Here is a 52,595-nt window from a genome sequence, read left to right as displayed (position 1 = left end):
ATCAGACTCTTTCGTGTCCGATTCCCCGTCGGAGCGGGGCCGCCTTCCAGTTTTCCGCTTTCGCGTTTCCCTTTCCGGCGATTCCGACTCTATCAGATTCATTCGGCGTGTTCTGCCTCGTGAATTCCGATGACCTTCGGATTGGTCTTGCCTTTCGGCTGATCCGACTTTAGCAGAAACATTCAGGCCGATTGATCGGGCCTTGGTGGTCTGGATGTCGAATCGAAGGGGCCGCATGGGAATTCGATTCCCGTTGCAAGCCGCATAGAAATGATCAATCGCTCTCGCAGTATGTCCTACTTCGAGGCAACCGTTCAAATCTACCTCCCCACATCAACCGTGTCAACGGTCGTTGTGGGGCGAAGAGGAGACTAACAGGTGTCGGGCGCGGTACGCACATCAGGCGGCGACCGGGAGTTCGGCGCTGCGGTCGGCGGCGTCCACGTCTCCCGTCTCGCCCGCTCGTACGGCCCGTCCGCCAAGGATGTAGACGTAGCAGAGGAAGGCCACCTCGGCTGCTACGCCGATGGCGATCCGCGCCCATGTGGGCAGGCCGGACGGGGTCACGAAGCCTTCTATCAGGCCCGATACAAACAGAACGAGCGCCAGACCGATGGCCATGCCGAGCGCGGCGCGGCCCTGCTGGGCCATGGCGGTGCGACGGCTGAACGGACCCGGGTCGATCAGGGTCCATCCGAGTCGGAGTCCCGTACCCGCGGCGACGAAGACCGCTGTCAGTTCGAGCAGGCCGTGCGGGAGTATCAGCCCCAGGAAGATGTCGAGGCGGCCTGCCGAGGACATCAGACCGATGCCGACTCCCAGGTTGAGCACGTTGACGAAGAGGATCCAGATGACCGGGAGGCAGAGGAACGCGCCCAGGACGAGGCACATGGCGGCGGCCTGGGCATTGTTCGTCCAGACCTGGGCCGCGAAGGACGCCGCCGGATGGCTCGAGTAGTACGTCTCGTACTCACCGCCGGGCCTGGTCATGCGGCGCAGCTCGTCCGGGGCCGCGATCGCCGACTGGATCTCGGGGTGGGCACCGATCCACCAGCCGATGACGGCGGCCAGGAGGGTGGAGAGGATCGCCGTCGGGATCCACCAGCGCCGGGAGCGGTAGACAGCCGCGGGAAAGCCGGCTGTCAGGAACCGGGCGGCGTCGCGCCAGGTGGCCCGGCGGGCTCCGGTGACCGTGGCACGGGCTCGGGCCACGAGCTGGGTGAGGCGCGCCGTGAGCGCCGGGTCCGGGGCGGTGGACTGGATCAGCGAGAGATGGGTGGCCGTGCGCTGGTAGAGAGCGACGAGTTCGTCGGCCTCGGCTCCGGTGAGGCGGCGCCCGCGGAGCAGGAGCTGGTCCAGGCGGTCCCACTCTGCGCGGTGGGCTGTCACGAAGACATCGAGGTCCATGGTCGGCTGCTGCTCCAGGCACTGGGTGCGTACGGTCCGTACTACTGCGCGGCCAGCGCACCGCTGCCATTGCCACCGGCACTGCCACTGCCGCGACGCGCTGCGGGCCAGCTTGGCAGACTGAGGAGTTCAGGGGCAGGGAAGGTCCGGCGATGGGTGGGGCACCGGTGAATGAGCTTGTGACGGGCGACGCGGTGGTACTCGGGCTGCGCCCGGCGAGGCTGCCGAGCCGGGCGCTGGCACTCGTGATCGATCTGGTGGTCGCCTGGACGGCTTATCTGATGGTGTCGGTCGGCATCGCTCTGTCGACGGGCTCCCTCGACGAAGCGGCGGTCATGGCCCTGTCCGTCGCGTCGTTTCTGCTGGTCCTGGTGGGCGGTCCGATCGCCGTGGAGACCCTTGGCCATGGACGGTCGCTGGGGAAGATGGCGTGCGGACTGCGGGTGGTACGGGACGACGGCGGGCCCATCCGGTTCCGGCAGGCGCTTGTGCGCGGGGCGATCGGGGTCGTGGAGATCCTGCTGTCGTTCGGGGTCATCGCGTGCATCGCGTCGCTGGTCTCGGCGCGGGGCCGGCGGATCGGGGACGTCTTCGCCGGGACCCTGGTCGTACGGGAGCGGGTGCCGGTGACGCATACGGCCATGGTCCCGCCGCCCCCGCCGTGGCTCGCGGGGCGGTTCGCCGAGCTGGACCTGTCCGCCGTGCCGGACGATCTGTGGCTCGCGATACGCCAGTACCTGACGCGGATGGGGCAGCTCGACGCCGGGGTGAGCTGGTCGATGGCCGAGCGGCTCGCGGGGGAGCTGGCTGCGCGGACCGGGGCGCCCGCGCCGCAGGGGATCCCCTCGGGCGCCTATCTGGCCGCCGTCGTGCACGAGCGGCAGGCCCGGGACGCCCGACGGACCTTCGGTGCCTCCCACGGCCCGGTGCGTGTGCCCAACCAGGCCCCGGCCGCCGCTCAGGGCGGGTTTCCGGTCCAGGCCGCCGCTCCAGGCCACTTTCAGGCTCCGGCTGCCGCACCGCTTCCGTCCACCGCGCCCGCGCCGTCCGAAGCCGGACCGTCCCCGGTCACCGGGTTCGCCCCACCGGCGTAGACATCGGGGTCGGGCAGGGCACGCGTCGCGGCATCAGGGCGTCAGGGCAGGACCGACGGCGGGGATTCCAGGTCTTCGAGCTCGATGCCGGGCGCCGAGAGCACCACGTCGCCGGCGAGGTGAACCGTGTGCTGTTCCCCCGTGTCCAGGGCGCTGACCTGGTATTCGTCCACGGTCAGGGGTCCGTTGTCAGTGGCGTGCGCTTCACTGTTCACCAGGGCCCAGGACTGATCGAGAGTACGGGGAGCGAGGACGGGATCCGTGAAGGCGACGAGGCGTACGCGGGTCGCGGGCGAGCCGGGGGTGAGACGCAGCAGTCGCGCGGTCGCGACGAGGAACGCGGGGGAGGTGCCGGTGAAGGCATGGGCACGGACGTTGCCTTCGGTGGCATGGGTGCCGGTGGGGTCGGTACGGACCCAGGTGACGCCGTCGAGTGCGGCGCCACGGATCTGCCAGCTCGCCGCGTGGAGTTGAAGACGGATGGGGCGGCCGAGCTCGTCGAGGGCCAGATCGACGGAGCCGGAGTGGTCGCCGGAGGGGGTGGTGATCTGAGAGACATAGCGCCAGCCGGAGGGGCCGGGCGCGCAGTGGAAGTGTTCGTCACCGAGAGGAGCGTGATCGTGCGGATCATGGAGCGAATAACGGCCGCGGGGCATGGGGTCTTTCCGGTCCTTCGGGTCCTCGGCGTCTGACACCTTTCCTCGCCGCGCACGGGACAGGCCCCCGACACGGGGGTGCGGGGGCCTGTCCGGTACCGCGGGGGTACCCAGGGCGTAACGGGATACCTGCTGAGGACTGAGGTACGGGGCTGTCCGGCTACGTGCTGCCCGGCTGTATCGCCGTGCAGCTCGGTGTACAGCCGGACCGCCCGTACCTCAGAGGGTGTGGTCAGTAGCGGTAGTGCTCGGGCTTGTACGGACCGTCGACCTTGACGCCGATGTAGTCGGCCTGCTCGGGACGGAGCGTCGTCAGCTTCACACCGAGCGCGTCGAGGTGGAGGCGGGCGACCTTCTCGTCCAGGTGCTTCGGGAGCACGTAGACGTCGGTCGGGTACTCCTCCGGCTTGGTGAACAGCTCGATCTGGGCCAGGGTCTGGTCCGAGAACGAGTTGGACATCACGAAGGACGGGTGACCGGTCGCGTTGCCCAGGTTCAGCAGGCGGCCCTCGGACAGGACGATGAGCGTCTTCCCGTCCGGGAAGGTCCAGGTGTGGACCTGCGGCTTGACCTCGTCCTTGACGATGCCGTCGATCTTGGCGAGACCGGCCATGTCGATCTCGTTGTCGAAGTGACCGATGTTCCCGATGATCGCCTGGTGCTTCATCTTGGCCATGTCCGAGGCCATGATGATGTCCTTGTTGCCCGTGGTCGTCACGAAGATGTCGGCGATACCGACGACATCGTCGAGCGTCGAGACCTGGTAGCCGTCCATCGCCGCCTGGAGGGCGCAGATCGGGTCGATCTCCGTGATGATCACGCGGGCGCCCTGGCCGCGCAGCGACTCCGCGCAGCCCTTGCCGACGTCGCCGTAGCCGAAGACGACCGCGACCTTGCCGCCGATGAGGACGTCGGTGGCGCGGTTGATGCCGTCGATCAGGGAGTGGCGGCAGCCGTACTTGTTGTCGAACTTGGACTTGGTGACCGCGTCATTGACGTTGATCGCCGGGAAGAGGAGGCTTCCGTCGCGGTTCATCTCGTACAGGCGGTGCACGCCGGTGGTGGTCTCTTCGGTGACACCGCGGATCTCGGACGCCAGGCGGGTCCACTTCTGCGGGTTCTCGGTGAGGGTGCGGTTCAGCAGACGGAGGATGTAGCTGTACTCCTCGCTGTCCGCGGTCGCCGGGTCGGGGGCCTCGCCGGCCTTCTCGAACTCGACGCCCTTGTGCACCAGGAGGGTGGCGTCACCACCGTCGTCGAGGATCATGTTCGGGCCGCCGGTGGGCGTGTTCGGCCACGTCAGGGCCTGCTCCGTGCACCACCAGTACTCCTCCAGCGTCTCGCCCTTCCAGGCGAAGACCGGGACACCCTGAGGGTTGTCGGGGGTGCCATCGGGGCCGACCGCGATGGCGGCCGCGGCGTGGTCCTGGGTGGAGAAGATGTTGCAGGACGCCCAGCGGACCTCGGCACCGAGGGCCGTCAGGGTCTCGATGAGGACCGCGGTCTGCACCGTCATGTGCAGGGAGCCGGTGACACGCGCGCCGGCCAGCGGCTGCGTGGCCGCGTACTCCTTGCGGATCGACATCAGACCGGGCATCTCGTGCTCGGCGAGGGTGATCTCCTTGCGGCCGAACTCGGCGAGCGAGAGATCGGCGACCTTGAAGTCCTGTCGGTTGGCGACAGTCGTCATAACGAGCTGCTCCTCGTAAATCGGGTCGAGGGTGGGTACGTGCGGCTGGCTCTGCGGCGGAGGGCATACGAATGCCCGGACCCCCGCGGCACAGTCCGTCGGAGGCCCTCTCTCCCTCGGCCGGTCCGCGACTGCGGGCCGCCCGACCGCCATCAGCAGCGACGTCTGGCTCTGCAGACGAATCTACACCGACCGGCCCACGGCCCCACAGCCGAACGGAAAACGGATCATGAAGCGATCACGGATGGACCACGGGTTCGAGGCGTGGAGCCGGGGATGAAGCCGGGAGGGAAGCCGGGGGTGGAGCCGGGAGGGTCAGGACTCAGTGGTACTGCTGGGGGCCGGACTCGCCTGGTCCTTACCGGGGTTGGTGCCCGCGGCGGCGGCCGACTCGCTGTAGATGTCCGGCTCCAGATAGATCACGCGGGCGATCGGGACCGCCTCGCGGATCCGGGACTCGGCGGCGTTGATGGCCTGGGCGACCTCACCGGCCGTGTCGTTGTGCTCGACCGCGATCTTGGCGGCGACCAGCAGTTCCTCGGGACCGAGGTGGAGCGTACGCATGTGGATGATGCCGGTCACCACATCGCCGTCAACGAGCGCGGTCTTGATCTTCTCCACGTCCTCGGTGCCGGCGGCCTCGCCGAGGAGGAGGGACTTCGTCTCGGCGGCCAGTACCACCGCGATCAGGATGAGGAGGATGCCGATGCAGAGGGTGCCGATGCCGTCCCAGATGCCATTGCCGGTCCCCAGGGCCAGCCCCACACCGGCCAGGGCGAGCACGAGACCGACGAGCGCGCCGAGGTCCTCCAGGAGCACGACGGGGAGTTCGGGGGCCTTGGCGCGGCGGACGAAATCCGTCCAGGAGAGCGAGCCGCGCGTGACGTTCGATTCCTTGATGGCCGTACGGAACGAGAACGCCTCCGCGATGATCGCGAAGACGAGCACACCGACCGGCCAGTACCAGGCCTCGATCTCGTGGGGGTGCTTGATCTTCTCGTAGCCCTCGTAGACGGCGAACATGCCACCGACGGAGAACAGCACGATCGAGACGAGGAAGGCATAGATATAGCGCTCACGGCCGTAGCCGAAGGGATGCTGCGGGGTCGCCTCGCGCTTCGCCTTCTTGCCGCCGAGAAGCAGCAGCCCCTGGTTGCCGGAGTCGGCGAGGGAGTGCACGCTCTCCGCGAGCATCGACGACGAACCACTGAAGAGGAACGCCACGAACTTGGCTACTGCGATCGCGAGGTTGGCGCTCAGCGCCGCCACGATCGCCTTGGTTCCGCCTGACGCGCTCATTGGGTGCGAGGTGTCCCTTCATCGGTGCTGCGGCCCTGGCGCCGCGGTACGGCGGGACATTGTTGCAGCCGCCGGGGCGGCCGGCGCATCAGACCACCACTGTGGCCCGGAACACGGTGCCCGTACCGGACAGTTCGGCCTTCTCGCCCGCCGCGACGAAGACCGAGCCGCCCGGGGCCAGCTCGATGTCGTTCGCCAGCGGTGCGCCCGCCGTGCAGAGCAGGATCTGGGGCGTCGCGGCGGTGAGGTCGCGCGGCTCGGCGCCGGGCGCGAGGGCGTAGCGGGAGAGCCTGAACTCGTCGATGGGCGTCTCGTACAGCTCCTCGCCCGTGGGCGAAGCCTCCGGGCGCAGGACACCGGGCTCGGTCGCCTCGAAGCGGACGATACGGAGCAGCTCGGGCACGTCCACGTGCTTGGGGGTGAGCCCGCAGCGCAGGACGTTGTCCGAGTTGGCCATGATCTCGACGCCGAGGCCGTCGAGATAGGCGTGCGGGACGCCCGCGCCGAGGAAGAGCGCCTCGCCCGGCTGGAGTTGTACGTAGTTGAGCAGCATGGCGGCGATGACACCCGGGTCGCCGGGGTAGTGGTGGGCGATCGACACGTACGGCGCGTAGTCCCCGCCGAGCCGGTCCGCCGCCGCGGCGGCCTCGGTGACGGTGGCGGCCATCTCGTCCGGATCGGCGGTGAGGACGGCGGTCAGCACCTCACGCAGCGCGGCCTCTTCGGGGTGGGCGCGCAGGAGATCGACGTACGGCTTGAGCGAGTCGACGTCGAGCCGCGCGAGCAGTTCGGCGGTCGCCTCCGGGGCGCGGAAGCCGCACAGGCCGTCGAAGGGGGTGAGCGCAGAGATCAGCTCGGGCTTGTGGTTGGCGTCCTTGTAGTTGCGGTGGGGCGCGTCGATCGGGACACCGCGCCGCTCCTCCGCCTCGTACCCCTCCTTCGCCTGGGCGAGGTCGGGGTGGACCTGGAGGGAGAGCGGGGAGCCGGCGGCGAGGAGCTTGAGGAGGAACGGCAGACGGGGGCCGAACTTCCGGACCGCGGCCGCGCCGAGTTCCGCCTCGGGGTCCGCGTCGATGACGGCGGAGAGCGCCTGTTCGCCGGAGACATGGCCCCGGTCGAGACGGGACGGGGCTCCCGGGTGGGCGCCCATCCACATCTCGGCCTGGGGCTCACCCGTGGGAGCGGTGCCGAGCAGCTCCGGGATGGCGGTGGTCGAGCCCCAGGCGTAGGGGCGCACGGTGTTGGCGAGGCGGTCCATGGAGTGAGCTTTCTCGTACGGGGTGACGGAACGGCGGCGTGCGGTGGCGGCACGGATGTGGCGAGGGTGAAGGTGTGGTGAGGGTCAGGGGTGAGGTGAGGTGAGGACGCGGATTCGGGGCTGGTCGGTCGCAGGGCGTGGGGCCTGGTCGCGCGGGACGGGTTTTGTACGGGCCGAGTCGCGCGGCCGGGTTGTACGGGCCGGGGCCGGCTCACGGGTCATGCGCGGCCAGGTTCCGGCTCGCGGCTACGAGGGCCGGGCCCGGCTCACGACCACCGCGGCCTGGTCCGGCTACGCCTACCGGGGCCGGGTCCGGCCTACGCGGGGGCGGCCCCCGCGAGGGCCAGATAGACCGTGGCGAAGTCGGTGACGGCGACCAGCTCGGCGAGGGCCTCCAGCTCGCTGCCCTCTTCGGGCTCCAGCTCGCTGATGGCCGTGTCATGGCCGAGCGCGAGTTCGCGGGCGGCGGGGGCCGCGGTCAGTCCGCCCGCCGGGCGGTCCCGGAGCAGGACGACACGGGCGCGCCACGCCTGCGGTTCCTCGACCCGGTCGCGGAAGAAGTCGTCGGGGTCGGCGGCTCCGCCCGCGAAGTGTCCGGCGAGCAGCGCGCTGTGGGCCGGGAGGGCTTCGGGCAGTTCGGCGGCGAGGGCGGGGCGGCCGGTCAGTTCGGCCAGTACGGCGGCGAAGCGGCGCCCCGCCGGGGCGGCGGCCGGGCCCTCCGTCCAGATCAGCGGGAGGCTGTCGGCCAGCTCGGCGGCGAGGGTCTTGGCCGGGTTGCTGTACGTCGCGACGGCCGGGCCGCAGCGTTCGGCGGTGCGGTCCAGTCGGTCGGCGACGAGTTGGAGGGTCTCGGCCGGCGCGGTGAGCAGCCCGACGCGGTCCAGGAGCGCGAGCAGCGGGACGAGCAGGGCCCAGAGCGCGCCGGGGCCGGCTACCGGTGTCTCCTCGGGCTCGTACCACTCATCGAGGCCGGACCGGCCGGGTTCACCGGCCTGTCCGTGCGGGGCGCTCTGGCCGTTGTGGCCGCTCTGTCCGTACGGGGGGCCGCTCTGGCCGTTCGGTGCCGTCGCCATCGGGACCATCAGTCCGTGCGTCCCGCCGACGACCTCGCTCAGCGGCGACTGACGCGGGGCGACGGCGACGACCGTACAGCCGCGGCGGTACGCCTGCTCGGCGAGGAGCGCGAGGCCGGGCTCGCTGCCCTCCGTGGTGGCGATCAGCAGCAGGTCCACGGGGCCCGCCCAGCCCGGGAGCGTCCAGCGCAGCGCGCCCGCCGCGGCGGCGACGCCGGTGGGGCGGAGCCGGGTGACGGGCGCGGCGTTCGTGGTGAGCGCGGCGATCAGGTCGGCGACGCCGGTCGCGGCGGCGCCGGAACCGGCGATCAGTACGGCGCGTGGACGGCCTTCCGGCGCGAGTCCGGTGATACCGGCCTCCGCGGTGTGCCGGAGGGCGGTGCGCACTCTCGCTCCGGCCTCCGCGGCGCCACGCAGCAGACCGGTGTGGTCGGCGAGGGCCAGGGCGTCGGGAGCGTCGAGCAACGACTCGTCGAGCATGGGGTTGGGCCTCCGATCGCCGGGCGCGGGCCTCGCGGGCACGGGGCGTTGACGCGGGGCGTTGTGGGCAGCGCTTGCTGGGTCAGGCGGGGCGGCGTGCCTCGTCGACGAGAAGGACCGGGATGTCGTCCCGTACCGGATAGGCCAGACCGCAGTCCTCGCCGGTGCAGATCAGCTCGGGGGTGTCGGCCGCGGTGCGGTCGCTGAGCGGCGCGTGGCAGGCCGGACAGGCGAGGATCTCCAGAAGGCCGGCTTCGAGCGGCATGGGGATGGGGTCCCTTCGTGCGGGTGGATCGGGCCATGTCAGCGTACCGCCGGGCACTGTCCGGCGGGGACCGCCCGCCGCCCCGGGCCGGGCCGGGGCGGTCCGGTCACCGCGGGCGTTACCGGACCGGGCGGTTCCGGTCACCGCGGGCCGGGTCGGACCAGGCGGGTCGGGTCACCGCGGGTCGAGCCGGCCGCCGTACCGTCCGCCGTCGGCCGCCCGGACACGCCCTGACGGCACCCGGCCGCGCGCGGGGCTACGCGCGGATCAGCGCCAGCGCCTCGTCCCTGACCCGCTGCATCGTCGCCTCGTCGCGCGCCTCGACGTTCAGGCGCAGCAGCGGCTCCGTGTTGGAGGGACGGAGGTTGAACCACCAGTCCGGCGCCGTCACCGTCAGCCCGTCCAGTTCGTCGAACGTGACGCCCTCGCGGGCGGCGAAGGCCGCGCGTACCGCCGCCGTGCGGGCCCGCTGGTCGTCGACCGTGGAGTTGATCTCTCCGGAGCCCGCGTAGCGGTCGTACGAGGCGACCAGCTCGGACAGCGGTCCCTGCTGGCCGCCGAGCGCCGCCAGGACGTGGAGTGCGGCGAGCATGCCCGTGTCGGCGTTCCAGAAGTCGCGGAAGTAGTAGTGCGCGGAGTGCTCGCCGCCGAAGACCGCCCCCGTACCGGCCATCTCCTGCTTGATGAAGGAGTGTCCGACGCGGGTGCGTACGGGCGTGCCGCCGTGTTCCCTGACGACCTCGGGGACCGACCAGGAGGTGATCAGGTTGTGGATGATCGTCCCGCCCGGGTACTTGGCCAGCTCGCGCGCGGCGACCAGGGCGGTGATCGCCGACGGGGAGACGCCCGCGCCCCGCTCGTCGACGACGAAGCAGCGGTCGGCGTCGCCGTCGAAGGCGAGTCCCAGATCGGCGCCCTCGGCCAGGACGCGGGCCTGGAGGTCCACGATGTTCTTCGGGTCCAGCGGGTTGGCCTCGTGGTTCGGGAACGTGCCGTCCAGTTCGAAGTACATCGGCACCACGTCGAGCGGCAGATCCGCGAAGACCGTCGGTACGGTGTGCCCGCCCATCCCGTTGCCCGCGTCCACGACGACCTTCAGCGGGCGGATCGCCGAGACGTCGACGAGGGACAGCAGATACGCGGCGTAGTCCGTGAGGGTGTCCCGCTGCCTGAGATGGCCGGGCTTGGTGACCGAGGCCGGAGCGCCGTCCGTCAGCCAGCCCTCCGCCAGGGCGCGGATCTCCGCCAGCCCGGTGTCCTGGCCGACCGGCGCCGCACCGGCCCGGCACATCTTGATGCCGTTGTACCGGGCCGGGTTGTGGGACGCGGTGAACATCGCGCCGGGCAGGTCCATGTCCCCCGACGCGTAGTACAGCTGGTCGGTGGAGCACAGTCCGATGATCGTGGCGTCGGCTCCGCGCGCGACGGCGCCCCGGGCGAAGCTCGACGCCAGACCCGGCGAGGAGGGCCGCATGTCATGGCCGATCACGATCGCCTCGGCGCCGGTGACCTCGACGAAGGCGGCACCGAAGAGCTCGGCGAGCCGGTCGTCCAGTTGATCCGGGTACATCCCTCGCACGTCGTACGCCTTCACGATCTGCGACAAATCGGCCACGGCCAACGCCTCCAGAGGTTCCTGTCACCGCGGTCTGCACGGTCTGCTCGGTCTGTTGCGATCCGCACCGTCTGTTGTGATCCGCTGCGGTCGCTTCAAACTACCCGCCGGACACCTGTCGAAGATCCGGCGGACAGCCGTAAGTCCCTAAACCTCGGCGACACCTCGGCAGAGCGTCCGAGCGTCCGACAACGTCAGGGAAGCATCCACCCGAGCACGGCGGTGCTCTGCCCCAGCACGATGAGACACATCACCAGCAACAGGCCCAGGCTCCAGGGCAGCACCTTGCGCAGCAGATCTCCTTCCTTGCCCGCGAGTCCGACCGCCGCGCACGCGATCGTCAGGTTCTGCGGCGAGATCATCTTGCCGAGCACTCCCCCGGAGCTGTTCGCCGCCGCCAGCAGTTCGGGCGACAGGCCGGACTGGGCCGCCGCCGTCACCTGAAGCGCGCCGAAGAGGGCGTTGGCCGAGGTGTCCGAGCCCGAGACCGCGACGCCGAACCATCCCAGGATCGGTGAGAGGAACGCGAGTCCCGCGCCCGCCGCGGCGACGAAGTGGCCGATGGTGCCCGCCTGTCCGGACAGGTTCATGACGTACGCGAGGGCCAGTACGGAGGTGACGGTGAGGATCGCGTACCGCAGTTCGTACACGGTCGCCGCCCACTCCCGCGCCGCGTCCTTCGCGCGTACGCCGAGGACGACGGCCGTGAAGAGGCCCGCGAGCAGCACGAGCGTGCCGCCGGTCGCGACGAGGGGCAGCGAGAAGACATTGGCGCCGACGCGGTTCCCGTCCGGGTCGGCGACATCGAGCAACGGCCAGTCGAACACCCGCGTCGCCTTGGCCAGCGCCTCCTTGACTGGCGGGATCTGGGCGATGGAGAAGATCACCACGATCAGTGCGTACGGGGCGTAGGCGCGCAGTACTTCGGGGCGCGGGTCCTCGCGGTCCAGGTCGTCGCTCCGTACGCCCGTGAGGACGGAGGCGCGCACCGGTTCCGACGCGGGCCTGCGGGCCGAGGGCACGGCCACCAGCGCCGCCGCTCCGGCCAGCGCGGCGCCGATGTCGGCGAGTTGGGCGGAGACGTAGTTGGCGGCGAGGAACTGCGCGGCGGCGAAGGCGACTCCGCACGCCAGCGCGGGCAGCCAGGTCTCACGCAGCCCTCGCCGGCCGTCGACGAGCCAGACCAGCACGAGCGGTACGACGAGCGCGAGCAGCGGGGTCTGCCTGCCGACGACGGAGGCGACGGTGTCCAGCGGCAGATCGGTGACCTGCGCGAGCGTGACCACGGGGGTGCCCATCGCGCCGAACGCCACGGGCGCGGTGTTGGCGACGAGCGAGACGACGGCGGCCTTGACCGGGGAGAAGCCGAGCGCCACCAGCATCACCGAGCAGATGGCCACCGGCGCTCCGAAGCCCGCGAGCGCTTCGAGCAGCGCGCCGAAGCAGAAGGCGATGACGAGTGCCTGGATGCGGGGGTCGTCGGAGAGCCGCCCGAAGGAGCGGCGCAGGATGTCGAAATGGTGGGTACGGACCGTCATCCGGTACACCCAGAGGGCGTTGACGACGATCCACATGATCGGGAAGAGCCCGAAGAGCGCTCCCTGTACGCCTGCCGAGAGGGTCTGGCCGAGGGGCATGCCGAAGACGAGCCAGCCGACCAGCACGGCGACGGCGAGACCGATGACGCCCGCGCGGTGGGCTTTCATACGGAGGGCACCGAGCAGGATCAGTACGGTGGCCAGCGGCAGGGCGGCGACGAGGGCGGAGAGGGCGAGCGAGTCGGCGACGGGTTCCAGTTGCTGTACGTACACGACAGTCCTCCGGATTCCGCGATACGGAAATTGATCTCTCACGAGTGGAGGAATGGTCGTGTCCGCGCCAAGGCGAGGTCAATGGCCCGTACAGGATCCGCACCGGAAAGCCGGAAAGAACGCCGCTGCGACACATGAGGCGGGGCGGGGGCGCGGCCGAGGTCTTGAGGACTGACGGCTGACGGCCGACGGCTGACGGCCGAAGAATCAGAGGCTCAGAGACCGAGGGGGCGGCCTACGGCTCAGGAGAGCGCAGCACCCGCAGGTGCCCCCGGCGCCCGGCCTCCGTCGAATCCGCCCCGCGTGCGCCGTTGCCGCCGCCCCCGGCCGCCCGCTCCTGCGGGCGCGCGGCTTCACGTACGGCGTTGGCGAGCGCCTCCAGATCGTCACCGCTCGGGCGCGCCGGAGCGGAGCCGTCCGTCAGGCGGACGACCTCCCAGCCGCGCGGAGCGGTCAGCCGCTCGCTGTGTTCCGCACACAGGTCGTAGCAGTGAGGCTCGGCATAGGTGGCGAGCGGGCCGAGGACCGCGGTCGAGTCGGCATAGACGTACGTCAGTGTCGCGACAGCAGGGCGGCCGCACGCGGTGCGCGAACAGCGACGTACAGGGCTCACGATGTTGGACGGTACCGCACTCTTGAGCGGGCTGCGACGACTCCCCACCAGGTCACTCCCCCGTGTCGCGGCGTGATATCCCACTCAACTTGGCCGGAAGTAACTGCCCTGACCTGCACGGGAAGAAGAGTGACCGAACGGCGACACTCCGTTACGTGGTCACGACTTGGGGCAAAAGCCGTCAAGGGCGGCGAGAGCCGTGATCGCGGGGACGCCTGGAATCGAGCCCAAGCTTGGCCTGAATGCTCAATATGCGACATGCCGTACGAGGGGGCGGCAGTCGCGATGTCGGCGGGGCGGGGAGGGCTACCCTGCGTCAGTGATGGACAGTCCTGTACCGCCCCGCCCGACCGAACCACGGCCGCGCCGCCGCGACCGCCACGGCCGCGGTATGCGTGGGCCCGTCGCCCCGCCCCAGGTGCCGCTCTCGACCAGCCGCTCCGAGTCCTTCCGCGATCTCGTGCGGGACTCCGTGGACCGGCTGGAACGGCGCTGGCCCCAGCTGGCCGAGGTGGATTTCCTGGTCATGGAGGTACCGATCCCGCAGGACGACACCGTTCCGCTCGGCAGCTCGGTCCCGGCGGGCAAGGACCACCCGGCGCGCATCCTGGTCTACCGGCGGCCCGTGGAGATCCGTACCAAGAACCGCGACGACCGCGCGCTGCTGGTGCACGAGGTCGTGGTCGAGCAGGTCGCGGAACTGCTGGGGCTGGCGCCCGAGTCCGTCGATCCCCGGTACGGCCAGGAATGAGAGCCCAGGCCCTCGTTCCTTAGCTGCCGTCGTCCAGGATCGACAGGTCTTCCCTGGCCTTCGGTACGGACACGGTCCCCCGGTCGTCCGGCAGCGTCTGGACCGTGAACATGGGGATACCGTCCTCCGGCAGCGCCAGCGTGCGCGCCGCGTGGACCGGACCGCCGCCCGGCTGCGGCTCGACCGTCAGCGCGTACGAGCCCTTCAGGCCACCGGGCACCGGCGGGGTGACCGCCAGGGTCGTACCGCCCTTGACCGTGTACGTCTTCTCGGCCGGCTCGCCGCCTCCGGTCCCCGCCGAGGCCGTGACCTTGACCTTCGCGGTCGCGCCCGGCGCGGTCAGCGAGAGCGTCGAGCCCTTGGCACGGTTGTCCGCGACGGTCGACCGCGACGCGATCGGCGCGGTCGCCGGGATGAACGCGATCTCCCGCTTCTCGCCCTTGCCGCGCACCACGCGCAGCGCCGCGACCACCGGGGCCGCGTGCCCGCCCTCCGGGGTGAGGATCAGCGAACCCGCCTGCCCCTTGGTGATGTCCGCCAGTTCGAGGGTCGCCGTCATCCGCGACTTGATGTGCACGCTCTCGCTGCCCGCCGGGGTGATCGTGCCGTCGGCGCCCGCCAGTTGCACCTTCAGATCGGCGTCGTCGGAACCCGTCGCGAACGCCACCAGCCGTACGTCGGTCGCGTCCGCCGGGATCCCGGGCAGCACCAGCCGCGACGCCGGATCCGCCGAGGAGGCCAGCCAGTCGCTGCCCCCCGCGTTGTCCGCCACGCGCACCGCCGCGCCGACCCGGCCGGAGCGGGTGGTGACATGGACGGTCACATCGGCCTCGGCTGAGGTGGTCAGGGTGGAGAGCAGCACCGGCACGCTGGACCTGGCCGGCACCGGAATGCCCTCGCCCACCTCCGACTTGACCGCGCCGTCCTTCCCGTACAGCTCGATGTCGGCGACGGCGGCGGTGTCGTCGGGGTTGGTGAGATGGACGTAGTCCTGGCGCGACCTCTCGGTGCTCGCGCCGGGGAACCAGAAGTCCGTGTCGGGGACGGTGCAGCTCAGGCCGAGCACACCGCGCGCGTCGCCGACGCCGACCGTGGTGGTCTGCTGGGTGGTCCAGCCGGGCGCCAGCCGGCCGGTGGCCGTGCCGACGAGGGCGGGGGCCTCGGCGCCGCTCGCCTCGACGGAGACGGGCCTGCCGGGTTCCTTCAGCGTGAGGAACGGCTTGTCCTTCGCCGGGTCCTTCTTCGTGCCCCCCGCCCCGTCCTTCGCCTTGTCGTCGGACGCGCCCTCGTCGGCGGCATCCACCAAGGTGACGACGGACTCCGTCAGTTCGGCCGAGCCGTCCGCCGCGCCGCCGGCGGTGCCCGCCGGTGTGACGGAGGTGTACGTCGTCTCCGCGACGTCCGAGACGCTCGGCGCCGGGCAGAGCTGGCTGGTGCGCTCCACGGGCAGCCGGGCCGGGCTCTGGGCCGCCGCCGTGCCGCCCGTGTCGGGCGCGGTGAGGGCGGCAAAGCCGGTGACGGCGGCGAGGGCGGTGGCGGCCGCGATGAGGGAGAGGGTCGTACGGTTCACTGGTCACTGCTCCCGTCGGGGCGCCGGCGCTGGTCGTTCTCCGTGCCGTCGGCGTAGGGCTGTTGGGGCTGTGGTGGTTGCTGAGCCTGCTGGGACTGGGCCTGCTGTCCGTAGCCGTACGGGTCGTAGTGCGACGGGTCGTACTGCCCTTCCCGGTACTGGCCTTCTCCTTGGTACTGGCCGTCCCCCTGGTACTGGCCGGCCTGGTACTGCCCCTCCTGGTACTGGCCGCCCGCGGGGTACTGGCCTTCCTGGTACGGGTCCGCCGGGTACTGCTGGTACGGCTGCTGCTGGTACTGGCCCTCGCCGTACTGCCCGCCGTACTGCTGCTCGTTCGGGTACTGGCCCTGCGTGTAGTCCGCGCCCGCGTACGTGTTGGCGTCCCACTCGCCGTACGGGGGCTGCTGGGGCACCGCCCCGTACGCCGACTGCCGCTCCCCGTCACCGACTTGGTCCTGACCGCCGCCGTACGGCTCCTCAACGGGAGCCGCGGGCGCGTCGGGTGAGGCAGGCGAGGCTGGAGGGCCGGAGGGCGCCGGCGGAACGGCCGGCTGCTGCGCGGTCGCGTACTCCCCCGTCCCGTCCGTCACGTCCGTCACGCCCGGCTCGCTCTTCTCCAGTCCCTCGGCCTCCGCCGCCGCACGCAGCCTGCGCGCGCGCCGGCCCTCGCCCGCCATCGGCTGCGCCGGGATCTCGATGTCCTCGTCGGGCAGGTCGTCGTCGATCTCCCGGCGGCGCCCCGGCAGGGCGAGCACCAGCAGGACGACGGTGAGCGCGCCCTGGGCCCAGATCCACGCGGTGTGCGTGATCGGGTCCTCGTACGTGAGGTCGAGACGGCCGCCCTCGGCGGGCAGTTCGAAGCCCTGGGCCCAGCCGTCGACGGTCTTCTTGGTGAGTACCGTGCCGTCGAGCGTGGCCTGCCAGCCCTCGGCTGCCCGGTCCGCGATCCGCAGCACGCGCCCGGAGGCCCCCGCCGGGATCTTCGTGTGTGCCTCGACCTGCGCGGACGCGACGGCCAGCGGCTCGCCCTCGCCCTTGCCGTCGACGATCGTGGCCCGCGAGATCTGCCGGTCGACGCGCCACAGCGCACTGCCGTCCAGCTGGCTCAGCCGGGTCAGCCCCGGGGTGGCGTCCAGGACCCGGCCGGTCTGCCGCGGCACCCCGTCCCGTACGAGTACGTAGCGGATCGCGAAGCCGCTGAGCTGGTCGGTCTGGTCGGCGCCGGAGCCCGCGACGAGGTTGGCGACGACCTTGTCGAGCCGCGGATCGCCGCCGCCCGACGCGGTCAGTTCGGCGTCACCGAGCCGGCCGCCCGAGCCGCGGACCAGCGAGTACGAGATCTCGGCCGCCGACGTACCGCCGAGGACGAGCGTGCGCGGCTGGTCGCGGGTGATGCTCTCCTCCGCGACGAACGCGGGGACCTGCACCGGATCACGGCGCTCCAGCGGTCCGGACGCGCCGCTGATCATCCAGCCGAACGCGGCCAGCAGCGGGGCGAGTCCCGCCGCCACGGCGATGAGGACGGCGACGGGCTGGCGCCAGCCGAAGCTCTCCGCCGCGACGCGCTCCCGGGCGCCGTCCGCGCCGAGCACGGCCGCCGCGATCAGCGCGAGTCCGTAGAGCAGGGTGGCGGGTCCGGCCCAGCCGGAGTTGTTGCTGAGGACGGCGAAGACCAGCGCGAGGATCGCGACGGCCCAGGCCGAGCGGATCGCGAACTGCCGCTCACCGCGCAGCAGCGCCGCCAGCGCGGCCAGCACGATCCCGATCAGCAGGATGCCGCCGGCCGCCTTGGGCCCGCCGGGGCTGATGCCGAGCAGATCGAGCGCGGAGGCCGTTCCCGTACCGAACTCAAGACCCGCCTCCCGCAGGAAGGCGGACGGCGAGGTCAGCAGCGAGAGCGACCAGGGCGCCAGCAGCAGCAGAGGGGTGCCGAGCGCGGCGAGTACCCGCGGTCCGTAGGCGGCGAGGTCGTCGCGGCGCAGTGCCAGGACGCCGAGGCCGAGCAGCAGCGCCACCGGCCAGACGACCGGCGTGAAGGCCATCGCGAAGGTCAGCAGGAAGGCGTACGCCCAGGTGGCGCGCCAGCTGCCGCGGCTCTCCCCGCTCGCGACGCCGCCCGCCCCGCCGCGCATCCCGTAGGCGGCGACGGCGGCGCGGGCGATCAGCGGCAGCAGGACGGCGAGGACGGCCGTACCGAGCCGCCCGGTGGCCAGCGCGCCGGTCGCGGCGGGCAGGAAGGCGTACGCGACGCTCGCCCAGGCCCGCAGCAGGCGCGATTCGACCAGCGGGCGCGAGGCGAAGTAGGCGGTGACACCGGCGAGCGGGACCGAGCAGACGAGGAGCAGGGTCAGCGCGAAGCCGGTGGAGCCGAGGAACAGCGCGGAGAGCGCGGCGAGTACGGCGAGATAGGGGGGCGCGGTCTCGGTGACGCCGGTACCGACGGGATGCCAGCCGTCGGCGTACCGCGACCAGAGGTCGGAGACATCGGCGGGCGCGGGCAGCAGGGCGCCGCCCGCGAGCGCGCCGCCTCCGAAGAGTCCGCGGCAGGCGACGAGCGAGACGAGCAGCAGGATCCCGAAGAGGACGGGTCCTGGCTTGTGCGCGAGCTTCTTCAGCCGGGCGAACTGCTCGATCTCCATGAAGTCGGCGTCGTCACCGCCGGGTCCCGACTCGACGGCGCCGTGCCGTGAGCCGCCCGCGTCGGCGTCCGAGTCGCCGCCGAGGCTGCCGGCGATCTGCTCGACCGTGGCCCGGACGGTGGCGCCGGGCGGCGGGAAGAGCGGGCGCAGCTCGGCCGCCTCGACGACGCCCTTGCCGCGCTGCCGCCGGGCGCTGATGATCCGGCCGGGCCGCAGCAGGGTGCCGGAGAGTCCCATCACCTCGTCGACGGCCTGTCCCGGCGCCTTGCCGACGAGATAGGCGAGGGTGCGCAGCAGGGTGCCGACGACAAGACGGAGCAGTACGTAGGGAAGGACGGCGGCCCGCGCGTTGACGAGCATGGTGTAGACGGCGCCGGCCTTGTCGACGCGGTGCGGGTTGACGACGGAGCGGCCCGCGCAGTCGACCGTACGGCGCTCCCGGGCGGCGGCCTCGGCGTGCCGCAGTACGGCGTCGGGGGCGACGAGCACCCGGTGGCCGGCGGCGTGCGCGCGCCAGCACAGGTCCACGTCGTCGCGCATCAGCGGGAGCCGGCGGTCGAAGCCGCCGAGTTCGTCCCAGACGTCGCGCCGGATGAGCATGCCGGCGCTGGAGACGGAGAGGACGGTTCGGACCTGGTCGTGCTGGCCCTGGTCCTGTTCGCGCCGGTCGAGTCCGGTCCAGCGGCGTCCGCTGTTGGCGATGGAGACGCCGACTTCGAGGAGCTGCTTGCGGTCGTACCAGCCGCGCAGTTTGGGCCCGACGACCGCCGCGTACTGGTCGGAGTCGGCGACGCGCAGCAGTTCGGCGAGCGCGTCGGGGTCGGGCGCGCAGTCGTCGTGGAGGAGCCAGAGCCACTGCACCGGTTCGCCGTGCGGCAGTTCGGGCATGTCGTACGTGTCGTCGCGCCAGCTCCGGGTCACCGGGTCCCAGCCGCTCGGCCGCTTCAGATACGGCAGATCGTCGGGCGTGAGCACCCCGGCGGTGCGTACCGCCTCGTCCACGGCCGTACCGAATCCGGACCGGCGCGCGAGATGCAGGACGCGTTCCGCGCCGAGCGCTTCGGTGAGCAGCCGGGCGGAGTCGTCGGCGCTGCCGGTGTCGGCTGCCATGACGTTCTGTACGGGTCGTTCCTGGCCCAGCAGCCCGGCGAGGGCGTCGGGCAGCCAGCGCGCGCCGTCGTGGGCGACGAGCACCGCGGTCACGACGTGCCGGGGGAACTCGGGGGCGGTGGCGGTGGCGGAAACGAACGCGGCGGTGGTGGGGGACATTGAGGTGGCGGGCCCTCCGGCCGGGGGGTCGCCCCGAAGGGGCGTGGGAGCGTCTCGGACGGGGCCCCACACTAACGGTAGGGGGGAGGGGCGGCGGACGGGCGGGAAACACAACGGTCCGCCGTCTGCGGGGAGGTGCAGACTGCGGACCGTGCCATACGTCGTGCCATACGTAGGGAGTGGTGCCGGTCGTTCCGGGCGACCGGCCGGTCGCCGGTTCCGGCCACCGCGGCCGGGCGGGCCGGACGGCGGTCAGATCGCGGCCTTCTTCAGCCGGCGCCGTTCACGCTCCGACAAACCGCCCCAGATACCGAATCGCTCGTCATTGGCGAGGGCATACTCAAGGCATTCGGATCGGACCTCACAGGCGAGACAGACCTTCTTGGCCTCACGCGTCGAACCGCCCTTCTCGGGGAAGAAGGACTCGGGATCTGTCTGGGCGCACAAGGCGCGCTCCTGCCAGCCGAGTTCCTCGTCCGCGTCCTCGACCAGCAGTTGCTGGAACAGCTCGGTCATGTGCGCCCCTCGTCTGTCTTTTGCGTCCCCGTGATGTGGCCGCTATCGATTTCGGCCGAACGACACGAGTGAAATTACAAGTGCGGTGCTCCGGCCAGGTCAAGCCGAGATCTGCTATTGGGCCCGGTATTCACTCTGCGGAACCAAGGCTATGCGGAAAGTGTTCAAATCACCAAAAATCTGACACATGCCACTGGCCTGTTCGCATCCACCTCCTTCTCGACGAGAAAGACGTCGAGAACCGCAACCTTGTTGCGGATCACCCCCGGGAAGCGATCCGGATCACAGTCTGATCACAAGGGCGTGAAGGCGTTTACGAGCACAGTCGCTGCCCCATGTGTCCGCACCCACCCTCACCCAAACCGCTCTGCGACCGGATCAACCGGATGAGGTGAAACATTGCGGCCAAATCGGCCATTGAGTTGACATCCATCACCGGATTCGCAACCTTTGATTCCATGCCAGCGAACCCCGCGCCCACCGCGACCCACCTCCGTGGACTCCGCAGCGCTCTCCGGGCCCGCTGTCGCTGTTGCACCCCCGCCTGCTGTTGACGCCTCCGGGCTCCGGCCGGCCCTCCCGCTCCTCCTGATCACTCTTCCGTGATCACCTTCGCGTCTTCCCCGCGTTTCCCTCGCGACTCCACCGCGACTCCACGCGCCCGTCGCGGCACCGCCGCACACCCTCTCCGCCGAGGAACCACCTCCCCCATGAACAGCGACAGCGACATCCAGATCGCCGGCGACCTCCTTGAGGTCCCGCACCTTCTCCAGCCCGCCCGGGAGCACCCGGCGACGGTGGCCGAGTTCGCGGGCCTCGCGCGCGCCCTCGCCGCCGACCGCGCGCAGTGGGCCCCGCTCGTCCAGTACGACGCCACCAGCCGCTGGTACCACCGGCTGCGCACCGGACCCGGCTATGAGGTGTGGCTGCTCTCCTGGGTGCCCGGCCAGAGCAGCGGATCGCATGACCACGGCCGGTCCTCGGGCGTACTGACCGTGCTCGCCGGTGAGCTGACGGAGCGTTCGGAGAGCGGGAGCCGGGCTCTCGCGCCGGGCGCGCAGCGGGTCTTCGCGCCGGGCTATGTCCACGAGGTGGTCAACGACGCGATCGAACCGGCCGTGAGCCTGCACATCTACTACCCGGGGCTGACGGAGATGCCCATGCACTCCGCGCGCTGCGCCCCGGCGACCCAGGATGTCGTACCGGCCTGACATCGCCCGCCCGTCACCCGACCACCGCCCCCAACGATCAGCCTGCGGCTGACAGACTGGCCCTCCCGTCACCCGACCACCGCCCCCCAACGATCAGCCTGCGGCTGACAGACTGGCCCTCCCGTCACCCGACCACCGCCCCCCAACGATCAGCCTGCGGCTGACAGACTGTTCTTTATGCGCATTGTGGTTCTGGCCGGCGGTATCGGCGGCGCCCGCTTCCTCCGCGGCCTCAAGCAGGCCGCGCCTGACGCGGACGTCACGGTGATCGGCAACACCGGTGACGACATCCATCTGTTCGGGCTGAAGGTCTGCCCCGACCTCGACACGGTGATGTACACCCTCGGCGGTGGCATCAATGAAGAACAGGGCTGGGGGCGTACGGACGAGACGTTCCAGGTCAAGACGGAGCTGGCGGCCTACGGCGTGGGACCCGAGTGGTTCGGCCTCGGCGACCGCGACTTCGCCACCCATATCGTCCGTACGCAGATGCTCGGCGCGGGCTATCCGCTGAGCGCCGTCACCGAGGCGCTCTGTGCCCGCTGGAAGCCCGGCGTACGGCTGCTGCCCATGTCGGACGACCGCGTCGAGACGCATGTCGCCGTCGACGTGGACGGCGAGCGCAGGGCCGTGCACTTCCAGGAGTACTGGGTGAAGATGCGGGCGTCCGTGGACGCGCAGGCGGTAGTCCCGGTCGGCGCCGACCAGGCCAAGCCGGCGCCCGGAGTGCTGGAGGCGATCGCCGCGGCCGATGTCATCCTCTTCCCGCCGTCCAACCCCGTGGTCAGCATCGGCACGATCCTGGCCGTACCCGGTATCCGGGAGGCCATCGCCGAGGCGGGCGTCCCGGTCGTCGGCCTCTCCCCCATCGTCGGGAACGCGCCGGTGCGCGGGATGGCCGACAAGGTGCTCGCCGCGATCGGCGTCGAGTCGACGGCCCAGGCCGTCGCCCTGCACTACGGCTCCGGGCTCCTCGACGGCTGGCTGGTCGACACCGTGGACGCGTCGGCGGTGGGCGGGATCGAGGCCGCGGGGATCCGCAGCCGCGCCGTCCCGCTGATGATGACCGACCTGGACGCGACCGCCGCGATGGCCCGTGAGGCGCTGGCGCTGGCCGAGGAGGTACAGGCATGACGTCGTACCGCGTCCGCGCCCTGCCCGGACTGCCGGAGGTCCGTCCGGGCGACGACCTCGCCAAGCTGATCGTGGCCGCCGGTCCCGGGCTCGTCGACGGCGATGTCCTGCTGGTCACCTCGAAGATCGTCTCCAAGGCCGAGGGCCGGATCCTCGCGGCCACGGACCGCGAGGCGGCGATCGACGCGGAGACCGTACGGGTCGTCGCGCGGCGCGGGCCCCTCCGTATCGTCGAGAACAAGCAGGGTCTGGTCATGGCGGCGGCCGGGGTCGACGCCTCCAACACCGCCGCCGGAACCGTGCTGTTGCTGCCCGAGGACTCCGACGCCTCGGCCCGGACGATACGGGAGGGGCTGCGGGACGCGCTCGGTGTGGACGTCGGGGTGATCGTCACCGACACCTTCGGGCGGCCCTGGCGCAACGGCCTCACCGATGTGGCGATCGGCGCCGCGGGCGTACGCGTCCTGGAGGACCTGCGCGGCGGGACCGACGTCCAGGGCAACCCGCTGAACGCGACCGTCATCGCCCTCGCCGACGAACTGGCCGCCGCCGGTGACCTGGTGAAGGGCAAGGCCGAGGGGCTGCCGGTCGCCGTCGTGAGCGGCCTCGGCCACCTCGTCGGCGACACGGACGAGGACGCGCGGGCCCTGGTGCGGGTCGCCGCGGACGACATGTTCCGGCTCGGCACGTCCGAGGCGGTACGGGAAGCGGTCACCCAGCGCCGTACGGTCAGGGAGTTCACGGACGAGCCCGTCGACCCGGGCGCGGTACGGCGCGCGGTCACGGCCGCCGTCACCGCCCCGGCGCCGCATCACACGACACCGTGGCGGTTCGTCCTCCTGGAGTCCCCCGGGTCGCGGCTCCGTCTCCTCGACGCCATGCGCGACGCCTGGATCGCGGACCTGCGCCGCGACGGCAAGCCGGAGGAGTCCATCGCCAAGCGCGTACGCCGCGGCGATCTGCTGCGCGCCGCGCCGTACCTGGTGGTGCCGTGCCTGGTGATGGACGGCTCGCACACCTACGGCGACCCCCGTCGCGACGGCGCGGAGCGCGAGATGTTCGTCGTCGCCATGGGCGCGGGCGTGCAGAACTTCCTGGTGGCGCTGGCGGGCGAGCGGCTCGGCTCCGCGTGGGTCTCCTCGACGATGTTCTGCCGGGATGTCGTACGGGACGTGCTGGACCTGCCCGGGGACTGGGACCCGATGGGCGCGGTGGCGGTGGGCCACGCGGCGGCCCCGCCGAAGGACCGCCCGGCGCGCTCGCCGGAGTCCTTCCTCACGGTCCGGTAGCCACGCCGGGTCTCTCCCTCACAGTCCGGCTCACAGCCGGGCGATGTTCCGGACCTCCATCCGGGGCGCCCGGCGGGCCGGGGTCCGGCCGCTGAGCAGGATCAGCCGGGTGGCGCGGTGCCGCTGGCCGACGTACGGGGCGAGGAGTTCGAGCATCGCCGCGTCGTCGGCGTCCCGGTCGCCCGCGAGCGCGTGGCCGATGATGCCGGGAAGATGCAGATCGCCGACGGTGACGGCGTCGGGGGCGCCGTTGGAGCGCTGCACGACCTCGGCCGCGGTCCACGGGCCGATCCCCGGGATCAGCTCCAGCCGGGCGGCCGCACGCTCCGGCTCCATCGCCGCGGCCTCCTCCATCCGGCGCGCGACCCGGACGGCGCGCAGGATCGTCGAGGAGCGCTTGGCGTCGACACCGGCCTTGTGCCACTCCCAGGAGGGGATCAGGGCCCAGGTCCGGGCGTCGGGCATGACGTACAGCCGCTCGCCCGGCGCGGATCCTGGCCCGGGTCCGGGCGCGGGCTCCCCGTGTGTACGCACCAGGATCCGCCAGGCGCGGTACGCCTCGACGGTGGTGACCTTCTGCTCCAGCACGGACGGGATCAGCGACTCCAGCACCAGTCCGGTGCGGCAGAGCCGCAGGCCCGGCCGTCGCCGCTGGGCCTCGACGACCAGGCGGTGCCGGGGGACGAACGCGTCCGGATCGTCGCCCGCGCCGAGCAGCTCCGGGAGCTGCTCCAGCATCCACGCGGCGCCGGCGCCCCACGCCTCGGCCTCCACGACCCCGCCGCGCCGCACGACCCGCAGCGTGCCGGGCCCGGCGGGCGTCCGGGAGGCCCGCCATACGGAACCGTCCGGGTACGCGCGGAACGTCGGATCGGCGGGCCCGCGCCGAAGCGGCCCGAGGACGAGCCCGAGGTCGTAGGGCTCGGGGGGCGTCCACTGCCGGCGTATGCCGACGGCGTGGTCCGCGGGGTCCGCGGCGCGCGGACGGGGCACCGGTCGTTGTGCGAAGCGGCCTGCCACGGTTGAGGTCCTCGGGGGTCGGGGTCACCTCCGAGGCTAAGCGGTACGCGATCCGCCTCCGGCGCGGGGGCGTGGGTACGGGCCCGCGCCCACGCCCCCTACGCATCAGAAGAGAACCGCACCGCCCCCGCCGGCAGCACCGCGTCGCACCACACCCGTACCCCCTGCCGCAGCTCATTGTCCGGCCCGACCACCGCCCCGTCGCCCACCACCACGTCCGACAGCACCGCCCGCGCCCCCACCCGGGCCCCCGCGCCTATCAGCGAGTCCGTGATCACCGCGCCCGGTTCCACGATCGCGCCGTCCAGGATCGCGCTGCCCGCGATGCGCGCGCCGTCGCCGATCAGGGCCGCCGCGCCGATCACCGTGCCGCCCGTGAGTTTCGCGTCCGGGGCGACCGTGGCCGTGGGCAGGATCAGGCGTTCGCCGCACTGGCCCGGGACCGCCGGGGACGGGGCGCGGCCGAGGACGAGGTCCGCCGAGCCGCGTACGAAGGCCTGGGGGGTGCCCAGGTCCAGCCAGTACGTGGAGTCGACCATGCCCTGGAGATGCGCGCCTGCGGCCAGCAGGCCGGGGAAGGTCTCGCGTTCCACCGAGACCGGCCGGCCCTCCGGGATGGAGTCGATGACCGAGCGCCGGAACACGTACGCGCCCGCGTTGATCTGGTCGGTGACGATCTCCTCCGGTGTCTGCGGCTTCTCCAGGAAGGCCGTCACCCGCCCGTTCGCGTCGGTCGGCACCAGACCGTAGGCGCGCGGGTCCTCGACCCGCGTCAGATGCAGCGAGACGTCCGCGCCGGACGACGCGTGGGTCCGGACGAGCGCCCGGATGTCGAGGCCCGTCAGGATGTCGCCATTGAAGATCAGCACCGGGTCGTCCGGTCCGGAGTCCAGCCTGGAGGCGACGTTCCGGATGGCGCCGCCCGTACCGAGCGGATCCCGCTCGGTCACGTACTCCAGGCTCAGGCCGAGGGACGAACCGTCGCCGAAGTACGGTTCGAAGACCTCGGCGAGGTAGGACGTCGCGAGGACGATGTGTTCGACGCCCGCCGCGCGCGCCCGCGCCAGCTGGTGTGTGAGGAACGGGACGCCGGCCGCCGGCACCATCGGTTTGGGGGTGCGGGCGGTGAGCGGCCGCAGCCGGGTGCCCTTGCCGCCGACCAGGAGGATCGCTTCTGTCACCGTGTCGTCTCCGCTTCCTGCTGGGGTCGGCGCTTCCGTCCGTACATGCATACACGTACGCGTACACAGAACCGACCAGTGTTCGCGACCGCTCGCGTCAGCGGCGCTGGTATCCGCCCGCCGCCTTCCGCACCGCGCTGAGCTTCCCGTAGAGCCGGCTTCCCGGGCAGTCGGTGGAGAATCCGTCCCGGTGCCCGGAGATGGCGTTGAGCCTGACCTTTCTGCCCTTGCCGTACTTTCCGCTGCCCGCGGAGGTCAGTGTGACCTTCCCCCGCGCGTTGACGCCGTGCAGGGCGAGCTTCCACGCGGTGAGCTTGGCGACGGCGGTCGTCGCGGCGGCACGCGGATTCGTTCCGCCGTACGTTCCGAGGACGGCGATGCCCACGCTGCTGGTATTGAAACCGAGTGTGTGGGCGCCCAGTACGGGCCTGGTCACTCCCCCGGCGCGGCCTTCGTAGATGTTTCCGCACTTGTCGATGGCGAAGTTGTAGCCGATGTCGCGCCAGCCGCTGCTCTTGACGTGGTAGCGGTAGATACTGCGCAGGACGGAGGGCGCCTGCCGGCAGCTGTAGTTGTTCCCCGTGGCGCTGTGGTGGACGAAGGCCGCCTTGAGGGTCTTGGAGTAGCCGAGCCGCTTCTCGCGGAGTCTCTCGTCCGCGCCCCAGCCCTTGCGCGTGATGATGCGCGGGCGCGGTGCGGCGTACGACCGCGCGGAGTCGGGCTGAACGGCCGGTTCACCGGCCCTGGCCAGGGCCGGCAGCAGGTCCTCGGGGAGGGGCCAATCGCCGCTGTCCTCCGGGGAGATGGCGGGGTCGGGTGCGGGCTCGCTGTCGTCCCCCGGTTCGGCACCCTCGTCCGGAGCGCCCTGCGGATCGTTTCCCGGGTCGATCAGTTCGAGCCGGAGCCCCTGCGGCAGCGGCGCGTACGCCGGGCCGTTCTCGTCCTCCTCGGCGGCCTGTACGCGCAGTTCCACGCCGTCCGAGCCACCGACCCAGAGCGGGGCGGTGGAGCCGCGGGTGTGTCCCGAGTCGCGTTCCGCCGTGCCGAGGTCGGCGCCGTGTTCCTGGTTGTGCGTCTCCAGGTCCTGCCAGTCGGACCAGAAGGGTGAACCGGCCGTGCGGGTGCGGACCTGGACCGTGCCGTGGAGTTCGGCGTCGGCGTCGTCCCATACGACACCGAGCAGCGAGAAGGGACTGACGTCGCGCCGGGTCACGCCCTGTTCCGTGGCGGCGCCCGAGGACCGGTCCGAGCCGAGTGTGCTCAGGGGGAGCGACTGGGTGGAGCCCGGTACATCGGCCGAACCCGTGTTCTGTGTGGCCTGTGGGACTTGTGGGGCGGCACTCGCGCCCGACGGGGACAGCGGGAGGACCAGGGCGGCGGTGCACGCGACGCCGATCGAGGTTACAAGTGAGGCACGCATGTACCGATCCTGGCTGCGACACGACCCCCGCGCCCGCCGGAAAACTGACGGCCCGTCGGTCCAACCGGTGTACCCCGTCACCGGTACGGCGGTGGCGGTCCGGCTCCCCGGCGTACCCTTTCCCGGGTGAACTCCAGCGACCGTACCCCCGCCGACCTGCTGCGATCCGCTCTTGCCACGGACCCGGCCCGTCCCTTGGTCACGTTCTACGACGATGCCACCGGTGAGCGTGTGGAATTGTCCGTGGCCACCTTCGCCAATTGGGTGTCCAAGACCGCGAATCTGCTGCAGGGCGAGCTCGCCGCGGCGCCCGGCGACCGGCTCGCGCTGCTGCTTCCCGCGCACTGGCAGAGCGCGGTGTGGCTGCTCGCCTGTTCGTCGGTCGGTGTGACGGTCGAGATCGGAGGTGACCCGGCCGGGGCGGATCTGGTGGTCAGCGGGCCGGACACACTCGACGCGGCGCGCGCGTGCGGCGGTGAGCGGGTGGCACTGGCGCTGCGCCCGCTGGGCGGCCGTTTCCCGCAGCCGCCCGAGGGCTTCATGGACTACGCGGTCGAGGTGCCGGGCCAGGGCGACCGGTTCGCGCCGTTCGCGCCGGTGGATCCGGACGAATCCGCGCTGGTCGTGGGCGGTACGGAGCTGTCCGCGGCCCAACTCGTGGCGCGCGCGGGCGCGGACGCCGCGGAGCGCGGTCTCACGCCCGGCTCACGGCTGCTGTCGGGGCTGGCGTACGACAACTGGGACGGGCTCTCGGCGGGGTTGTACGCCCCGCTCGCGGCGGGCGGGTCCGTCGTGCTCTGCCGCAACCTCGGGAAACTGTCGGCGGAGGCGCTCGAACAGCGCGTGGAGAGCGAACGCGTGACCGACAGGGCGATGTGACGCGCGGCGGGCGGGCAAGACCGGTACCGGCCATACTCGTCCGCCCTCGCCGCTCGCCTGAAGTGACCGCCCTCCACCTGAGAATCCGCTGAGAAGTCGGCCTCACAAAACACACTGTCCGTTACATAACGGACCCCGTCCTCAAGGCCGTCGCCCAACCTCGTTACGTGATCGGCGATACCTGCGACCCGCAGCACAACCAAGCGCGGCGCTCGCCCGTCTACCCCTGCAACCGGCGGCCCAGTGCGTCGCCGACGCCTTGAAGGATGGACGCAGACGTGACCGACAGAGCTGGCACGGCGACCGAACCGGACACCACGTCCGGCAGTGAGCCGTCGACCGGAGCGCCTGGGCCCGACGACATCGATGCCGAGCCCGCCGCCACGCCCGCCAACCCCCGCCGCCACTGGCTGCGTTGGGCCGCGCTGGGCACCTCCGTCGTCATCCTGGCCACCGCCGGAGCCGGCTGGTGGTTCTACCAGAAGCTCGACGGGAACATCACCACCGACACCACCGCCGCCACCGAGTTGCACACGTACGAGAAGGAACGCCCCACCCCGGTCGCCCTCGACGCGCAGAACATCCTGCTCATCGGCTCCGACAGCCGCTCCGGCGAGGGAAACGGCAAGTACGGGCGGGACGACGGCGGTTCGCAGCGCTCCGACACCACGATCCTGCTGCACCTCGCGGCGGACCGGAAGAGCGCGACGGCCATGTCGATACCCCGCGACCTGATGGTGGAGATACCCAGTTGCGCCACGCCGGACGGCACCCGCAGCCAGGCCCGGTTCGCGCAGTTCAACTGGGCTTTCGAGGCCGGCGGCGCCGCCTGCACGATCCGTACCGTCGAGAAGCTCACGGATATCCGCGTCGACCACCACATGGTGATCGACTTCAGCGGCTTCACGGACGTCGTGAACGCGGTGGACGGTGTCGAGGTCTGTATCGACGAGCCGGTCAAGGACGTCCAGGCGCGGCTCGAACTGCCCGCGGGCCGGCAGACCCTCGACGGTGAGCAGGCCCTCGGCTTCGTACGCGCCCGCCATGGCATCGGTGACGGCAGCGACACCCAGCGTATGGACCGCCAGCAGCGATTCCTGGGGGCGCTCTTCAAGAAGGTGCAGAGCAATGGGGTGCTGCTCAATCCGGCCCGGCTCTATCCGGTGCTGGACGCGGCGACGAAGTCCCTCACCACCGACTCGGGGCTGGACTCTCTCAGCGACCTGTACGAACTGGCACGGTCCATGCGGAGCGTACCGACAGAAAAGGTGCAATTCCTGACCGTGCCGCGCCAGCCGTACAGCCAGGACCGCAATCGCGACGAACTCGTCGAGTCCGAGGCGAAGAGCCTGTTCGAGCGGCTGCGCGAGGACGACCCGGTATCGGTCTCGGCGGCCGGGGCGAACGAGCAGGACGGGAAGCGGGACGGGAAGAACGAGGGAAACAGTGACGGAAAGAGTGACGACTCCGTGAAACCTTCGGGGAACGGCAGCGACGACGGCAGTGGCTCCCGGGCGACGGGGAGCCCTTCCCCGGCCCCCACTTTCCAGGGGACAAATGCCGCGGCGGGCATGTGCGGGTAAAGCCCGGCCCAAAGACATCTCTTCAGTCCATGAAGATTGGGCGGATTGCCCGCTTGTAAGCGATGAGGAATGTGTCACCAGCGTCGCTGGACGTCGAACGGGGCGGATAGTGTGACGCGATCCGGTGCATCCGGCCGTGAGGTCGCGCACTACTGGATCGAAAGACCGAGCGTCTTCGGGGGAAGACGCCTCGCGTGGCACCGACGGAGGATTCAAGCAACCGTGGATGCGCAAAGCCGTGGACAGGCGGACGAAATCGACCCCGCCGACCAGTGGGTCCTCAACCCGCAGACCGGTAACTACGAACTGCGACTGGACCACTCCACAGGGCAGTCGCCCTCCCCCCAGCCGCGCGGCGCCAGAAGAGCGAACGCTCCGCGCAAGGCGCCCGTGAGCCCCCCGTCCGACGAGGAAGCGCGGACGCGAGGCGAAGCGCGCACGGACTCCCGGACCGAATCCCGTTCCGGAAGCCGTGGCCGCGGTGGGACGCGTGCCGACGTGCCGGGCCAGCGCAGCCGCCGCGCGGGAAAGGCCCAGGCCGAGCCCGCGACCGCCGTCGGCCGCCGCAAGCGCAGGCCCCAGAATTCGCGCAAGAAGAAGGCGCTGGTGTGGACCGGCGGTGTGATGGCGTTCCTCCTCGTGGGCCTCTCCGTCACCGGATACTTCGTCTACCAGCACTTCAACGGCAACATCGACACGATCGACGTCCAGGGCGCGGGCAGCGGTGGCTTCAAGAAGGACAAGCCCATCAACATCCTGCTGATCGGCACGGACAAGCGGACCGGCGCGGGCAACGAGGGGTACGGCGACGCGGGGAGTGTCGGCCACGCCGACACGACCCTGCTGTTCCACGTCTCCAAGGACCGTACGAACGCGACGGTGCTCTCCATCCCGCGTGACCTGATCACCGACATCCCCGACTGCGAGACCAAGACCACCGACGGTACGAAGGTCATCCCCGGCAACTCGCAGGTGCGCTTCAACACCAGCCTCGGCCAGAGCGAGCGGGACCCCGGCTGCACGATGCGTACGGTCAAGGAGCTCACCGGGCTCACGGTCGACCACTTCATGATGGCCGACTTCGACGCGGTCAAGACGATGTCGACCGCGGTGGGCGGTGTGGAAGTCTGTGTGGCCAAGGACGTCGACGACCCGAAGTCGCATCTCAAGCTGAGCAAGGGCACGCACACCATCCAGGGTGAACAGGCGCTCGCCTTCGTCCGTACCCGGCACGCCTTCGGCAACGAGAGCGACCTGAGCCGGATCGAGACCCAGCAGCAGTTCCTCAGCTCGATGATCCGGAAGATGAAGTCGGGCGACACGCTCACCAGCCCCAGCAAGCTGTTCAAGCTGGCGGAGGCCGCGACCAACGCGCTCACGGTCGACAGCGGGATCGGCAGCATCGAGAAGCTCAGCGATCTCGCCACGGAGCTGGCGAAGGTCAATCCGAAGAACATCACCTTCACGACGCTGCCGGTGCTCGACAACCCGGCGGAGGTCGTCAAGGCCACGGTCGTGGTCAACGACGCCCAGGCCAAGCCGCTGTTCTCGATGATGCAGAACGATGTCTCCCTGACCGAGGTGCAGGAGAAGGAGAAGGCGGACGAGAAGGCCGCCAAGGCCAAGCAGGAAGCACTCCTCAAGGGGACCAAGGCGGACCCGTCCGACGTACGCGTCGATGTGTTCAACGGCGGCGGTCCGCAGGGCTCCGCACAGGAGACCCTGAGCTGGCTCCAGAACACCGAGGGCGTGCTGAAGTCCACCAACAAGGGCAACGCCCCGGCGGATGTGGCCAAGACGACTCTGGAGTACGCGCCCAACCAGGCCGACCAGGCGCGGGCGCTCGCGGAGATGATGGGGCTGCCCGCCACGGCGATGAAGCCGGGCACCGAGGACGCCGAAGGGCTCGAGGCGATGACGCTGACCCTCGGAGCGGACTTCAAGGGCGCGGGAGTGCCCATCACCGGACCGGCGAAGGCGCCGGAAGGTGTGCAGAAAGTGGAAGCGGACAAGCAGGTCTGCGCCAAGTAACGCCGGAGCGCCGGCCCATACGGACGGCCTGAAGAGGGAGTCTGGATGGGTCAGAGCAGCGTACGACGGGAGGGGGCGCGCCAAGGCGTCCCGCATGCCAGAGAGTTGGGCTGGGACGACAGCCTGTACGACGGTGAAGGGCCGCGGCCGGACGGCGCGTCCGCGGGCAGTGCGCCCGCGGACGGCGGAAACGGCGACGGCACCGGCGATGGCGGTGGTGGCGACGGTGGTGGCGACAACAAAGGCCGTCGTAAGAAGGGGCGCAAGGGCGGGCGCGGTGGCACCGGGCGCGGACGCGCGAAACGCGGCCCCTGGCGAATACTCCGCTGGGTCGCCGCCGGGCTGTCACTGCTGCTGCTCGCGACGGCCGGCGCCGGCTACCTCTACTACCGCCATCTCAACAGCAATATCCGCAGCGGCGAGCGCAGCAACGGCGCCAGCGGCCTGGACAAGCCCGCGGCCAACTCGGCGGGCCAGACCCCGCTGAACATCCTGCTGATCGGCTCGGACAGCCGGGCCGACCCCGAGAACGTCAAACTGGGCGGCAGCAAGGACACCGCGGGCAACCCGCCGCTCGGCGATGTGCAGATGCTCGTCCATGTCTCCGCCGACCGGAAGAACGCGTCCGTCGTGAGCATCCCGCGCGACACCCGCGTCGACATCCCGGAGTGCAAGGACACCGTAAGCGGAGAAACGTTTCCTGCGACCAACGCCATCATCAACGAGACACTGGCCCGCGGCGGCCCCGGCTGCACCCTCTCCACCTGGGAGAAGCTGACCGGCGTCTATATCGACCACTGGATGACGATCGACTTCGCGGGCGTCGTGAAGATGGCCGACGCGATAGGCGGTGTCGATGTCTGCGTCAACGACAACGTCTGGGACCGGCCGCTGCCCGGCGTCCCGGGAGGCTCGGGGCTGAAGCTCACGAAGGGCACGCATCAGATCCAGGGCAAGCAGGCGCTCCAGTGGCTGCGTACCCGGCACGCCTTCGAGAGCGACCTCGGCCGCGCCAAGGCCCAGCACATGTACATGAACTCGATGATCCGCGGGCTCAAGTCGCAGAGTCTCTTCACCGACACCCCCCGGCTGACCGGTCTCGCGGAGGCTGCCACGGACTCGCTGGAGGTCTCCGAGGAGATCAGTACGGTCAAGAAGCTGTTCGATCTGGCCATGCAGCTCAAGAGCGTGCCGACGAACCGCCTCACCATGACGACGATGCCGACCGTGCAGGATCCGCAGGACGTGAACCATCTGATCGCTGCGGAGACGGACTCCCGCAAGATGTGGGCGATGCTCCGCGACGACGTGGCCTTCGACAGCAACGGCGACAAGGCGGAGAGCGGGAAGAAGAAGCCGGCCGGCTCGGCCACGAAGGACCCGTCGTCGGAGCCCGGCGACACCGGCGTGATCGTACGCAACGGCACCGGCGGCGCGCAGAGCCCGGTGCCGCGCCGCGCGGCCGAGATCGCGAGCACGCTCAACGGCAAGGGCTTCACGCTGGCCAAGGCCGACTCGCAGCAGAGCCCGCAGGAGACGAGCACGGTCAGCTATCCGAGCGCGGACCTGGAGGGCGGCGCCCAGGCGGTGGCCAAGGCCCTCGGTATTCCGCTGACGTCGGTCAAGAAGTCGACGGACGTCTCCGGGGTCACGCTGGTCGTGGGCGCCGACTGGCGCAGCGGCTCGTCCTTCCCGAAGGAGGCCGAACCGGAGGCGGGTGGCGTACCGGACACGGCGGACGCGCTCAACGGCGCGAAGAAGGACGCCTGCATGGACGTCTACGCGCCGTACCGCTTCTAGGTCCTGTCTCACACACAGACGCGAGCGCCGTCCGGTGGTCCACCGGACGGCGCTCGTGTCTGTGCCGGGGAGTGGGGCCCGGGGGTTCCGGGAGTTCCCGGCGTTACGCCTCGACGGGCTCCGCCGCCGGGCGGCGGCTCGCGATGACCTTCTTCGCCAGCGACCGCGGGCTGGTCAGGAAGCCGTAGCCCCACGACATGTGCATGGTGGCCAGCGCCACCGGAATCCGGAGCCGGGCCTTCAGCGACAGCCCCTTGCCCGCCGGGATGGAGCCCGCGGCGATCGCGGCGAGATAGCCGGCCGGTACGACCAGCCCCCAGGGCGTCAGCACGGCGCCCACCACGATGCCCGCGGCGATGGCGCAGACGGCCGTCGGCGGGGCGAGGTAGCGCAGGTTGATCGAGCCCGAGTGGTAGCGGGCGACGACATGGCGCCAGCGGCCGTAGTCCTTGTACTGCTTGGCGAGCGCCCGGACCGAGGGCCGCGGCCGGTACTGGACGCGCAGCTCGGGCGAGAACCAGATGGCGCCGCCCGACTCGCGGATACGGAAGTTCAGCTCCCAGTCCTGGGCGCGGATGAACTCCTCGTTGTAGCCGCCCTGCCGCTCCAGCGCCTCGCGCCGGAAGACACCCAGATACACGGTTTCGGCGGGTCCGGCCTCGCCTCCGGTGTGGAAGGCCGCGTTGCCGACGCCGATCTTCGAGGTCATGGCGGCGGCGACCGCGTTCTCCCAGTCGTTCTCGCCCTCGGCGTGCATGATGCCGCCGACGTTCTGCGCGCCCGTCTCCTCCAGGAGCCGGACGGCGGTCGCGATGTAGTTCGGCGAGAGCATCCCGTGCCCGTCGACGCGGACCACGACGGGATGCCTGGACGCCTTGATCGCGGCGTTCAGCGCGGCCGGGGTGCGTCCGGTCGGGTTGGGTACGGTCTTGACGCGGGCGCGCTCGTGGGACGCGGTCTCCCGTACCAGCTCCGCGGCGATCTCGTCCGTACGGTCCGTGGACGGGCCGAGCGCGATCACCACCTCCATCTCGCCGTCGTACTCCTGCTCCAGGATGTGCCGGACGGAGTTCCTCAGATGGCGTTCCTCATTGAGCACCGGCATGATCACGGAGACCGCGGGCGGCAGGGCAGGCATGTGGTCCTTCAGGGGTCCTTCGGCGGCGGTATGGCCGCCCACGTTACCGCGAACGGGGGACAGCGACGCGCGCCGCCCGGTTGCGGACCGGTGTCACTGATCGTATGGGCCTACCGTACACACGGTCCCCTCACCGCCCTGTTCGCGCACGATCCCTGTTCACGCGGAGGTGTTCCCCGTGCCCACGCCGCCCCGCACCACCCACCGCCCGGCCTCGTCCCGGCGGCCGGGGGAGCCGCAACGGCCGCGCTGGGGCATGCGGATGGCGACGACCCTCTCCGTGCTGGTGCTGGGGGCCGGCGGGATCGGCCACGCGGTGGTCACCAGCCTCGACACCGGCATCGGCCGGGTCGATCCGTTCAAGGACATGAAGAACCGCCCCTCCGCGGGCCACGGTCTCAACCTCCTGCTCGTCGGCACGGACGGCCGCGACAAGATCACGGAGGAGGAGCGGCAGAAGTACCGGCTCGGCGGCCACCCCTGCCGCTGCACCGACACGATCATGCTGGTGCATCTCTCCGCGGACGGTGAGCGCGCGAGCGTCGTGAGCGTGCCGCGCGACAGTTACGCGGAGCTTCCCGAGCACACCGACGCGGTCACCGGCAAACGTCATGAGCCGCACCCGGTGAAGCTCAACGCGGCGTACGCGGAGGGCGGGCCGCATCTGACGGTCAGCACCGTCGAACGCATGACGGGGGTGAAGATCAGCCACTATCTGGAGGTCGACTTCACCAGCTTCATGAAGACGGTGGACGCCCTGGGCGGCGTCGAGATCTGTACCCCCCGGGCGCTGAAGGACTCGTACACCGGACTCGATCTGACCCCGGGCACGCACAGCATGAACGGCGGCCAGGCGCTCCAGTACGTACGGTCCCGGCATATCGACGGCGCGGCCGACCTCGGCCGGATGGAGCGCCAGCAGCGCTTCCTGGCCGCTCTGATCGACCGGGCCACGAACAGCGGAGTGCTGCTGAACCCGGTGCGGTTCAAGGAGGTCTCCTCGATGATGCTCGCCTCGGTACGAGCGGACGCGGGCTTCGGTACGGAGCAGCTGCTCGCCCTCAACGAGGCGATGCGCGGCTTCTCCCCTTCCTCGTCGGAGTTCACGTCGGTGCCGCTGGCCGGTGACAGCGTCTCGGTCAAGGGGGTCGGTTCCACGGTGAAGTGGGATCCGGTGAAGTCGAAGGAACTGTTCCGCGCGCTGCGCGAGGACCGACCGCTGACCACGCGGCACGGACCGGCGGCCTCACAGCCGGCCCAAAAACCGGGCTCGGGGCAGGAGCCGGGCCCGGGACGGGAATCGGGCCCGGGACGGGATTCGGCGAAGCAGGGGGATCCCGTGAAGCAGGGGGAGCCGGCCGAGCCCGCCGGGTCGGCCAGGCCGGTCGATGTGAAGCCCCAGGAGATCCGGGTGCAGGTCTACAACGGGACGCGGATGGACGGACTCGGCAAGCGGATCGACGACGCGCTGCACGCCACCGGCTTCAACACGACCCGTGCCCCGCTCGACTCCGACGGGCCGGACCAGCGGCACACGGTCGTGATGTACGACCCGCGCTGGGACCGCTCGGCCAAGTCCCTGGCGGCGGCGCTGCCGGGCAGCGAACTGCGCGCGGTGAAGCAGCAGGGCGCGACGCTCAAGGTGGTGGCGGGGGCGGACTTCACGGCGGTGACGCCGGTGCGCCCGCGGGAGGCCCCCAAGGGCCGGTTCGGGGCGATGACCGGCGACCAGGTCGTCTGTCCGTAGCCACGGCACACCGGGGCGCCGGAGAGCCGGGTGCGCCAGGAAGCCGGATGCGCCAGGAAGCCGGATGCGCCGCCGGTCAGCGGTGGTCGTCGATGCCCTCCGCCGCGCGCTTCGCCCGTAGCTCCTTGATCGCCCGCCGCCGGGCGAGCCGGTGCGTACGCCGGATCTGCGCTTCCTGGTAGCGCCGCTCGTCCCGCTCCGACTCGGGGATCACCGGGGGTACGGGCCGGGGCCTGCCCTCCGCGTCCACGGCGGCGAAGACCAGATAGGCGCTGCCGACCTGGGTCGCCGGAGTGGACTCGTTCCAGCGCTCGGCCATGACCCGGACGCCGACCTCCATCGAGGACCGCCCGGTCCAGTTGACCTGGGCACGGACATGGACGAGGTCCCCGACCCGTACCGGCACGAGGAAGACCATCTCGTCCATCGAGGCGGTGACCGCGGGCCCGCCGGAGTGGCGTCCGGCGACGGCGCCCGCCGCGTCGTCGACCAGCTTCATGATCACTCCGCCGTGCACCGTACCGAGGAGGTTGGTGTCGCTGCCGGTCATGATGTGGCTGAGCGTGGTGCGTGAGGCGGAGGTGGGCTTACCCGGGAGATCGCTTTCCGGGGAGGGGGCCTGAGCTGTCATGTTCTCCACCCTATGCGGGGCTCCCACACGGCCCCGGAGGGCTCCCGTCCGACCCCGGGGGGGGGCTCCCTCGGCCCCCCGGGGTCGCCGTGGGTGACCACCCGGGCGACGCCAGTGCCCCGGCGTGGTCCGCATTGCATCAGCTTGGCAACAGCCCCGACCCGATTTCCCACCTCCCCTGTCTGGCGCACACCCCGGCCCGGCACACTGTTCCGCATGAATGATTGGCCCGATGGATGGACCGGCGACCGCCGCGAGCGGAGCAACCGTTACGGGCGCGGCAGCGCGGGCGCGCAGCCCGAGGGCGCGCGCGCGATGCCGCATGTGCAGCCCCGCGGTGTCCCTCAGCAGTCCCAGGGGTACGACCGGGGCCATGAGCCCGGGTACGACAGCGGGTACAACACGGGCCAGGTCTACGGCTCGCCCGCCGGCGGCGGCGGCGGGCGCGACGGCTACGGCGGTCCGCCGCCCGGCGCCCCCCGGGGACCGCAGCAGGCGCCCGACTGGCGCCGCCGCATCAAGGTCGGCGCGCTGACGCTGGTCGTGGTGATCCTCGCCGTCTCCATCGGCACGTACTTCTGGGCGGACGGGAAGCTCAAGCGCGAGGTCGATCTCTCCAAGGTCATCGAGCGGCCGGAGTCGGGCGACGGCACGAACTATCTGATCGTGGGCTCGGACAGCCGCGAGGGCATGTCCGCCGAGGAGAAGAAGAAGCTCCACACGGGCTCGGCCGAGGGCAAGCGCACCGACTCGATGATGATCCTGCACGACGGGTCGAACGGTCCGACGCTGATCTCGCTGCCGCGCGACTCGAACGTGACGATCCCGTCGTTCGTCGGCTCGGAGTCCGGCAAGACGTTCCCGAGCACGGGCCGGCAGACCAAGCTCAACGCGGCGTACGCCGAGGACGGACCCGAACTGCTCGTCCGTACCGTCGAGTTCAACACCGGTCTGCGCATCGACCACTACGTCGAGATCGGCTTCGCGGGCTTCGCCAACATCGTGGACGCGATCGGCGGGGTGGAGCTGGACATCCCGAAGGCGTTCAAGGACAAGAAGTCGGGCGCCGACTTCCAGGCGGGCACGCAGACCCTGGACGGCGAGCAGGCCCTCGCCTTCGTACGGACGCGGTACGCCTTCGCCAACAGCGACCTGGACCGTACGAAGAACCAGCAGAAGTTCCTCGCGGCCCTGGCCGCGCAGACGGCGACGCCCGGCACGATCCTCAACCCGTTCGCGTTCTACCCGACCATGGGCGCGGGGCTGGACACGCTGATCGTGGACAAGGACATGTCGCTGTGGTCCCTGGGCCAGATGTTCTTCGCGATGAAGGGCGTCACGGGCGGCGACGGCACGTCCATGAACATGCCGATCTCGGGCAGCGTGGGCGGCAATCTGCTCTGGGACAAGGCCAAGGTCAAGGAGCTGGTGAACCAGCTGAACAACGACGAGAAGGTCACGGTCTCCGGCAACTGACGCCCGGGAGCTGATCGAGGCGGCGGCGGAGATCCGTACGTACGGATCTCCGCGCTCCCGCCGGGGAGCCGCGTCCGGGCGGACCGGACGGGCGGGGCGGACAGGCGGGGCGGACAGGCGGGGCGGACCGGTCCGGATCAGGCCGGATCAGGCCGGATCACCGTAAACCCGCCTCCAGCCCCTCACCGGCGGACATCGCGTACAACCTTCCTCCCGGCCGAGAGGTCGAACGTGCCGTAGATCAACGCGTGCACGTCCGATGGAGGACCCTTGAAAAGGATCATGGCCGTGGCGACCGCCGCCGTCGCGCTCTCCGCGTCCACACTGATCGCCGCGCCCACCGCGGGGGCGGCCGAGGTCAGCCTCCGATCGTTCACATGGAGCGCCGAGGAGAACGGCAGGATCCACGTGCTCTACGAGCACTGGGACCGGAACTCGCTTCCGTCCGATGTCACCCTCCGGGTCCGCGCGAAGGGCGGTGACGCCGTACTCGCCACGCTGGGCCTCGAAGACGCCGGGCGCTGCGCCACCGCCTCCGACTGTGAGGAGCAGCAGTTCTCGACCGACCCGGTCGAACTGCCCGCGCTGGGCGTGTACACCGTCGATCTCGTGGTCAGGGCCGGCACGGCGGACGAGGTCGTCGACCGCGACAACGGCGAGCTCGACTACGGCCTCGATCCGGAGCTGATCGCCACCGCCGACCGTCAGCGGGTGTCGTACGACCACCGCGTCGTCACGGTGGACGGCACTCTCGTCGCGCGGGACCCGAACACGCACGAGGTGAAGCCGTTCGAAGGGGCCGGCGTCTACGCCCGCTACAAGGCACAGGACTTCGTGACGACGACCGTCGACAAGGCGGGCCGCTTCTCCCTGCCCTTCGACTTCAACGGGTACGAGACCGACGCGCGGCTCGACGTCTGGTTCCAGGAGAACCTGGTGTCGTTCCCGGTGACGGTCCACAAGCAGCCTCTGAAGCTGACGGTGAGCACCCCCGCCCGCTCGCTGACGGCCCCGTACGGGAGCGACGTCCCCGCGCGCGGCAAGGTGACCCGTACGGCCGACGACGGCACGGAGAAGGCCGCGGGCGGCGTCGGCGTCCTGGTCGGCGGGCAGCACATCACGAGCACCAAGGCCGACGGCACCTTCTCGGGCGCCTTCCCGGCCATGAGGAACGGCGCCGCGCGCGTGGAACTCGGCCAGGAGCCGTGGTTCGAGAAGGCCACGTCCCCGTACGACTTCCAGGTCAAGACGGCCGCCACGAGCACGTTCTCGGGGATCGAGGCCGGTGTCGACAAGAACCGGAAGGTGACCTTCAGCGGCAGGCTGGGCGTCACATCGGGCTCGTACCCCGCCGGGACGACGGGGCGGGTCTCCATCGACCACTCGCCGGACGGCCAGAACTGGACGAGCGCGGGGCAGTTCACGGCCACGTACGGAGCGGCGTTCACACAGGCGGCTCCTCCCAAGGGTTCGGCCGGCAGCTACTGGCGCCTGCGCCACCTGGGCGCCACGGGCGTGGAGAGCCGCGTTCACAAGCTCGGCCGCCAGTACACCGAGCTCCGGAGCGACGACGTCACCCCCGAGGGTGTGCGGAAGGGCACGAAGCTCACGGCCAAGGGCACGCTCATGCAGAAGTCCGGCTCCGCCTGGAAGGCGTACGCCGGCCAGAAGGTGCGCGTCTACTTCAGGGCGGCCACGCGCGGCGCGGTCTGGACGGAACTGGGCAGCGCCAGGACCCTCTCCAACGGCACGTTCAGCAAGCAGTTCACGGCGCTGCGCGACGGCACCTGGCAGATGCGCTACGTCGACACGGTGAAGACGCACTACGCGTCGAGCGGCCGCGAGGACTACGTCGACGTGCGCTAGGAACCCGTCGTACGGGGCGTACGCGGCGGGTTGGGTGCGCTGGGCGTACTGGGCGCACGGAAGGCCCCCGCCGCGCGCTCCAGCCGGGTCCGGTAGTCCTCCCACCACGACGGATCGCCGGGCGGAATGTTGTCGTTGCCCTCCGCCATTCCCACGGCCCCGTCGATGAGTTCCCGGACGATGTCGGCGTGGCCGGCGTGCCGGTGCGTTTCGGCGATCACCCGGACCAGGACGTGGTGCAGTGTCACCTCTCTCCGCTCCTCCGGCCACCAGGAGACGTGACCGGTCGCGTCGAGCGGCAGCGTGGCGATGGTGGTGTCCGAGTGCTGCCATGCCTGCCGGTAGAGCCCGACGATCCACTCGCGGGACTCGTCCTCGGTGGCCCACATGTCCGCGCCCGGCTCGGCGCCCACCCCGTACCAGGCCGGCGGCTCGTCGAAGAACCGTCGCCCGAACGTATCGCCGAAGTACCCCAACTCCACTGCGGCGACGTGCTTGACCAGGCCCAGCAGATTCGTGCCGGTCGGCGTCAGCGGACGCCGGAGGTCGTACTCCGAGAGCCCGTCGAGCTTCCAGAGCAGTGCTTCGCGGGCGGTTCTCAGGTAGTGGAGAAGGTCCGTTTTCGCTTCCGGTTCGATCATGCCGGGCAGTCTCCCACCCGGCACTGACAGCCGGTCCCGGGCGAGGGCCGGCCTCGTTCGGGTGATCGTGCCGCCCGGACCGGAGAACCACCGGGGAGTCGGGGTAGAGCAGGAGCGTCGGCCGGCCGGTGAGAGAGGTGGGGACTGTGGAGCGTACGCAGGACAGAGGTTCCGAGGACATCGCCGGTTCCGAGGACATCGCCGGGCTGGCGTCGCAGGCGGCGGAGACGGCGGCGTACTTCGACTCCCTGGGCCTTGGCTACCAGCGAGCCTTCGAGGGCAGGAAGACCTCCCAGATCCAGGCGGCCGAGCGTCTGATGAGCCGGCTGGACCCCGGTGCCCGGGTGCTGGACGTGGGGTGCGGTACGGGGCTGCCGACCGCCGGGCAGCTGAGCGAGGGCGGCATGGACGTCACCGGGATCGACGTCTCCGAGGGTCTGCTCGCCCACGCCCGCCGCCAGGTTCCGGGAGCACGCTTCGTCAAGGCCGATCTCTTCGACCGGAGAGCGGACATCGGATCGTTCGACGCTGTCGTGAGCTTCTACGCCCTCGTCGACCTGACGGCGGACGCGTTCATCGCCGCGCTGGAGAGACTGCGGGATCTCACGGTCACCGGCGGCACGCTGCTGGTCGCCGTTTCGGAGCGGCGTACCGACGACGAGGTGCGGTTCATGGACACGACCTACCGGCCTGCCCTGTGCCGGCGTGAGGACCTCGCCGACTGGGCCCGCCAAGCGGGGCTGCGGGTGGACGAGTTGGAGATCTGTCCCGAGCAGGGATCCGAGGGGCAGCCCGAGACCGGTCTCTATCTCTGGGCCCGGCGCGCGTGAGCGGCCCCTCCTCGGTCCCCGGCGTCACCGAGCACCCGGACCGGTCGGGGGGACAGCATGGGTTCCTCCTGCGTGTTCGCGAACGTTGACAGGGGAATTGCACCGGAGCCGCCACTGCCCGCCGGGAGGTTGACTCGATGGTGGGCCTGCCGAGCCCCGGCCGTGCCGAACTGACGCCCGAGGGCGGTCGGTTGGGGGCACGGGCCGGGCGCTCTTGGGTACGTACCGCTGGAGCGCGGAGGGCCCGCCCCGCGCCGATGATCCACGCGGGACGGGCCCCTCACCACGCCCATGGCAGCGTTACGGCAGGTTCCTCGCCATCACGATGCGCTGGACCTGGTTCGTGCCCTCGTAGATCTGCGTGATCTTGGCGTCGCGCATCATGCGCTCGACCGGGTAGTCGCGTGTGTAGCCGTAGCCGCCGAGGAGTTGGACCGCGTCCGTGGTGATCTCCATGGCCGCGTCGGACGCGAAGCACTTGGCCGCCGCGCCGAAGAAGGTGAGGTCCTCCTTGGCGCTGCCCGCGGAGACGCGCTCCGACCTGGCCGCGGCGGAGTAGGTGAGCTGGCGGGCCGCTTCCAGCTTCATGGCCATGTCGGCGAGCATGAACTGCACGCCCTGGAAGTCGGCGATCGGCTTGCCGAACTGCTTGCGCTCCTGGACGTAGCCCTTCGCGTAGTCCAGCGCGCCCTGCGCGATGCCGAGTGCCTGGGCCGCGATCGTGATGCGGGTGTGGTCCAGGGTCTTCATGGCGGTGGCGAAGCCGGTGCCCTCCTCGCCGATCAGCCGGTCCGCGGGGATGCGGACGTTGTCGAGGTAGACCTCGCGGGTCGGCGAGCCCTTGATGCCCAGCTTCTTCTCCGGGGCGCCGAAGGAGACGCCCTCGTCGCCCTTCTCGACCACGAACGCGCTGATGCCCTTGGTGCGCTTGTCCGGGTCGGTGACGGCCATGACCGTGTAGTACTCGGAGACGCCCGCGTTGGTGATCCAGCGCTTCACGCCGTTGAGGACGTAGTGGTCGCCGTCCCGTACCGCCTTGGTCTTCATCCCGCCCGCGTCGGAGCCCGCGTCCGGCTCGGAGAGGCAGTACGAGAACATCGCGTCGCCCTTGGCCAGCGGGCCCAGGTAGGTCTTCTTCAGGTTCTCGGAGCCGGAGAGGATCACCGGCAGCGAGCCGAGCTTGTTCACGGCCGGGATCAGGGAGGACGAGGCGCAGACCCGGGCGATCTCCTCGATGACGATCACCGTGGCGAGGGCATCGGCACCGGCCCCGCCGTACTCCTCGGGCACATGGACCGCGTGCAGATCGGAGGCCACCAGCGCGTCCAGGGCCTCCTGCGGGAAGCGCGCCTCCTCGTCCACCGCCGCGGCGAACGGGGCGATCTTCGCCTCCGCGAGCGCGCGCACGGTCTCGCGGAGCATGTCGTGCTCTTCGGACGGGCGGTACAGGTCGAAATCAGCCGATCCGGCCACGGTCTTTCACTCCCCAGGATGCTAACTACCGTTAAGTAACACAATTTTAGGGGGCCGAGGCACCGCAGGCATAGGTGAGTTTGCCGACAGCCGCTCCGTACCAGGAGAAGTGCCCCTGCGAAGCCCCCTCCACGCGCGGCTATGCTCGGGCCCGCACCTGCCCGCATCCCCCTGGAGCACTCACATGGCCCTCAAGATCACTGTGATCGGCACCGGCTATCTCGGCGCCACGCACGCCGCGGCCATGGCGGAGCTGGGCTTCGAGGTCCTCGGCCTCGATGTGGTGCCCGAGAAGATCGAACTGCTCTCCGCGGGCCGGGTCCCGATGTACGAGCCCGGTCTTGAGGAACTGCTGCGCAAACATGTAGCCGGGATCGAGGGATCGAGCGGGCGGCTTCGGTTCACCATGGACTGGGCCGAGATCGCGGAGTTCGGCGATGTGCACTTCGTCTGCGTGAACACCCCGCAGAAGCACGGCGAGTACGCCTGCGACATGTCGTACGTCGACTCCGCGATCGAGAGCCTCGCCAAGCATCTGGGCCGGCCGGCCCTGGTCGTCGGCAAGTCGACGGTGCCCGTGGGCAGCGCGGAGCGGCTCGCGGCCCGCATCGTCGAGCTGGCGCCCGCGGGCGGCGAGGTGGAGCTGGCCTGGAACCCGGAGTTCCTGCGCGAGGGCTTCGCCGTACAGGACACGCTGCACCCCGACCGGATCGTGGTGGGCGTGCGCAGCGAGCACGCCGAGCGGGTGCTGCGCGAGGTGTACGCGACGCCGGTGGGCGAGGGGTCGCCGTTCGTGGTGACGGACTTCCCGACCGCCGAGCTGGTGAAGACCTCCGCGAACTCCTTCCTGGCCACGAAGATCTCGTTCATCAACGCGATGGCGGAGGTCTGCGAGGCGGCCGGCGGGGATGTGGTGAAGCTGGCGGAGGCGCTCGGGTACGACGAGCGGATCGGCAAGAAGTTCCTGCGTGCCGGGATCGGCTTCGGCGGCGGCTGTCTGCCGAAGGACATCCGGGCGTTCATGGCGCGGGCGGGCGAGCTGGGCGCCGACCAGGCGCTGACGTTCCTGCGCGAGGTCGACTCGATCAATATGCGGCGGCGCGGTCACATGGTGGAGCTGGCGCGCGAGGCCGTGGGCGGCGACTCGTCGTTCCTGGGGAAGCGGGTCGCGGTGCTGGGCGCCACCTTCAAGCCGGACTCGGACGACGTACGGGACTCCCCCGCGCTCAATGTCGCGGGGCAGATCCATCTCCAGGGCGGCCAGGTGACGGTCTACGACCCCAAGGGCATGGACAACGCCAAGCGGCTCTTCCCGACGCTGAGGTACGCGCCGTCCGCGCTGGACGCGGTGCGCGGCGCCGATGTCGTCCTGCATCTGACGGAGTGGAGCGAGTTCCGTGAGCTGGACCCGGCCGCCCTGGGCGAGGCGGCGTCGCGCCGGCTGATCCTGGACGGACGTAACGCGCTGGACCCGGCGCGGTGGCGCGCGGCGGGCTGGACGTACCGCGCGATGGGGCGCCCGCGCGCCTGAGCCCGCGCTCGAACCCGAGCCCGCCGAAGCCGGTCCTGAGCGCTCAGGACCGGCTTTGAGGGCTCAGGCCAGCCGGCCGACCGGGGCGCCGTCCTCGCGCGCCCCGGTGGGACGGCACGGACGGTCAGCCGTCCAGTTCCCCGATGGTCGCCAGCGACGGACCGCGCTCGTCCCGCAGGCCCCGCGCCACGTCCTCCGCCGCGCGCAGCACCCGTACCGCGTTCTGCCACGTCAGCTTCGCCAGGTCCGCCGTGGACCACTGACGGGCGAGGAGTTCCGCGATCAGGTTCGGGTAACCCGCGACATCGTCCAGGCCGGCCGGGGTGAAGGCCGTGCCGTCGAAGTCGCCGCCGATGCCGATGTGGTCAATGCCGGCGGTCTCGCGCATATGGTCCAGATGGTCCGCGACCGTCGCCGCCGTGGCGTTCGGGCGGGGGTTGGACGCCTCGAACGCCTGGTGGATCTCCATCGCGCGCGCGGTGGTGTCGAGCGGGTGCAGACCGTGGGCCCGCATGTTCTCGTCCGCCGCCTGGGTCCAGGCCACCGCCGCGGGGAGGATGAACTTCGGTACGAACGTGGCCATCGCCACGCCGCCGTTCGCGGGCAGCTTCTCCAGCACATCGTCCGGGATGTTGCGGGGGTGGTCGCAGATCGCCCGTGCCGACGAGTGCGAGAAGATCACCGGCGCCCCGGTCGTGGCGAGCGCGTCGCGCATCGTCGTGGCGGCCACATGCGAGAGGTCGACCAGCATGCCGGTCCGGTTCATCTCGCGGACCACCTCGCGGCCGAAGGCCGAGAGCCCGCCCACGCCCGGCACATCGGTCGCCGAGTCCGCCCACGCGAGATTGTCGTTATGGGTGAGCGTCATATAGCGGACACCCAGGGTATGGAGGGCCCGCAGCGTGGCGAGGGAGTTGTTGATGGAGTGGCCGCCTTCGGCCCCCATCAGCGAGGCGATCCTGCCGTGCCGCCGCGCCGTCTCCATGTCGTCCGCCGTCAGGGCGCGGGACAGGTCGCCCGGGTAGCGGGCCAGCAGCCGGCCGACCACGTCGATCTGCTCCAGCGTCGCGCTGACCGCGTCGTCACCGGCCATGTCGGCCCGTACGTACACGGACCAGAACTGCGCGCCGACGCCGCCGCGCCGGAGCCGGGGGATGTCCGTGTGCAGCGTGCCCGACAGATCGTCCGCGATGTCGAGCCGGTCCAGGTCGTAGCGCACATGCTCGCGCAGCGCCCAGGGCAGGTCGTTGTGTCCGTCGACCACCGGGAAGTCGGCCAGCAGGGCTCGGGCCTCGTCGAGGAAGGGCGTGGAGTCCATGGCCGTGACCGTCACTTTCCGAATCCGAAGTGATCCGCGCCTTCGGCCTTCGCGCGCAGCCGCTTGCCCTTCACCGTCGCCTGGTCGTTCAGCTCCTGCTGGAACTCCCGCATCCTGGCCTGGAGTTCGGGGTCGTGGGCGGCGAGGATACGGGCGGCCAGCAGCCCCGCGTTCCGGGCGCCGCCGACCGAGACCGTGGCGACCGGCACACCGGCCGGCATCTGGACGATGGACAGCAGCGAGTCCATGCCGTCGAGGTACTTCAGCGGTACGGGGACGCCGATCACCGGCAGCGGGGTCACCGACGCGAGCATGCCCGGCAGGTGCGCCGCGCCGCCCGCGCCCGCGATGATCGCCTTGAGGCCGCGCCCGGCGGCCTCCTCGCCGTACGCGATCATCTCGCGCGGCATGCGGTGCGCGGAGACGACATCCACCTCGTACGGGATCTCGAACTCGTGGAGGGCCTTCGCGGCGGCCTCCATGACGGGCCAGTCGGAGTCCGAGCCCATGACGACGCCGACCAGGGGTGTGGTGCGCGCGTCGGCGCCCGATGAGGGGCGGTGGCCGGGTGACGGGTGGGCTGTCATTCGGTGATCGTTCCTCGGAGGTAGCCGGCGGCGTGGCGGGCGCGCTCCAGCACGTCGTCCAGGTCGTCGCCGTAGGTGTTGACATGCCCTACCTTGCGGCCGGGTTTCACGTCCTTGCCATACATATGGATCTTCAGCTGCGGGTCCCGGGCCATGCAGTGCAGATAGGCCGCGTACATGTCCGGATAGTCGCCGCCCAGCACATTGCACATAACCGTCCAGGGCGCACGCGGGCGCGGGTCGCCGAGCGGCAGATCGAGTACGGCGCGCACATGGTTGGCGAACTGCGAGGTGATCGCGCCGTCCTGGGTCCAGTGCCCGGAGTTGTGCGGGCGCATCGCCAGCTCGTTGACGAGGATCCTGCCGTCCCGGGTCTCGAACAGCTCCACCGCGAGATGGCCCACGACCCCCAGTTCGGCGGCTATCCGCAGGGCGAGCAGCTGGGCCTCGCCCGCCAGCTCGTCCGGCAGACCGGGCGCCGGGGCGATGACGGTGTCGCAGACGCCGTCGACCTGCCGGGACTCGACCACGGGGTACGCCACGGCCTGGCCGTGCGGGGAGCGGACGATGTTCGCGGCCAGCTCCCGTACGAAGTCGACCTTCTCCTCGGCGAGCACGGGGACCCCGGCCAGGAAGGGCTGCCCGGCCTCCTCCGCGGACCGTACGAACCAGACGCCCTTGCCGTCGTAGCCGCCGCGCACCGTCTTGAGGATGACCGGGAAGCCGCCCACCTCGGCGGCGAAGGCCGCCGCGTCGGCCGGGCCTGTGACGATGCGGTGGCGCGGACAGGGGGCGCCCAGCTCGGTCAGTCTGGCCCGCATCACGCCTTTGTCCTGGGCGTGCACCAACGCGTCCGGGCCCGGCCTGACGGGGATGCCGTCCGCCTCCAGGGCGCGCAGATGCTCGATCGGTACATGCTCATGATCGAACGTGATCACATCGCAGCCGCGCGCGAAGTCACGCAGCGTGTCCAGGTCGCGGTAGTCGCCGACGACGACCTCGCTCACCACCTGGGCAGCCGAGTCCTGCGGGGTGTCACTGAGGAGCTTGAATCTGAGGCCGAGGGGGATGCCCGCCTCGTGGGTCATACGGGCGAGCTGACCGCCGCCGACCATGCCGACTACCGGGAATGTCACGCCCCCAGGGTATCCGCCGCCCGGCGGACCCGGCCCCGCGCACGGCCGCGCCCCTGTCCCGCACGGGCGTCCCCCGTACGGGCGCCACCCACCGTGACCGAGTGTGACGTACGGTCGCCCAGGCGGCCGAAGGGGCCGCTGGTTAGCATGGTTCGGAACTGACGCCGACCGGACGGGGCTGAACGGGCATATGAGCGAACGGGGCGCACTCCGCGTGCGACTGGACCGGCTCGTCCGCGAGGTGGTCAAGTTCGGCGCGGTGGGCGGCGCGGGGCTGCTGGTCAACCTGCTGGTCTTCAATCTCGTGCGGCACACCACCACGCTCCCCGTGGTCCGGGCCAGCATCCTGGCCACCGTCGTCGCGATCGCCTTCAACTACGTGGGCTTCCGCTACTTCACCTACCGGGACCGGGACAAGAGCCGGCGCACGAAGGAGCTGACGCTCTTCCTGCTGTTCAGCGTGGTCGGCCTGGTCATCGAGAACGGTGTGCTCTACGCGGCGACGTACGGCTTCGGCTGGGACAGCCCGCTCCAGAGCAATGTGTTCAAGTTCCTCGGCATCGGGATCGCGACGCTCTTCCGCTTCTGGTCGTACCGCACCTGGGTGTTCCGCGCCCAGCCCGCGGCGGCGGCAGCGGCGGGGGCCGTGGATCTGCCGGACGAATCGTTCCTGGAGCGGAAGCCCACGCCCCCCGACCGCGTCCGCGGCTGACAAGCCGTACCCCGGGCCCATGTCCCCCGGAACGCCATGCGCCGGTCAGCGGACCGGCGGTTCCGGGGACTTCGGCGCCTTGCGCGTACCGGCCTCCCGGCTGAGGAAGAGCGCGAAGACCGGCGGCTGCTGCTGGAGCAGTTCCAGCCGGCCGCCGTCCGCCTCGGCCAGGTCGCGGGCGACGGCGAGGCCGATCCCGGTGGAGTTGCGGCCGCTGATGGTGCGCTCGAAGATCCGCGCCCCGAGGTCCGCCGGGACGCCCGGACCCTCGTCGGTCACCTCGATGACGGACTGGTTGCCGGTGACGCGGGTGCGCAGGGCGACCGTACCGCCGCCGTGCATGAGTGAGTTCTCGATCAGCGCCGCCAGCACCTGGGCGACCGCGCCGGGCGTACCGACGGCCCGCATCCCCTGCCGGCCCGAGCAGACGACGGCCCGCCCCGCACTGCGGTAGGCCGGGCGCCACTCCTCGATCTGCTGTTTGACAACCTCGTCGAGATCGAAGGCGACGGCGGAGCCGGTACGCGGATCGCGCGCGTTGGTGAGCAGCCGTTCCACCACATCGGTCAGCCGCTCGACCTGCGCCAGCGCGACCATCGCCTCCTCCTTCACCGTGTCCAGGTCATCGGTGGCGGAGATCTCCTCCAGCCGCATGGACAGGGCGGTCAGCGGCGTGCGGAGCTGGTGCGAGGCGTCCGCGGCGAGCCGCCGTTCGGCGGTGAGCATCCGGGCGATGCGCTCGGCGCTGGAGTCGAGGACATCGGCGACCCGGTCCAGCTCGGGCACCGCGTACCGCTTGTGCCGGGGGCGCGGGTCGCCGGAGCCGAGGCGCTCCGCGGTCTCCGCGAGATCGGTGAGCGGGGAGGCGAGCTTGTTGGCCTGGCGTACGGCGAGCAGGACGGCGGCGATGACCGCGAGCAGCGCCACCGCGCCGATGATCAGCAGTGTGCGGCCGACCTCACGGGTCACGGAGGAGCGGGGCTCCTCGACGATGACGGTCTCGCCCTCCTCGCCCTTCGCCTTGCCCCGGATGACGCTGCCGGTCGGCCGCTCGCCGATCTGTACGACGGGCCGGCCCGGGATCTCGATCCGGGCGTACCGCGTCCGGTCGATCTGCTCGGCCAGCACCTTGGCGGTGACGTTGTCGCCGCCGAGGAGGCGGCCGTCGACGATGCTCACCAGCCGCACCGCCTCGGAGTCCACGCTCTCCTGGGCGCTGCTGCTGATCGTGCGGGTCTCGACGATGACGAGCGAGACCCCGAAGACGGCGATGACGACCAGCACCACGGCGAGCGTGGAGTTGATCAGACGACGGCGCAAGGTGCCTTAGCTCTTCTCGAACCGGAAGCCGACGCCCCGCACGGTGGCGATATAGCGCGGGTTGGCGGCGTCGTCCCCGAGCTTCTTGCGCAGCCAGGAGATATGCATGTCGAGGGTCTTGGTCGACGACCACCAGGTGGTGTCCCAGACCTCGCGCATCAGCTGGTCGCGGGTGACGACCCGGCCCGCGTCCCGGACAAGGACCCGCAGCAGGTCGAACTCCTTGGCGGTGAGCTGGAGTTCCTCGTCGCCCATCCAGGCGCGGTGCGACTCGACATCGATCCGTACGCCATGGGTGGCGGGGGCGGGCGCGGGGTCCGAGGCGCCGCGCCTGAGCAGCGCCCGTACCCGCGCCAGCAGCTCCGCGAGCCGGAAGGGCTTGGTCACATAGTCGTCGGCGCCGGCGTCCAGGCCGACCACGGTGTCCACCTCGTCGGCGCGGGCGGTCAGCACCAGGATCGGCACGGCATGGCCTTCGGCGCGCAGCCGGCGGGCGACTTCGAGGCCGTCCATCCCGGGCAGGCCCAGGTCGAGCACGACCAGGTCGACACCGCCCTGGAGTCCGGCGTCCAGCGCGGTCGGACCGTCTTCGCGGACCTCGACCTCGTAACCCTCCCGACGCAGGGCGCGGGCCAGCGGCTCCGAGATGGAAGCGTCGTCCTCGGCGAGCAGTACACGGGTCATGGGGTGATGGTAGACCGCAGAGGGCGGCGCTTGGGCCCTGCTCGGCGACGCCTTCAGGATCACGTGCGATCAGATGATCTACCTTCGAATATAAGAGTTTGGTTCCATTAAAACCTGTGATCCATCTCTCAAGTCCTTCCTTGTACGACTCTGTCATGTCGTATGGTGTCGAGACGCCTGTAGTACCACTAGGAGACCTTTGGCCTGCTGAGTGCCGAAGGTCTCCTCTCTGCGTCACCGCGCCGGAGACGGCATGTCCCGCTCCGGCCCGCCCCCACACCGGGCGCGTCACCGCTGACCGAGCGGCGCGTCCCGAGCAAGCAAGGATCGACCCATGGCGTCCAGCCTGATGAAGGACTCGCCCAGCGCCCCCGCCGGACCCGAGAAGACCTTCTTCGGCCACCCCCGCGGACTGGCCACGCTCTTCATGACCGAGATGTGGGAGCGCTTCAGCTTCTACGGCATGAGGGCCCTGCTCACGATCTACCTGATCTCCGGTGGTCCCGACGCCTCGAAGGGGCTTCAGGGCGGCGGACTCGGGATGGATCTGGCCACCACCACGGCCGTCTACTCCATCTATCTGTCCATGGTCTATCTGCTGGCGATGCCCGGCGGCTGGCTGGGGGACAGACTCTGGGGCCCGCGCAAGACCGTCACGATCGCGGCCTGCACGATCATGCTGGGCCATCTCACCCTGGCCCTGCCGGGCACCGGAAGCTTCTTCGCCGGTCTGGCGCTGGTGGCGCTCGGCTCGGGGCTGCTGAAGGCCAATATCTCCACGATGGTCGGCCATCTCTACGACGGCCCCAACGACCCGCGCCGCGACGGCGGGTTCACCATCTTCTACATGGGCATCAACATCGGTGCCTTCTTCGCCCCGCTGATCATCGGCACCGTCGGCGAGACCTACAACTGGCACCTCGGCTTCGCCCTCGCCGCCGTCGGCATGGGGATCGGCCTGGTCATGTTCCTGCTCGGCACGAAGCATCTGAGCCCGGAGAGCAGCCGCGTGCCGACCCCGCTCTCCCGCGAGGAGCGCGTCACCTGGCTGCGCAAGGGCATGACGTGGCTGCTGATCGCCGCCGTCTTCTATGGCGTCGTCGGCCTCAGCGGCAACTTCACCCTCAACTGGGCGATGGTCCCGCTGACGCTCGCGGGCATCGCGATCCCGGCCGCCGTACTGATCCGGATAAAGCGCGACAAGGAACTGTCGGCGGCCGAGCAGACCAGGATGTCCGGGTACATCTGGTTCTTCGTGGCCGCGGCCGTGTTCTGGATGATCTACGACCAAGGCGGCTCCACGGTCCAGGCGTTCGGTACGACGAAGGCCTCCGGCGAGCTGTTCGGGCTGGGCTTCCCGTCGTCCTGGTACCAGTCGCTGAACCCCGTGTTCATCATGGCGCTCGCGCCGGTCTTCGCCTGGTTCTGGCTCTGGCTGAGCCGCCGGGGACAGGAGCCGAGCACGGTCGTGAAGTTCGCCGCCGGGCTGTTCCTCGTCGGCGTCTCGTTCTTCTTCTTCCTGATCCCGCTGGCGATGGCGGCGGACGGCACGCTGGTCAGCCCGATGTGGCTGGTGGGCATCTATCTGATCCAGACCGTGGGCGAGCTGTGCGTCTCGCCGGTGGGCCTGTCGGTGACGACGAAGATGGCGCCGGGGAAGTACGCGAGCCAGATGATGGGGGTCTGGTTCCTGGCGGTCACCGCGGGCGACTCCGTGACCGGTCTGCTCTCCATCGGCGGCGTCGATCTGGGGAAGACGGGCGTGGTGGCCCTGGAGGCGCTGCTGGCGTGCCTCGCCGGCTTCGCGGTCTTCATGTACCGCAGGAAGGTGCGGGCACTGATGGGCGACATCCGCTAGGGTCTTTCGTTTGGATCAGGCCGGATCAGGGAGCGGGGTCTGGTGGAGGGGGTCCCTCCCGTGCCGTTCAGGCTACGGGGGAGGATCGCAAGG

General features: G+C 70.7%; 41 protein-coding genes. 16 read left to right on the top strand and 25 right to left on the bottom strand.

What is annotated here, in order from left to right:
* Positions 1–399: 399 nt before the first annotated feature.
* On the bottom strand, positions 400–1,407 hold the full coding sequence (locus tag CU044_RS29215; protein WP_129771763.1) for a stage II sporulation protein M: 1,008 nt from the start codon (positions 1,405–1,407) through the stop codon (positions 400–402).
* A 167-nt stretch (positions 1,408–1,574) separates the two neighbouring features.
* On the opposite strand from CU044_RS29215, the gene CU044_RS29210 reads away from it, so the two are divergent.
* Positions 1,575–2,501 (top strand): RDD family protein, encoded by a 927-nt coding sequence (locus CU044_RS29210; RefSeq protein WP_129771762.1) that lies wholly within the window; start codon positions 1,575–1,577, stop codon positions 2,499–2,501.
* A 41-nt stretch (positions 2,502–2,542) separates the two neighbouring features.
* On the opposite strand, the gene CU044_RS29205 is transcribed toward CU044_RS29210, so the two are convergent.
* From CU044_RS29205 to CU044_RS29165, 9 genes are all read right to left on the bottom strand, one after another.
* Positions 2,543–3,157 (bottom strand): hypothetical protein, encoded by a 615-nt coding sequence (locus CU044_RS29205; RefSeq protein ID WP_129771767.1) that lies wholly within the window; start codon positions 3,155–3,157, stop codon positions 2,543–2,545.
* Positions 3,158–3,389: 232 nt separating this feature from the next.
* A complete protein-coding gene (gene ahcY / locus CU044_RS29200; RefSeq protein ID WP_129771761.1) occupies positions 3,390–4,847 on the bottom strand; it encodes an adenosylhomocysteinase in 1,458 nt (485 codons plus the stop codon).
* 315 nt (positions 4,848–5,162) lie between these two features.
* On the bottom strand, positions 5,163–6,146 hold the full coding sequence (locus tag CU044_RS29195; protein WP_129771760.1) for a cation diffusion facilitator family transporter: 984 nt from the start codon (positions 6,144–6,146) through the stop codon (positions 5,163–5,165).
* Between the two features lie 88 nt (positions 6,147–6,234).
* The gene (manA, locus tag CU044_RS29190) at positions 6,235–7,404 is read right to left on the bottom strand and encodes a mannose-6-phosphate isomerase, class I (protein ID WP_129771759.1); all 1,170 of its coding nucleotides are present in this window, start codon (positions 7,402–7,404) and stop codon (positions 6,235–6,237) included.
* A gap of 317 nt (positions 7,405–7,721) precedes the next feature.
* Complete coding sequence (locus tag CU044_RS29185; protein WP_129771758.1) at positions 7,722–8,957, bottom strand: SIS domain-containing protein; 1,236 nt, start codon at positions 8,955–8,957, stop codon at positions 7,722–7,724.
* Positions 8,958–9,039: 82 nt separating this feature from the next.
* Complete coding sequence (locus CU044_RS29180) at positions 9,040–9,222, bottom strand: Trm112 family protein (protein ID WP_046508144.1); 183 nt, start codon at positions 9,220–9,222, stop codon at positions 9,040–9,042.
* 256 nt (positions 9,223–9,478) lie between these two features.
* Positions 9,479–10,837 (bottom strand): phosphomannomutase/phosphoglucomutase, encoded by a 1,359-nt coding sequence (locus CU044_RS29175; protein WP_275670232.1) that lies wholly within the window; start codon positions 10,835–10,837, stop codon positions 9,479–9,481.
* Between the two features lie 194 nt (positions 10,838–11,031).
* Positions 11,032–12,648 (bottom strand): L-lactate permease, encoded by a 1,617-nt coding sequence (locus tag CU044_RS29170; RefSeq protein WP_129771757.1) that lies wholly within the window; start codon positions 12,646–12,648, stop codon positions 11,032–11,034.
* A gap of 235 nt (positions 12,649–12,883) precedes the next feature.
* Complete coding sequence (locus tag CU044_RS29165) at positions 12,884–13,309, bottom strand: DUF3499 domain-containing protein (RefSeq protein WP_129771756.1); 426 nt, start codon at positions 13,307–13,309, stop codon at positions 12,884–12,886.
* Between the two features lie 274 nt (positions 13,310–13,583).
* Between CU044_RS29165 and CU044_RS29160 the strand changes: the two genes are divergently transcribed.
* Positions 13,584–14,012 (top strand): metallopeptidase family protein, encoded by a 429-nt coding sequence (locus CU044_RS29160; RefSeq protein ID WP_129771765.1) that lies wholly within the window; start codon positions 13,584–13,586, stop codon positions 14,010–14,012.
* 19 nt (positions 14,013–14,031) lie between these two features.
* On the opposite strand, the gene CU044_RS29155 is transcribed toward CU044_RS29160, so the two are convergent.
* From CU044_RS29155 to CU044_RS29145, 3 genes are all read right to left on the bottom strand, one after another.
* Positions 14,032–15,582: a DUF5719 family protein gene (locus CU044_RS29155; protein WP_129771755.1), complete on the bottom strand. Its 1,551-nt coding sequence runs from the start codon at positions 15,580–15,582 to the stop codon at positions 14,032–14,034.
* Positions 15,579–19,490: a glycosyltransferase gene (locus CU044_RS29150; protein ID WP_129771754.1), complete on the bottom strand. Its 3,912-nt coding sequence runs from the start codon at positions 19,488–19,490 to the stop codon at positions 15,579–15,581. Before CU044_RS29150 ends, CU044_RS29155 begins: the two co-directional genes overlap by 4 nt.
* A 252-nt stretch (positions 19,491–19,742) precedes the next feature.
* The gene (locus CU044_RS29145) at positions 19,743–20,006 is read right to left on the bottom strand and encodes a WhiB family transcriptional regulator (protein WP_014046372.1); all 264 of its coding nucleotides are present in this window, start codon (positions 20,004–20,006) and stop codon (positions 19,743–19,745) included.
* Between the two features lie 710 nt (positions 20,007–20,716).
* Between CU044_RS29145 and CU044_RS29135 the strand changes: the two genes are divergently transcribed.
* The 3 genes from CU044_RS29135 to CU044_RS29125 all read left to right on the top strand — a co-directional run bounded on the left by CU044_RS29135 (position 20,717) and on the right by CU044_RS29125 (position 23,640).
* The gene (locus tag CU044_RS29135; protein WP_129771753.1) at positions 20,717–21,217 is read left to right on the top strand and encodes a cysteine dioxygenase family protein; all 501 of its coding nucleotides are present in this window, start codon (positions 20,717–20,719) and stop codon (positions 21,215–21,217) included.
* 177 nt (positions 21,218–21,394) lie between these two features.
* On the top strand, positions 21,395–22,351 hold the full coding sequence (gene cofD, locus CU044_RS29130) for a 2-phospho-L-lactate transferase (RefSeq protein ID WP_129771752.1): 957 nt from the start codon (positions 21,395–21,397) through the stop codon (positions 22,349–22,351).
* Positions 22,348–23,640 carry a coenzyme F420-0:L-glutamate ligase gene (locus CU044_RS29125; protein ID WP_129771751.1) on the top strand — a complete coding sequence of 431 codons (1,293 nt, stop codon included), beginning with the start codon at positions 22,348–22,350 and terminating at the stop codon, positions 23,638–23,640. Before cofD ends, CU044_RS29125 begins: the two co-directional genes overlap by 4 nt.
* Positions 23,641–23,670: 30 nt before the next feature.
* On the opposite strand, the gene CU044_RS29120 is transcribed toward CU044_RS29125, so the two are convergent.
* From CU044_RS29120 to CU044_RS29110, 3 genes are all read right to left on the bottom strand, one after another.
* Positions 23,671–24,633 (bottom strand): DNA-3-methyladenine glycosylase 2 family protein, encoded by a 963-nt coding sequence (locus CU044_RS29120; RefSeq protein WP_240045913.1) that lies wholly within the window; start codon positions 24,631–24,633, stop codon positions 23,671–23,673.
* Positions 24,634–24,758: 125 nt separating this feature from the next.
* On the bottom strand, positions 24,759–25,841 hold the full coding sequence (locus CU044_RS29115; RefSeq protein WP_129771750.1) for an NDP-sugar synthase: 1,083 nt from the start codon (positions 25,839–25,841) through the stop codon (positions 24,759–24,761).
* A gap of 97 nt (positions 25,842–25,938) precedes the next feature.
* Positions 25,939–27,261: an N-acetylmuramoyl-L-alanine amidase gene (locus CU044_RS29110; RefSeq protein ID WP_129771749.1), complete on the bottom strand. Its 1,323-nt coding sequence runs from the start codon at positions 27,259–27,261 to the stop codon at positions 25,939–25,941.
* A gap of 126 nt (positions 27,262–27,387) precedes the next feature.
* Between CU044_RS29110 and CU044_RS29105 the strand changes: the two genes are divergently transcribed.
* The 4 genes from CU044_RS29105 to CU044_RS29090 all read left to right on the top strand — a co-directional run bounded on the left by CU044_RS29105 (position 27,388) and on the right by CU044_RS29090 (position 33,554).
* Positions 27,388–28,140: a TIGR03089 family protein gene (locus tag CU044_RS29105; RefSeq protein ID WP_129771748.1), complete on the top strand. Its 753-nt coding sequence runs from the start codon at positions 27,388–27,390 to the stop codon at positions 28,138–28,140.
* A gap of 266 nt (positions 28,141–28,406) precedes the next feature.
* Complete coding sequence (locus tag CU044_RS29100) at positions 28,407–29,723, top strand: LCP family protein (protein WP_129771747.1); 1,317 nt, start codon at positions 28,407–28,409, stop codon at positions 29,721–29,723.
* A 222-nt stretch (positions 29,724–29,945) separates the two neighbouring features.
* A complete protein-coding gene (locus tag CU044_RS29095) occupies positions 29,946–31,754 on the top strand; it encodes an LCP family protein (protein WP_129771746.1) in 1,809 nt (602 codons plus the stop codon).
* A gap of 45 nt (positions 31,755–31,799) precedes the next feature.
* Positions 31,800–33,554, top strand: coding sequence for an LCP family protein (locus CU044_RS29090; RefSeq protein WP_129771745.1), 1,755 nt, complete (start codon positions 31,800–31,802; stop codon positions 33,552–33,554).
* Between the two features lie 103 nt (positions 33,555–33,657).
* On the opposite strand, the gene CU044_RS29085 is transcribed toward CU044_RS29090, so the two are convergent.
* Positions 33,658–34,692 (bottom strand): glycosyltransferase family 2 protein, encoded by a 1,035-nt coding sequence (locus CU044_RS29085; protein ID WP_129771744.1) that lies wholly within the window; start codon positions 34,690–34,692, stop codon positions 33,658–33,660.
* A 256-nt stretch (positions 34,693–34,948) separates the two neighbouring features.
* Between CU044_RS29085 and CU044_RS29080 the strand changes: the two genes are divergently transcribed.
* Entirely contained in the window at positions 34,949–36,439 is a 1,491-nt protein-coding gene (locus CU044_RS29080; protein WP_129771764.1) for an LCP family protein, read from the top strand.
* A gap of 76 nt (positions 36,440–36,515) precedes the next feature.
* On the opposite strand, the gene CU044_RS29075 is transcribed toward CU044_RS29080, so the two are convergent.
* Positions 36,516–37,070 (bottom strand): acyl-CoA thioesterase, encoded by a 555-nt coding sequence (locus CU044_RS29075; protein ID WP_129771743.1) that lies wholly within the window; start codon positions 37,068–37,070, stop codon positions 36,516–36,518.
* A gap of 216 nt (positions 37,071–37,286) precedes the next feature.
* On the opposite strand from CU044_RS29075, the gene CU044_RS29070 reads away from it, so the two are divergent.
* On the top strand, positions 37,287–38,546 hold the full coding sequence (locus CU044_RS29070; protein ID WP_129771742.1) for an LCP family protein: 1,260 nt from the start codon (positions 37,287–37,289) through the stop codon (positions 38,544–38,546).
* A gap of 270 nt (positions 38,547–38,816) precedes the next feature.
* Positions 38,817–40,412: a hypothetical protein gene (locus CU044_RS29065; protein ID WP_129771741.1), complete on the top strand. Its 1,596-nt coding sequence runs from the start codon at positions 38,817–38,819 to the stop codon at positions 40,410–40,412.
* Here CU044_RS29065 and CU044_RS29060 read toward each other — a convergent pair.
* Positions 40,409–41,053 carry a DinB family protein gene (locus CU044_RS29060; RefSeq protein WP_129771740.1) on the bottom strand — a complete coding sequence of 215 codons (645 nt, stop codon included), beginning with the start codon at positions 41,051–41,053 and terminating at the stop codon, positions 40,409–40,411. The two genes, CU044_RS29065 and CU044_RS29060, sit on opposite strands and share 4 nt — an antisense overlap.
* A gap of 146 nt (positions 41,054–41,199) precedes the next feature.
* Between CU044_RS29060 and CU044_RS29055 the strand changes: the two genes are divergently transcribed.
* Positions 41,200–41,883 carry a class I SAM-dependent methyltransferase gene (locus tag CU044_RS29055; protein WP_129771739.1) on the top strand — a complete coding sequence of 228 codons (684 nt, stop codon included), beginning with the start codon at positions 41,200–41,202 and terminating at the stop codon, positions 41,881–41,883.
* Between the two features lie 300 nt (positions 41,884–42,183).
* On the opposite strand, the gene CU044_RS29050 is transcribed toward CU044_RS29055, so the two are convergent.
* A complete protein-coding gene (locus CU044_RS29050) occupies positions 42,184–43,356 on the bottom strand; it encodes an acyl-CoA dehydrogenase (RefSeq protein WP_129771738.1) in 1,173 nt (390 codons plus the stop codon).
* Positions 43,357–43,540: 184 nt separating this feature from the next.
* Between CU044_RS29050 and CU044_RS29045 the strand changes: the two genes are divergently transcribed.
* On the top strand, positions 43,541–44,887 hold the full coding sequence (locus CU044_RS29045) for a UDP-glucose/GDP-mannose dehydrogenase family protein (RefSeq protein ID WP_129771737.1): 1,347 nt from the start codon (positions 43,541–43,543) through the stop codon (positions 44,885–44,887).
* A 124-nt stretch (positions 44,888–45,011) separates the two neighbouring features.
* Here CU044_RS29045 and CU044_RS29040 read toward each other — a convergent pair whose 3' ends face one another.
* The 3 genes from CU044_RS29040 to CU044_RS29030 are packed head-to-tail and all read right to left on the bottom strand — an operon-like array spanning position 45,012 to position 47,928.
* On the bottom strand, positions 45,012–46,205 hold the full coding sequence (locus tag CU044_RS29040; RefSeq protein WP_129771736.1) for a dipeptidase: 1,194 nt from the start codon (positions 46,203–46,205) through the stop codon (positions 45,012–45,014).
* Between the two features lie 11 nt (positions 46,206–46,216).
* A complete protein-coding gene (gene purE / locus CU044_RS29035) occupies positions 46,217–46,792 on the bottom strand; it encodes a 5-(carboxyamino)imidazole ribonucleotide mutase (RefSeq protein ID WP_129771735.1) in 576 nt (191 codons plus the stop codon).
* Positions 46,789–47,928, bottom strand: a complete 1,140-nt coding sequence (locus CU044_RS29030) for a 5-(carboxyamino)imidazole ribonucleotide synthase (protein ID WP_129771734.1) — start codon at positions 47,926–47,928, stop codon at positions 46,789–46,791. Before CU044_RS29030 ends, purE begins: the two co-directional genes overlap by 4 nt.
* Positions 47,929–48,118: 190 nt before the next feature.
* Here CU044_RS29030 and CU044_RS29025 point away from each other — a divergent pair, with 190 nt between their 5' ends.
* Positions 48,119–48,640, top strand: a complete 522-nt coding sequence (locus tag CU044_RS29025) for a GtrA family protein (protein ID WP_129771733.1) — start codon at positions 48,119–48,121, stop codon at positions 48,638–48,640.
* Positions 48,641–48,685: 45 nt separating this feature from the next.
* Here the strand turns inward: CU044_RS29025 and CU044_RS29020 are convergent, their stop codons facing one another.
* Together CU044_RS29020 and CU044_RS29015 are read right to left on the bottom strand one after the other, a co-directional pair.
* Complete coding sequence (locus tag CU044_RS29020) at positions 48,686–49,960, bottom strand: ATP-binding protein (RefSeq protein WP_129771732.1); 1,275 nt, start codon at positions 49,958–49,960, stop codon at positions 48,686–48,688.
* Positions 49,961–49,966: 6 nt separating this feature from the next.
* Positions 49,967–50,644 carry a response regulator transcription factor gene (locus tag CU044_RS29015; protein WP_129771731.1) on the bottom strand — a complete coding sequence of 226 codons (678 nt, stop codon included), beginning with the start codon at positions 50,642–50,644 and terminating at the stop codon, positions 49,967–49,969.
* Between the two features lie 334 nt (positions 50,645–50,978).
* On the opposite strand from CU044_RS29015, the gene CU044_RS29010 reads away from it, so the two are divergent.
* Positions 50,979–52,502 (top strand): oligopeptide:H+ symporter, encoded by a 1,524-nt coding sequence (locus CU044_RS29010; protein ID WP_129771730.1) that lies wholly within the window; start codon positions 50,979–50,981, stop codon positions 52,500–52,502.
* Positions 52,503–52,595 lie beyond the last annotated feature (93 nt).

It is taken from the genome of Streptomyces sp. L-9-10 (assembly GCF_004151105.1).
Taxonomy (GTDB): domain Bacteria; phylum Actinomycetota; class Actinomycetes; order Streptomycetales; family Streptomycetaceae; genus Streptomyces.
Note: the sequence above shows the minus strand (reverse complement) of the source record. Positions and strands in the feature narration are given on the sequence as shown.

Excerpts from the sequence above, each read along its gene's own strand:
- CU044_RS29045 (WP_129771737.1), top strand. The coding sequence starts at position 43,541 with ATGGCCCTCAAGATCACTGTGATCGGCACCGGCTATCTCGGCGCCACG.
- CU044_RS29150 (WP_129771754.1), bottom strand. The coding sequence starts at position 19,490 with ATGTCCCCCACCACCGCCGCGTTCGTTTCCGCCACCGCCACCGCCCCC.
- CU044_RS29125 (WP_129771751.1), top strand. The coding sequence starts at position 22,348 with ATGACGTCGTACCGCGTCCGCGCCCTGCCCGGACTGCCGGAGGTCCGT.
- CU044_RS29085 (WP_129771744.1), bottom strand. The coding sequence starts at position 34,692 with ATGCCTGCCCTGCCGCCCGCGGTCTCCGTGATCATGCCGGTGCTCAAT.
- CU044_RS29215 (WP_129771763.1), bottom strand. The coding sequence starts at position 1,407 with ATGGACCTCGATGTCTTCGTGACAGCCCACCGCGCAGAGTGGGACCGC.
- CU044_RS29195 (WP_129771760.1), bottom strand. The coding sequence starts at position 6,146 with ATGAGCGCGTCAGGCGGAACCAAGGCGATCGTGGCGGCGCTGAGCGCC.
- CU044_RS29075 (WP_129771743.1), bottom strand. The coding sequence starts at position 37,070 with ATGACAGCTCAGGCCCCCTCCCCGGAAAGCGATCTCCCGGGTAAGCCC.
- CU044_RS29025 (WP_129771733.1), top strand. The coding sequence starts at position 48,119 with ATGAGCGAACGGGGCGCACTCCGCGTGCGACTGGACCGGCTCGTCCGC.
- CU044_RS29135 (WP_129771753.1), top strand. The coding sequence starts at position 20,717 with ATGAACAGCGACAGCGACATCCAGATCGCCGGCGACCTCCTTGAGGTC.
- CU044_RS29205 (WP_129771767.1), bottom strand. The coding sequence starts at position 3,157 with ATGCCCCGCGGCCGTTATTCGCTCCATGATCCGCACGATCACGCTCCT.
- cofD (WP_129771752.1), top strand. The coding sequence starts at position 21,395 with ATGCGCATTGTGGTTCTGGCCGGCGGTATCGGCGGCGCCCGCTTCCTC.
- CU044_RS29080 (WP_129771764.1), top strand. The coding sequence starts at position 34,949 with ATGCGGATGGCGACGACCCTCTCCGTGCTGGTGCTGGGGGCCGGCGGG.
- manA (WP_129771759.1), bottom strand. The coding sequence starts at position 7,404 with ATGGACCGCCTCGCCAACACCGTGCGCCCCTACGCCTGGGGCTCGACC.
- CU044_RS29090 (WP_129771745.1), top strand. The coding sequence starts at position 31,800 with ATGGGTCAGAGCAGCGTACGACGGGAGGGGGCGCGCCAAGGCGTCCCG.
- CU044_RS29010 (WP_129771730.1), top strand. The coding sequence starts at position 50,979 with ATGGCGTCCAGCCTGATGAAGGACTCGCCCAGCGCCCCCGCCGGACCC.
- CU044_RS29070 (WP_129771742.1), top strand. The coding sequence starts at position 37,287 with ATGAATGATTGGCCCGATGGATGGACCGGCGACCGCCGCGAGCGGAGC.
- CU044_RS29040 (WP_129771736.1), bottom strand. The coding sequence starts at position 46,205 with ATGGACTCCACGCCCTTCCTCGACGAGGCCCGAGCCCTGCTGGCCGAC.
- ahcY (WP_129771761.1), bottom strand. The coding sequence starts at position 4,847 with ATGACGACTGTCGCCAACCGACAGGACTTCAAGGTCGCCGATCTCTCG.
- CU044_RS29160 (WP_129771765.1), top strand. The coding sequence starts at position 13,584 with ATGGACAGTCCTGTACCGCCCCGCCCGACCGAACCACGGCCGCGCCGC.
- purE (WP_129771735.1), bottom strand. The coding sequence starts at position 46,792 with ATGACAGCCCACCCGTCACCCGGCCACCGCCCCTCATCGGGCGCCGAC.
- CU044_RS29100 (WP_129771747.1), top strand. The coding sequence starts at position 28,407 with ATGGACGCAGACGTGACCGACAGAGCTGGCACGGCGACCGAACCGGAC.
- CU044_RS29180 (WP_046508144.1), bottom strand. The coding sequence starts at position 9,222 with ATGCCGCTCGAAGCCGGCCTTCTGGAGATCCTCGCCTGTCCGGCCTGC.
- CU044_RS29060 (WP_129771740.1), bottom strand. The coding sequence starts at position 41,053 with ATGATCGAACCGGAAGCGAAAACGGACCTTCTCCACTACCTGAGAACC.
- CU044_RS29110 (WP_129771749.1), bottom strand. The coding sequence starts at position 27,261 with ATGCGTGCCTCACTTGTAACCTCGATCGGCGTCGCGTGCACCGCCGCC.
- CU044_RS29185 (WP_129771758.1), bottom strand. The coding sequence starts at position 8,957 with ATGCTCGACGAGTCGTTGCTCGACGCTCCCGACGCCCTGGCCCTCGCC.
- CU044_RS29145 (WP_014046372.1), bottom strand. The coding sequence starts at position 20,006 with ATGACCGAGCTGTTCCAGCAACTGCTGGTCGAGGACGCGGACGAGGAA.
- CU044_RS29015 (WP_129771731.1), bottom strand. The coding sequence starts at position 50,644 with ATGACCCGTGTACTGCTCGCCGAGGACGACGCTTCCATCTCGGAGCCG.